The organism is Bradyrhizobium sp. USDA 4341 (assembly GCF_054063755.1).
The window spans coordinates 1,228,705-1,285,665 of sequence record NZ_JBSSGO010000002.1 but is presented as its reverse complement, the minus strand read 5'-3'; the positions used below and the strand labels follow the sequence as shown (position 1 = coordinate 1,285,665).

Here is a 56,961-nt window from a genome sequence, read left to right as displayed (position 1 = left end):
ATCGGCCGCGTCGCTTTGCCTTGCAGTCGCAAGACGTTGCCGCGAGATCGCGAACCGAGTCCGGCGATCGGGATTGGCGTGGCTTGCAGCAAGCGCCGCCGCGCAAACGCGCACGCTGATGCTTTCTTGTGCGACGCGCCACGAGCGCGCGATGGCGTATCAACGGCGGGTTCACGATTGCCGTCGCGGCCGGCGATGCTGTGCTGCACAAGAGATCATCGCCGTGGCTAAAAATTCGGCCAGCCGGACGCGCGGCGGATCATCAGGCACATTCGAGGTCACGGAAAACCTATTGATTTTGCAGTCAGATTCGTTCGCGCCGGGTTGGCACGCGTTTTGAATATCAACCGACAACGGAACATCGGTCGTCATCGAAGACGGTCTGCGCCCGCGGCTGGGCTTCCTGCAACTCCAACCTTTATCGGTGCCCATCAACGACGCACATCGCGTCGCTGCGTAGCGCCGTCGGAATTGAAAGGCAGACCATGCTCGACAAAGTGACCAAGCAGAAGCTCGTGGTGATCGGCAACGGGATGGCCGGCATCCGCACGGTGGAGGCGCTGCTCGAGCGCGCACCCGATCTCTACGACATCACGGTGTTCGGCTCCGAGCCGTACGGCAATTACAACCGCATCCTGCTGTCGCCCGTGCTCGCCGGCGAGAAGACCGTCGACGACATCATGCTCAACACCGTCGACTGGTACGAGGACAACAACATCACGCTGCGCAAGGGCGAGACGATCAGCATGATCGATCGCCGCACCTGTGAAGTCGTCACCGATGCCGGCGATCGCGTGCCCTATGACCGCCTGTTGATCGCGACCGGCTCAAACCCGATCATGCTGCCGCTGCCGGGCAAGGACCTGCCGGGCGTGATCGGCTTCCGCGACATCTATGATGTCGATCGCATGATCAAGGCCTCGACCGACTATAGCAACGCGGTCGTGATCGGCGGCGGCCTCTTGGGTCTCGAAGCCGCCAACGGGTTGATGAAGCGCGGCATGAACGTCACGGTCGTGCATCTGCTCGACACCTTGATGGAGCGCCAGCTCGACCCGGTGGCCGGCGGACTGCTGCGCAAGTCGCTGGAAGAGCGCGGCATGGTGTTCAAGATGCCGGCGCAGACCCAGGCGATCCTGGGCGAGGACCGCGTCACCGGCGTGCGCTTCGGCGACGGCACCGAGCTGCCGGCCGATCTCGTGGTGATGGCGGTCGGCATCCGCCCGAACTTCGAGCTCGCCAAGAAGGCCGGGCTTTACTGCGAACGCGGCGTTGTCGTCTCCGACACCATGCAGACCTATGACGGCCGCATCTATGCGGTCGGCGAATGCGTGCAGCACCGCCGCCAGACCTACGGCCTCGTCGCGCCGCTGTTCGACCAGGCCAAGGTCTGCGCCAACCACCTCGCGATGAAGGGCTTTGCCACCTACGACGGCTCGGTCACCTCGACCAAGCTGAAGGTCACCGGCATCGACCTGTTTTCGGCCGGCGACTTCGCGCCGGGGCCGGACAAGGAGGAGATCGTGCTGCAGGACGCCAACCGCGGCGTCTACAAGCGGATTATCCTGAAGGACAAGAAGATCGTCGGCGCCGTGCTGTATGGCGACACCATCGATGGCCCCTGGTACTTCCAGCATCTGCGTGACGGCACCGACGTCTCGCATATGCGCGAGCGCCTGGTGTTCGGCGCCGCCAATCTGGGCGACGGCGGCGTCAACGGGCAGAACTCGGTTGCCGCGATGAGCGACGAGACCGAGATCTGCGGCTGCAACGGCGTCTGCAAGGGCGCAATCGTCAAGGCGATCTCCGAGAAGAAGCTGTTCACGCTCGACGACGTCCGCGCCCATACCAAGGCGTCGTCGTCCTGCGGCTCCTGCACCGGCCTGGTCGAGCAGGTGCTGGCGTTCACGCTCGGCGGCGACTATTCGGCGGCGCCGAAGGTCAAGCCGCTGTGCAAATGCACCGATCACAGCCACGACGACGTTCGCCGCGTCATCGTCGAGCAGCAGCTCAAGACCATTCCCGCCGTCATGCGCTTCATGGAGTGGAAGACGCTCAACGGCTGTCACTCCTGCCGTCCGGCGCTCAATTACTATCTGCTCGCGACCTGGCCGGGCGAATATCGCGACGACCAGCAGTCGCGCTTCATCAACGAGCGCGTCCACGCCAACATCCAGAAGGATGGCACCTATTCGGTGGTGCCGCGGATGTGGGGCGGCGTCACCACGCCGAGCGAGCTGCGCGCCATCGCCGACGTCGCCGAGAAGTTCAACATCCCGACGGTGAAGGTCACCGGCGGCCAACGCATCGACCTGCTCGGCGTGAAGAAGGAAGACCTTCCGGCGGTGTGGGCCGATCTCAACGACGCCGGCATGGTGTCGGGTCATGCCTACGCCAAGGGCCTGCGCACGGTGAAGACCTGCGTCGGCTCGGAATGGTGCCGCTTCGGCACCCAGGACTCCACCGGCCTCGGCGTCAAGCTCGAGAAGTTCATGTGGGGCTCCTGGACGCCGGCCAAGGTCAAGCTCGGCGTCTCGGGCTGCCCGCGCAACTGCGCGGAAGCGACCTGCAAGGACGTCGGCGTGGTCTGCGTCGAGTCCGGCTACGAGATCCATTTCGCCGGCGCCGCGGGCTTGCACATCAAGGGGACCGAGTTCCTGACCAAGGTCGAGACCGAGGACGAGACGCTCGAGGTGATCGTGGCGCTGACCCAGCTCTATCGTGAGGAGGGCTGGTATCTGGAGCGCATGTACAAATGGTGCGACCGCGTCGGTCTCGAGCAGATCAGGAAGCGCGTGGTCGACGACATCGCGAACCGCAAGGCGCTGTTCGCCCGCTTTGCTCATTCGCAGCAGTTCGCGCAGACCGATCCGTGGGCCGAGCGCGCCAGCCGCGGCGTCGACCGCAACGAGTTCGCGCCTCTCGCCGAATTGGAGCTCGCATGACCAGCTGGATCGAAATCGGCGCGCTTGACGACATCCCGCGGCTCGGCTCGCGCGTGGTGCGCACGCCGGCCGGCAACATCGCGGTGTTCCGAACCGAGAGCGACGAGGTGTTCGCGCTCGACGACCGCTGCCCGCACAAGGGCGGGCCGCTGTCGCAAGGCATCGTGCACAACAAGCGCGTGACCTGTCCGCTGCATAATTTCGTCATCGAACTGGCGAGCGGGCAGGCGGTCGCGCCCGATGAAGGCTGCACGCACACTCATCTGGCCAAGGTCGAGAACGGCATTGTCTGGTTGTCGGTGCGGCAGGCGGCCGCGGTGAGCTGAGCGGGCAAGGATCGGCCAGCCATGTCCGTCAAGACCACGTGTCCCTATTGCGGTGTCGGCTGTGGCGTCATCGCGTCGAGGGACGCGGCGGGCGCCGTCCGGGTCGAGGGAGACAAGCAGCATCCGGCCAATTTCGGCCGGCTCTGCAGCAAGGGCTCGGCGCTCGCCGAGACCATCGATCTCGACGGGCGTCTGCTCGAGCCTGTCGTCGACGGCGCGCCGGCGGGCTGGGATGACGCGCTCGATCGTGTCGCCGATGGCTTTGGCCGGATCATCCGCGAGCACGGGCCCGACGCGGTCGCGTTCTATGTCTCCGGCCAGCTCCTGACCGAGGACTATTACGTCATCAACAAGCTCGCCAAGGGCTTTGTCGGCACCGCCAATATCGACACCAATTCGCGGCTGTGCATGGCGTCCAGCGTCGCGGGGCACAAGCGTGCCTTCGGCAGCGACACCGTGCCAGGCTGTTACGAGGATCTCGAGCAGGCCGACCTGCTGGTGCTGGTCGGCTCCAACGCCGCATGGTGCCATCCGATCCTGCACCAGCGCATGCTGGCGGCGAAGGAGAAGAACCCGGCGTGCAAGATCGTAGTGATCGATCCGCGCCGCACCGCGACCTGCGAGGGCGCCGATCTGCATCTGCCGCTGCGCTCGGGCAGCGACTCCGTGCTGTTCAACGGGCTGTTCGCGTTTCTGGCCGGCAGCAACGCGGTCGATCGCGGCTTTGTCGGCAATTGCACGACGGGGATCGTCCACGCCCTCAAGCAGGTGGCCGGCCAGACCCTGGCGCAGACCGCTGCAACGTGTGGGCTGAGCGAAGGCGCGGTCGGGCTGTTCTTCGACTGGTTCACCCGGACCGAGCGCGTCGTCACGCTGTATTCGCAGGGCATCAACCAGTCGTCGAGCGGCGTCGACAAGGTCAACGCCATCATCAATTGCCATCTGTTGACCGGGCGCATCGGCCGTCCCGGCATGGGGCCGTTCTCGCTGACCGGGCAGCCCAACGCGATGGGCGGCCGCGAGGTCGGCGGGCTCGCCAACCAGCTTGCCGCGCATATGGAGCTCGAGAACCCCGCGCATCGCGAGCTGGTGCAGCGGTTCTGGCGTGCGCCTGTGATTGCGGAGAAGGGCGGGCTGAAGGCGGTCGACATGTTCGATGCGATCGCCGACGGCCGCATCAAGGCGGTGTGGATCATCTCCACCAATCCGGTGGTGAGCCTACCTGATGCCGACCGTGCGCGCGCCGCGCTCGACGCCTGCGAGCTCGTTGTGGTGACAGATTGCATGCGCGACACCGACACCACGCGTCACGCCGACGTGCTGCTGCCGGCGCTGGCGTGGGGCGAGAAGGACGGCACCGTCACCAATTCCGAGCGCCGGATCTCGCGGCAGCGGCCGTTCCTCGCCGCGCCCGGCGAGGCGCGCGCCGACTGGCGCATCATCTGCGACGTCGCCGCCCGCATGGGCTATTCCGGCTTCGATTACGCGTCAGCCGCAGAGGTGTTCCGCGAGCATGCCGAATTGTCGGGCTTCGAGAATAACGGCCAGCGCGATTTCGACATCTCGGCGCTGGCTGCGCTCGATGACGGCGCCTATGACGCGCTGGCGCCGGTGCAGTGGCCGGTGACATCGGAGCATCCGGCCGGCACGCCGCGGATGTTCGAGAGCCAGAAATTCTTCACGCCCGACCGCAAGGCGCGCTTCGTGCCGGTCGCGCCGCGCGCGGCGCGGCATGCGACCAGCCGCGACTTTCCGCTGGTGCTCAACACCGGCCGTATCAGAGATCAGTGGCACACCATGACCCGGACCGGGAAAACCGGACGGCTGCTGTCGCATATCTTCGAGCCCTATGCCGAGTTTCACCCCGAGGATGCGCGGCAGGCCGGCCTGCAAAATGAAGGGCTGGTGCGGCTGACCAGCAGCTGGGGCGAGATGATCGCGCGCGTCGTGGTCAGCGCCGACCAGCGCCGCGGCTGCGTGTTCGTGCCGATGCACTGGAACGAGGAATTTGCCGGCGAGGGGCGCGTCAACGCGCTGGTCAATCCGGCGGTCGATCCGCTGTCCGGCCAGCCGGAGTCGAAGCACACGCCGGTCAAGGCCGATCCCTACGCGCCGAAATGGCACGCCTTCATCCTGAGCCGTGATGCGATCAAACGCCCTGCGAGCGGCTACTGGGTTTACGGCAAGGCCGGCGATTGCACGCGGCTGGAGCTTGCGCTCGACGTCCGCCCGGAGAGCTGGCGCGACTGGGCACGGGCACAGCTCGGCCTCGAGGGCGTCGAGATCGAATGGATCGCCTATCGCGATCCGGCCGCGGGCCGTTTCCGCTACGCGGCGGTGCGCGACGGCCGGCTCGAGGGCTGCGTGTTCATCGCGCCCGATCACGCGCTGCCGTCGCGGGCGTGGCTCGCCGGGTTGTTCGCGGAGCAACAATTGTCGGCCAATGCGCGGATGGCGCTGCTGGCCGGGCGGCCGTTCGGCGCCGGCGAGGATGTCGGGCCGATCGTCTGCTCCTGCTTCAGCGTCGGACGGCACCAGATCACCGCCGAGATCAGGAAGGGCGCTGACAGTGTCGAGGCGATCGGCCGCTGCCTGAAGGCCGGCACCAATTGCGGCGGCTGCAAGCCCGAGATCGGCAAGCTGATCGGCGCCACCGCGCAGCCGCGGCAGGCAATCGCGTCCTGAGTCTCCGGGCGTCGCGGCGGCGCCAGGGCGAAGCGCAAGCCGTGCAATTGGGGCGCTATCCGCCCATAAGCAGATTCGTCATACTCACCTTGAGTGCGTCCGGCCTTGACCCTGGCTGTGTAAAAACTCAAAAAATCGAAACGCGACGCGAATGAAATTTTTCAGTTCGACTTCTAAGTTGAATTCGCTTGCGAGTTGGGCGACCATAGGGGTCTTGGACGAATAACTTCTTCTATCGCGATTGAGCGTCTTCGCGTTTTTACACAGCCAAGACCCAACCGGGACACGCGCGGTTCAAGGTTGTTGCGACGCAATTGACCTTTGAACCCCATTTCTATGATCGCAATTTCTGATGTGATCTTTCAATATTGCGAGCCAGTTTGCTGTCACCTCTGCGATCACCATCATGTCGCGACCAAAACGATAGAACAGGAAGGACATCACATGCCTTCACGCCGTCATTTTCTGACCGGCATGGTCGCGACCGGTGTCGCGCTGTCAATGCAGTACGTGCCGGCAACAGTCGCGCAGCAAAAGCGAGTGATCGTTGATTCGCAGGTTCACCTGTGGCCCGCGAGCACGCCGGAAAGACCCTGGCTCCCCGGTGCCAAACCGCAGCTACCGGAGCCCTTCACCATTGAGCGAATAATTCCGCTGATGGACGTGGCTGGCGTCGACCGCGTCGTCATCGTTCCGCCAGTGTCGCTCGAAGGCGAGCGCATCGACTATGCCCAAGAGGCGGTCAAACGGTACCCCGGCCGCTTCGCCATCATGGCGCGTGTCGCCCTCGACAAGCCCGACCGCGCGGCACGGCTTGCGACCTGGCGCGACCAGCCCGGCGTGCTGGGTGTGAGGTTGAACTTCGGCCCCGGCGAAGCGGCGTGGTTGACCGACGGAACCGCGGACTGGTTCTGGCCGGCGGCGGAGAAGGCCCGCCTGCCTGTGATGTTTCTGACGTCGGGCCAGACATCGCTGTTCGCCCGCATCGCCGAGCGACACCCGCAACTGACGCTCATCATCGACCACATGGGCGTCGGCGCGGGCCTACGCCCTCGTCATGATTCATCGGATTCCACAAGCAGCAACGCGGTGCCGGAAGCTATTGCCCAGGCGGTCGCGCTCGCAAAGTATGCCAATGTGTCGGTGAAGTTGTCGTCAGTCCCGCTGATTTCGACTGAGCCATATCCATTCCGTGACGTGATCCCGCATATCCACCGCCTATTCGACGCCTACGGACCGGAGCGCTGCCACTGGGGAACCGATGTCACCAATTCATTCGCCCGGGCCACCTACCGGCAGCGCGTGACGCAATTCACAGAGGAGCTTCCGTTCCTCACCGAAAGCGACAAGGACTGGATCATGGGCCGCGCGATCCTGGCGCGGCTTCGCTGGACGTGAACCAGGTTTGCTGCCGCCGCTGGCCCATTGCGGAATTATCACGACACGCTTTAGCAGCCGCGGCAGATGCTCTTCAGCTTGTTGTTGAGCAGGCGGTCTTCCTCTTCGGAGGCTGCCTTGGTGTAGGGGTCGTCGGCGTGGCGTTTGTCGGCGGCAAATCCGCCACCGCGACTTACGCCGCCGGCATGCATGCCGTGCGAGCCGCCGCCATGGCCGTGGCCACCGCGCGCATCCGCCGGCGGCATTGCGGCTGCAAGCAGCATCAGCAGCCCGGCCGTCGTGAATGTCCGCATGATGTCCTCCTCGTCGCGGTAAAGTACCGCTGACGCTGGGGCAAATCGGTGTCGGCCAACTTCACAATTTCGCGTGGCGGCAATCGGCCCGATCCTCGCGGCCGGCTCCCGAGGGACCCCCGCCGCTGCGCCACACGCGGATGGCTTCATGCCGACAATGCAGTGCTCGCGGCAGCAAAATGGTGTATCCGCAAGCTCTGGCGCGCCCAGGACACGGTCCGGCGCCACACAATCAAGATTTTCTAAGGATATCGGAGGAACGTTCATGTCGGCTCTGCCACTTTCGGGCATCAAGATTCTCGACCTGACGCGGGTGCTCGCGGGCCCGCTGTCGGCCCAGATGCTGGCGGATCTCGGCGCCGAGGTGATCAAGATCGAGCGGCCCGGCGGCGGCGACGACGCCCGCGCCTTTGGCCCGCCTTACCTCGCCGATCCCGAAGGCAAGGCGAACAACAACAACTCGTTCTACCTCTGCGCCAACCGCAACAAGAAGTCGGTCACCGTCAATATCGCCAAGCCCGAAGGGCAGGCGATCATCCGCGAGCTCGCCAAGTCGGTCGACGTGATGATGGAGAACTACAAGGTCGGCGATCTCAAGCGCTACGGCCTCGACTACGACACAATCAAGCAGCTCAACCCCGGCATCATCTATTGTTCGGTGACCGGCTTCGGCCAGACCGGTCCCTACGCCACGCGCGCCGGCTATGACGCGATCCTGCAGGCGATGGGCGGCCTGATGAGCGTCACCGGCCATATCGACGGCGAGCCCGGCGCGGGCCCGATGAAGGTCGGCCCCTCGATCGTCGACTACATGACCGGCATGAACACCTCGATCGGAATCCTTTCGGCGCTGTACCATCGCGACGCCAACAACGGCGAAGGGCAGCATGTCGACGTCTGCCTGTTCGATACGGTGATCGCCTCGCTGTCGCACTGGCTGCAGATCTACCTCGTCAACGGCAACATGCCGCCGCGCCGCGGCACCTGGGGCAATGGCGGCATGCCGGCCGGCGTGTTCCGCTGCACCGACGGCGAGCTGATGCTGGTGGTCGGCAATGACGGCCAGTTCCAGCGCACCTGCGCCGTGCTCGGCGAGCCCGAGCTCGCCAACGACAAGCGCTTCGTCAAGAACAACGACCGCGTCGTGCACGGCAAGGAGATCATGGCGATCTTCGCCGGCCTGTTCCTGAAGCATCCGGTCGCCTACTGGCTGGACAAGCTCGAGGAGGCGGGCGTGCCGTCCGGCCCGATCAACAATTTCGAGCAGGTGTTCAACGATCCGCATGTGCAGTCGCGCGGCATGCGGGTCAAGGTCGATCATCCCTTCGAGCCCAACCTGTCGCTGATCCGCAACGCGCTGACCTTCTCGGGCACGCCGATCACCGACTACCGTGCCCCGCCGCTGCTCGGGGCCGACACCAAGGACGTGCTGGCGACGATCGGCTATGACGAAGCCAAGGTCGAAGGACTGAAGGCGCAGGGGATTCTGTAACGCTGACTTCGGAGCCGCGGGCGGTCCACTCTTCCCGTCATCCTGAGGTGCGAGCGGAGCGAGCCTCGAAGGATGAATCGGCCACCAGCCGGGCCGCGCATCCTTCGAGACGCGCTTCGCGCTCCTCAGGATGACGGGGAGAGGGCTGTTTGGTCGGCTACAACACTTCGACCTGTATCGAATCATCATTGACACGAGCCTGCTAGATTGGCGCCATCGATCCCTATCGAAGGTGCCAATCATGAAACGGGAAGTGGTCCGCGTCGAACCGATCTCAAGCTGGCTGGAGCGCTGGAAGGCGCCGGCGTCGGCAGTCACGCGCGCCGGCAACATGATCTTCGTCTCCGGCCTGCCGCCGTTCGATCCGGCAACCGGCGAGATCGCCGCCGGCGCCTCGATCGAGCGGCAGAGCGAGCTGGTGATGGAGCAACTCAGGCAGTGCCTCGAGGCGGCCGGCGCGTCGTTCGACAACGTGATGAAGTGCAACATCTTCTGCACCTCGGCAAAGCACTTCGCGACCTTCAACGCGATCTACCGGAGCTATTTCGCCGATGATTTGCCGGCGCGGATCTTCGTCTGCATCCCGGAATGGACCGGGCCGTTCGACATCGAGATCGACTGCATCGCGATGGTGTAGGGCACGATCAGGAAAAGTGTGAAGCGGTTTTCCGTCGCGACAAACGCAAGGCGTTTGCGCGGATCGTGCTCAGAAGAAAACGAAAGCGCGATGGAAAATCGCGCTTGAGGGCAGGGCCCCTTACAGATCCTGGCGCGTCAGCCGGCCGTGCACCACGACCGGCCGCAGCGCCGGCTTGCTCGGCACGTCGCCCATCGTCAGCGCCATCACCGAGACCGTGACCACGCGATCGATGATGGCGCGGACGTCGTCGAGATCGCATTTGCCTTCCGACAGCCGCAGCAGGCGTTCCTTCTCGCGGATGGTGTGGTGCGCCATCGCGAGCGCGAAGTGCAGGCCCCAATACAGTTCGGTGTCGTCCCGGCCCGGCATCGCGCGGCGCATCGCCGCGGCGAATTTGCGCAAATGATCGACCTCGCGGTTCTTGATGCGGCGGATCGGCGGCACGGATTCGATCGAGGCGCGGATCATGAAACGCGCCGCGGTCGAACCCTCGCGATCGGGCCCGAGGCAGCCGCGCAAAGTGGGGCCGACGAGGGAGCGCATGATGTCCTCGATCGAGGCGCGGCCGCCACCATTTTCCTCCGCCGCCTTCAATTCATTGAGACGTTCGCGGTTGGTCTGGATGCTGCGGGTGACGAACAGCTCCGCGATCAATTCGTCCTTGGAGCCGAAATGATAGTTCACCGCCGCGAGGTTGACGTTCGCCTCCGCGACGATGTCGCGCAGCGTGACGTCGCCGAAGCCGCGGTCGGCATAGAGCCGCTCGGCGGCGGCGAGAATGGCGGATCGGGTCTGGTCGCTGGCCATGGTCTTGAGCCTTTCCGTTATTCCGCGGTGCGCCGGGGAATGACGAAGACGACGGGGAGTTGCATTTCAAACATTTGTATGAAACTATCGTTTGAAGAGCCGGAAATGTCAATCCGCTGATCGCGGGGCGGCGTTCTGGCACACCACCGCCGCCGTTTCCGCGAACGCCCTTGCGGGCCGCGGAGGCGGGGTCAACAATGTTGCCCAAACGGCCAAGACCCGAGTTCAAGGCCCAAGTTCACGGCCAGGTCGGTGGCCCAGGTCCAAAGCCCAAGTCTAGGAAACGAGGAGCGTCCCATGGATTTCACGATGTCGGCCAGGCAGAAGGAATGGCTTGAGCGCGTTCAGGCTTTCATGAAAACGCATGTCCGCCCCGCCGTGCCGATCTACGACAAGCAGGACGCCGAAGGCCCGCGCTGGAAGGTGATCCCGATCCTCGAGGATCTGAAGAAGAAGGCGAAGGCCGAGGGCCTCTGGAACATGTTCATGCCGCCGTCCTCGCACGAGGATGACGAATTCCACGGCGCGGGATTGAGCAACCTCGAATACGCGCTGCTGTCGGAAGAGATGGGCCGCATCTCCTGGGCCTCGGAAGTGTTCAATTGCTCCGCCCCCGATACCGGCAACATGGAGGTGTTCATCCGCTACGGCACCAAGGAGCAGAAGCGCAAATGGCTGCGCCCGCTGATGGACGGCGAGATCCGTTCCGCCTTCCTGATGACCGAGCCGGCGGTTGCTTCCTCTGACGCCACCAACATCGAGACCCGCATCGAGAAGGACGGCGATCACTACGTCATCAACGGCCGCAAATGGTGGTCGTCGGGCGTCGGCGATCCCCGTTGCAAGGTCGCGATCCTGATGGGTAAGACCGACTTCAACGCCGCCAAGCATCAGCAGCAGTCGCAGATCCTGGTGCCGCTCGACACCCCCGGCATCAAGGTCGAGAAGATGCTGCCGGTGTTCGGCTTCGACGACGCACCCCACGGCCACGCCCAGGTGCTGCTCGAAAACGTCCGCGTGCCGAAGGAGAACATCCTGCTCGGCGAGGGCCGCGGCTTCGAGATCGCGCAGGGCCGTCTCGGCCCGGGCCGCATCCATCACTGCATGCGCACGATCGGCCAAGCCGAGGAAGCGCTGGAGAAGATGGTGAAGCGGCTCGCCTCGCGCACCGCGTTCGGCAAGAAGATCATCGAGCACTCGGTCTGGGAGCAGCGCATCGGCGAGGCCCGCACCGATATCGAGATGAACCGCCTGCTGTGCCTGAAGGCCGCCGACATGATGGACAAGGTCGGCAACAAGACCGCGCAGGCCGAGATCGCGATGATCAAGGTCGCAGCTCCGAACATGGCGCTGAAGATCATCGACCAGGCGATCCAGGCGTTTGGCGGCGGCGGCGTCTCCGACGAGGCCGGGCTCGCGAAGGCCTATGCCCACATCCGCACGCTTCGCCTGGCGGACGGTCCGGACGAGGTGCACAATCGCGCCATTGCCAGACTTGAACTTCGGAAGTATGCAAACACGTCGCACTGAGCATGACGCGGAACGCATGGCGTTCGCGCTGACATCGTGCTCAGAATGAAAAAGAGAAATCAGGCTGGCGTGCCAGCCTGATTGAAGGAGCGTCCGACGGCGCTCCCGAAAAAACTGAATTGAGGGAGCGTCATCGTGGCGGACGGCGTCAGGAAAGACGAAGAATTTTCCGGCACAAGGGAAGTCGAGGAGCGCCATCGTATCAACGAGGCGAACCTCGCGGCCTGGATGCAGGAACACGTCGAGGGCTATCAGGGCCCGCTCAAGGTCCTGCAGTTCAAGGGTGGCCAGTCCAACCCGACCTACAAGCTCGAAACCCCCGGCCGCAACTATGTGATGCGCCGCCGTCCGTTCGGTAAATTGTTGCCGTCGGCCCATGCGGTGGATCGCGAGTTCCGCGTCATCGCGGCGCTCGGCAAGCAGAATTTCCCGGTCGCGAAAGCCTACGCGCTGTGCACCGACGATGCGGTGATCGGCTCGGCCTTCTACATCATGTCGATGGAGGAGGGGCGGGTGTTCTGGGATCCGACGCTGCCGAGCCAGGAGCCCGACGCGCGCCGCAAGATCTTCACCAGCAAGATCGAGACGCTGGCGAAGCTGCACATGCTCGATCCCGAAAAGATCGGCCTCGGCGATTTCGGCAAGCCCGGGAATTATTTTGCGCGCCAGGTCGACCGCTGGACCAAGCAGTATCGCGCCTCCGAGACGCAGCACATTCCCGAATTCGAGAAGCTCGCGGAGTGGCTGCCGAGGACCGTGCCGGAGCAGAAGCGCGTCTCGGTCGTGCACGGCGACTATCGCCTCGACAACATGATCTTCCACGCCACCGAGCCGCGGGTGCGGGCGGTGCTCGACTGGGAATTGTCGACGCTCGGCGATCCCATGGCCGACTTCACCTATCTGTTGATGCAGTGGACCATGCCGGGCCTCGCCAATGCCGACCTCAAGGCGTTGAACATTCCGAGCCAGGACGAGGCCGCGCAGATCTACTGCGACGTCACCGGCATGGCTGTGCCGGATCTGAACTGGTACTTCTCCTACAACCTGTTCCGCCTCGCCGGCATCACGCAGGGCATTGCGGGCCGCGTTCGCGACGGCACCGCCGCGAATGCCAAGGCCCTCGAATCGGCCAAGCGCACCGTGCCGCTGTCGCAGGCGTCCTGGGAATACGCGCAGAAGGCCGGCGCAACCTGATCCGAGAAACGCGGCGCGATCCCCCAGGGTTCGCGCCGCTTCTGCGAGCTGCGGCATGTTTCCGCATTGTAGCCATCTGTGACTTGAGTTCGCTGCGCCGCTTTGGCAAGTCAGTCCGGTCAACGCCCGCCCTGGTCCTGATCGGACACTTTCACCTTGGCCCTTTCCTCGAATCTTCGCGGCAGCCTGTTCATGGCTGCGGCCATGGCCAGCTTCACGGCCAACGACGCCGTCACCAAGGCGGTGTCGGCGGAGCTCAACATCGGGGAGATCCTGCTGGTCCGCGGCCTGGTCGCGATGGTACTGGTCGCGGCACTCGCCTGGTATCGTGACGCGCTGCGCAGCTTTGGCGCGCTGCTGATCTGGCCGGTCGGACTGCGCGTGATGGGCGAGATCGGCGGCACGCTGACCTATCTCTCGGCGATTTCGCAGATCCCGCTCGCCAATGCGTCGGCGATCTTCCAGGCGCTGCCGCTGGTCATCACGCTGGGCGCTGCGCTGGTGTTCGGCGAGCCGGTCGGCTGGCGGCGCTGGCTTGCGATCGCCGCCGGCTTCATCGGCGTGCTGGTCATCGTGCGGCCGGGAGCGGAGGGCTTCAGCCAGGCCTCGCTTCTGGCGCTGGCGTCGGTCGGCTTCTGCGCGGTGCGCGATCTCGCCACCCGCCGCATCCCGAAAGCGCTGCCGACCGTGTTCATCACGCTGCTCACCACCGTGACGGTCACGACGGCCGGCGCTGCCGTTCTGGTCCCGCTTGGCGGCTGGAAGCCGCCGTCGGGCCACGCCCTCGGCCTCCTCGTGCTGGCCGCGGTGCTGATCCTGATCGGCTATCAATGCATCATCGTGTCGCTGCGCACGGGCGACATCTCGGCGGTGGCGCCGTTCCGTTACTCCGCATTGCTGTGGGCGATGCTGCTCGGCTATCTCGCCTTCGGCCACAGGCCCGATGTCCAGATGCTCGCGGGCGCCGCGATCATCGTCGCCTCCGGCCTCTATGCCTTCTACCGCGAGCGCAAGCGCGACAAGCTCCGCCCGGCCGCGACGGGGCCGGGCCTGCCGCCGGACGGGTTGTGAAGATTTGTAGGGCGGATTCGCGCAGCGTCATCCGCCCTACGGCTATCGCAGGTTCAAGGCCCGATACCCGGGCATGGCGAAAACAACCGCCTCAGTGAAGACCGCCCGTCACGTGCAACGTTTCGCCGGTGATATAGGAGGCATCGTTCGAGGCGAAGAAAGCCACAGCGGCTGCGATCTCCTCGACCTTGCCGATCCGTGCCAGCGGCGTGGTGGATTCGATCCACTTGCGCATGTCGCCTTCGGCAAGGCCGGCGGAAACGACGCCTTCGGTAGCGATCATGCCGGGGTTGACGGTGTTGACGCGGATCTTGCGCGGCGCCAGTTCCTTCGACAGCACCGAGGAGATCGCATCCACCGCGGCTTTGGTCGCAGTATAGACGGCGGTGTTCGGCGGCGCGATCGTCGATACGCCGGAGCTAATATTGATGATGCTGCCACCTGCCGCATTGAAGTGCCGCGCGGCTTCCTGCGAAACCAGCAGCAGGCCCAGCACATTGAGATCGAAATGCTTATGGAAGTGCTCGGCAGTGATGCCATCCAGCGGCGCGAACTCGTAGAGGCCAGCATTGTTGACCAGGATATCGATCGGACCAAACGCCTTGACGGTCTCGGCCACCACCGACTTCACCTGTCCGGGGTCAGTGAGATTGCCGTGGACGGCGACGGCTTTGCCGCCCTTGCTGGTGACCGCATCCACGACACGCTCGGCGGCCTGTTTGCTGGCGCTGTAGTTGACGCCAACCGCGGCACCCTCCGCAGCCAGGCGGATTGCGATCTCGGCGCCGATCCCCTTTGACGCGCCGGTTACCAGCGCCACTTTGCCCTCGAGTCTTTTGCTCATCTTGTTCTCCATTGCCCGCGCGGATGCGCTGTCGTTCAATAGTTCAGTAATAGTGAACTATTGAAGCTGTTCAAGGGCAGCGCTATATATTTCGTGATGGTGCAGTTCGTTCACCCGTCGCGTGAGGACATCACATTGGCCGGAGTGCTGGCAGCACTCGCGGACCCGATGCGGTTGAAGATCGTCAGGGGCCTGCTCGAGCAGGGCGATTGCATGTCGTGCACGGCCGCGGCGCCGTGCCCTGGCATGGCCAAATCGACTCTGTCGAACCACTTCCGCGTCCTGCGCGAAGCCGGCTTGATTCAAACCTCGAAAAAAGGCGTCGAGCATCGCAACGTGGTGCGCGAAGCCGATATCAATGCGCGCTTTCCCAAATTGCTCAAGACGATCCTGGGGTACCCGGAACAGAGTGCGTAGCTCGGGAGCGAAGCAATACCCCGGGGAACTGTTCCCGCTGCCGTCCTGTGCACGCGCGCGAGGCGGCGGGTTACGCCTTCGGCTAACCCGCCCTACGAACTGAACATCAGTGAATGCCGGTGAACAGCCGGTTCCAGCGCACCGAGGACGGCCAGTGCCACACTTGCCATGCCGGCGCGTCATTGCCGATCGAGAAAAAGATCACCTTGGCTTGCCCGATGAGGTTCTCGAACGGCACGTAGCCGACGCCGCCGCGCGCGGGCGGCACGCGGCTGTCGGCCGAGTTGTCGCGGTTGTCGCCCATCGCGAAGAAATGCCCCGGCGGCACCACGTAGACCGGCGTGTTGTCGTATTCGGAACGCTCGATGCGATCGAGCGTGTCGTAGCTGACCCCATTCGCCAGGGTCTCGTGCCAACGCTTGACGCGGACCGGGCGCGGCCCCTCGTCGCGATCGACATAGTCATCGACCCGCTCGCGCTTGACCGCGGTGCCGTTGATGTACAGCTGCCCGTCGATCATTTGAATGCGATCGCCGGGCAGGCCGATCACGCGCTTGATGAAATCAACGGAGTCGTCGCTCGGCAGCCGGAACACCACGACGTCGCCCGGCCTGGGTTCGGAGCCGAAGATGCGGCCGGAGAACAGCGGCGGCGAGAAGGGCAGGGAGTAGTGCGTGTATCCGTAGCTGTATTTCGAGAGAAAAAGGTAGTCACCGACCAGCAACGTCGATTCCATCGACTCCGACGGAATGTTGAAGGACTGGAACAGGAAGGTGCGGATGACCAGCGCGATGAGCAGCGCCTGCACGGCCACGCGGAAGGTTTCCGCCACTCCGCCTTGCTGACGTTCTTTCTCGGTCGACATGGTCCCGGGTTCCTGTTTCACGCCTTACGCAGCAGAGTATCACTTCGCGCAATGCGCGATCAGCCGCGCGACGAATTCTCCGCAAGCCTCGAGCTGCGACATCTCGACGAATTCATCCGGCGTGTGCGCCTGCGCGATAGCGCCGGGACCCACCACCACCGACGGCACATCGGCCATGCTGACGAACAGGCTGGCCTCGGTGCCGAACGCGACCTTGGCGTGGTCGTTGCGGCCGGCGAGCTGCTTGGCGAGCGTGACGATCGGCGCATCCGCCGCGGTGTCGAGCGCGGGGTAGTCGAGGATTTCCTCGAAATCGATGCCGCACTCCGGATGCCGCTTGCGCATGTCAGGCTCGATCTCGGCCTTCGCCCAGGCGATGATCGCGTCCGTCACCTGCCGGGACTCGGTGATGCCGATGCCGCGGCATTCGAATTCCACCACGCAACTGTCGGGCACGATGTTCAGCGCGGCGCCGCCATGCACGATGCTGGTGAGCAGGGTCGAGTGCGGCACGTCGTAGAGGCTGTCTCGTTCGGCATCCGCGGCCAGCAGCGCGGCGCGGCGGCGGATTTCGGTGATCAGATCGGCCCCGTATTCGATGGCGTTGACGCCATCAGGCGCGATCGAGGAGTGGCGGGCGAGCCCGCGGAACGTGGCGCGCACGCCGTGCTTGCCCTTGTGGCCGATGATCACCTGCATCTGCGTCGGCTCGCCGACGAAGCAGCCGAGCGGCTTGATCGGCTTGCGTGCGACGTCGCGCAGCATCGGGCGCACGCCGACGCAACCGATCTCCTCGTCATAGGAGATCGCAAGATTGATCGGCGTCTTCAGATCGGCCGCGAGCATTTCCGGAACCATCGCGAGACAGACCGCGACAAAGCCCTTCATGTCGGTGGTGCCGCGGCCGTACAGCCGCCCGTCACGCTCGACGAGCTCGAACGGGTTGTGGCTCCAGTCCTGTCCCGCAACCGGCACGACATCGGTATGCCCCGACAGAACCAGCCCGGCCTTGTCCTCGGGGCCGATCGTGACCCACAACGAGGATTTCCGTCCGGTGTCATCGACGATGCGCTGTCCGCTGACGCCAAGCGAGGCGAGGTAGCGCTCGATGTAGTCGATCAGGGGCAGGTTGCTGCGGTCGCTTATGGTGTCGAACGCGACGAGGTCGGCCAAGAGCTTGCGGATACGGTCGGGGCGTTGATTTTGCATTGCCTGTTCGTGTGCGAGGGAGTGTGCAAGGAATTGCTGATGTGCCGGCGATCCTGCCAGCAAAGTATAACAGCTGGTTTGCCTGCCGGGGCCAAGCAATATTCGGGCCGCTGCCGGACGTTATTGCGGGTCGACGTCCGTCGCCCCATGTAACGACGGGGAGATGGCGATGGTCCAGCAATTGCGCATCTACGAAATCTTCGAAAACAACAAAGCCGCGTTTCACGCCCGGTTCCGCGATCACGCGGCGCGGATCATGACGGGGCGTTACGGGTTCAAATTCGCAAGCATGTGGGAGACGAAATTCGATGACCGCACCGAGTTCGTGTATTTGCTCGAATGGCCCGACGAGGCGACCAAGATCGCGCAGTGGGCGGCATTCATGGCCGATCCCGAATGGAGCGAGATCAAGCGGGTCACCCATGCCAAGCATGGCCTGATGGTCGGGCAGATCGAGGATCGGCTGCTGGCCCAGGTGGACTATTCGTTGGTGAGGCAGCGGAGCTTGTTGCCGAGGTAGGGCGTGCAAGGTTGCGCCGGCCGGTGTTGCCTATTCGAAGCGACGGGCAACTCAGCTAAAGTCTGTCAATCCCGCACGTCGGATGTTTGACTCTCGACGTCGCAACAAATTCGATGTCGTCCCGGCGAAGGCCGGGACCCATTACCACAAACGGGAATTGTTGCGTGACGCTGGGGCCAATGCCTGTTTCCAACAGCGCAACCCTGTGGCTATGGGTCCCTGCTTTCGCAGGGACGACAGTTGTGGATGTGGTGCCGCCGTTGCGTCATACGAACATGCAGCACCGCGAACGGAGAATGCCGTTGCTAAATCGGCTTGCCCGTATACGGCATCGACGCGGTGAGGCCGCCGTCGACCGGGATGGCCTGGCCGTTGACGTAGGACGCCTCGTCGCTTGCCAGGAACAATCCCATCGCGGCGAGTTCGTGCGGCTGGCCGGGGCGCTTCAGCGGATTGAGCTGGCCGATCTTGTCCTGGGTGCCGCGCTCCTTGGCGCGATCGAACACCGGCTTGGTCATGCCGGTCTCGATCAGGCCCGGGCAGACCGCGTTGATGCGCACGCCGGTGCCGGAGAGCGAGTAGGCCGTGGTCTGCACCAGGCTGATCACGCCGGCCTTGCTCGCGCCATAGGGATGTCCGCTGGCGCCGGCCTTCAGGCCTGCGACCGACGCGGTGCAGATGATCGAGCCGGAGCCCTGCTTGGTCATGTGCGGGATCGAATGCTTGATCGCGAGGAAGGGTCCGATCAGATTGATGCGCAGCACTTCCTGCCAGTGCTCCACGGTCTGGTCGGCGAGCGGCACGAGGCCGCCGCTGACACCCGCATTGGCCCAGATCGCGTCGAGCTTGCCGTACTTCGAAACCGCCTTCTCGATGAAGGCCTTCACGTCGCTCTCCGATCCCGCATCGGCGGTGACGGCTTCGACGGTGCCGCCGGCATCGCGAACCAGCTTGGCGGTCTCGTTGACGCCCTCGGTGCGATCGACCGCGATCAGCTTGGCGCCTTCCTTGGTGAACAGCAGCGAGGCGGCGCGGCCGATGCCGCTTCCGGCGCCGGTGATGATGACGGATTTGCCTTCGAGGCGGCCCATGGTTTTTCTCCCTGTTCACATGGTCCGTGGCGCGTCTGCCGCGCGACGGAATTCAAACAAAATTTCAAACGTCCGAAGCACTTGAGACGATGTGCGGCGTGACGTACAGCGAGACGGGACAGTATTGAAGGGCTCATCCGATGTCCAATCCAGACAAGCCTAACGTGACGGTGACGCGGTGGTGGTGGGTTCGCCACGCGCCGGTGCGCAGCGACGGCGGCAACATCTACGGGCAAGAAGACATCGACTGCGACACCGGCGACATCGAAGTGTTCGAGGCAGTCGCCAAGATGCTGCCGCGCGATGCGGTCTGGTATTCGAGCAATCTGAAGCGCACGCACAAGACCGCGGAAGCGATCTGGGCCGCCGGTTTTCCGAAGCCGGCCAACATGACGCAGGAACGCGACTTCGCCGAACAGCATCTCGGCCAGTGGCAGGGCATGAACCGCGCCGCACTGCTCGCGAGCCAGCCCCCCGGCAGAAGCTGGTTTGCCGACGTCAACGAGCCCGCACCCGGCGGCGAGAGCTTCATGGATCTCTACACACGGGTCTGCCGCACGATCGTGCGGATCACGGCTGCTGAGCCGGGCAAGAACATCATCGCGGTCGGGCATGGCGGCGTGATCCGGGCTGCGGTCGGTCTCGCGCTCGGCGGCCAGCCGGATAGGGGACTGTCGTTCGACATCGACAATGTCTCGGTGACGCGGCTCGATCACATCGCAGGCATCGGCCTGTCGACCTGGCGGCTGCCGATGGTGAACCAGCAGCCCTGGATCGCCGATCCCAGGCACGCCGCGATGCATCAGCCGTCCGGACCTGAAGTCCGGCCGGCGAGCAAGCTTGCGTGATTGCTGCTATCGCAACACCGGAACGCTGCCTAAGCTGAACACAGAATTCAAACGCCTTACATCAGGGAGAGAAACATGACCTTGTTCGACATGAAGGGAAAAGTCGCCGTCATCACCGGCTCGACGCGCGGCATCGGGCTCGCCATTGCCGAGCGCATGGCCGAGCACGGCGCCAAGGTCGTGATCTCCTCGCGCAAGGCCGACGTCTGCGAGCAGGTCGCGGGCGACATCAACGGCAAGTTCGGCAAGGGCACCGCGGTCGCGATCGCCGCCAACATCTCGTCGAAGGAAAACCTGCAAAATCTGGTCGACGAGAGCAATCGCGCCTTCGGCAAGATCGACGTGCTGGTCTGCAACGCGGCGTCGAACCCGTATTACGGTCCGCTTGCCGGCATCTCCGACGATCAGTTCCGCAAGATCCTCGACAACAACATCGTCGCCAACAACTGGCTGATCTCGATGGTGGTGCCGCAGATGATCGAGCGCAAGGACGGCTCCATCATCATCGTGTCCTCGATCGGCGGCCTCAAGGGCTCGACCGTGCTCGGCGCCTACGCGATCTCGAAGGCCGCCGATATGCAGCTCGCGCGCAACCTCGCCTGCGAATATGGCAAGCACAATATCCGCGTGAACTGCATCGCGCCCGGCCTGATCAAGACTGATTTCGCCAAGGCGCTGTGGGACAATCCGGACACGCTGAAGGCCTCGACCGCGCGCTCGCCGCTGCTGCGCATCGGCGTGCCTGACGAGATCGCGGGCGCCGCAGTGTTGATGGGCTCGCGCGCCGGCGACTTCCTCACCGGCCAGACCATCGTGATCGACGGCGGCGCGACGATCAGCTGAACATTACTCGTCATTCCGGGGCAGCCCGCAGGGCTGAACCCGGAATGACGAGGTTGTTGAGCGAGATTCCGGGTTCGCGCTTGCGCGCGCCCCGGAATGACGGGCTACTCCACCGCCGCGTACACGCCGTTGCGCACCAGCGAGCGGGTATATTCGCGCTGGCCCGGACCCTGCATCATGAAGACCGCGATCAGGTCTTCGCTCGGGTCGATCCAGAAGAACGTGCCGGCCATGCCGCTCCAGAAGTATTGGCCGACCGAGCCGGAGAACGGCGCGATGCCCTGCTGCATGCGCACGGCGAAGCCGAGGCCGAAGCTGTGGCCGGGCGACACCAGCGTGCCCTGGACCTTGACGCCGGCGCCGAGGTGATCGGAGGCCATGAATTCGAGCGTCTTGCGGCCGATGATCCTGACACCGTCGAGCGAGCCGCCGTTGAGCAGCATCTGCGCGAAGCGCGCATAGTCCATCGTGGTCGACACCAGTCCGCCGCCGCCGGATTCCATCGCCGGCTTCTCCAGCATGTTGAACAGCTGCACCTTCTCGTTGGTCCAGGGATCGTTCGCAAACGCCTCGGCGAGGCGGCCGGCATTGGCCTCCGGCGTGTGGAAGGCGGTCTCGTTCATCTGCAGCGGCGAAAGGATGCGCTCAGCGAGGAACTCGCCGAGCGTCTTGCCGCTGACGACTTCGATGATGCGGCCGAGGATGTCGGTGGAGCGGCTGTAGTTCCACTCCGCGCCGGGCTGGCAGATCAGCGGCATGCCGGCGAGCATGGTGGCGTGCTCGGCATTGGTGATCTTGCGGCTACGCAGCCGCGACTGCTGGTAGAGCTGCTGCACCGGCCCGTTGCCGGTGTGGTCGTAGGTCAAGCCGGAGGTGTGGCGCAGCAGGTCCTGGATCGTCATCTGCCGCTGCACGGGTACCAGCTCGAGCTTGCCGTTGTGCTCGACGCCGACCTTGGTCTCGGCGAATTCGGGGATGAATTTCGCGACGGGATCGTTGAGCAGGAAGTGGCCGTCCTCCAGCAGCATCATGATGCCGACCGAGACGATCGGCTTGGTCATCGAGAAGATGCGGAAGATGGTGTCATGCGTCATCGGGGCTGCGGCGGTCGGGCTTTGCCGGCCGATCGCATCGAACCAGCCGATCTGGCCGCGCCGCGCCACCAGCACCGTGAAGCCGGGTGCGGTTCCCTTGTCGACTTCGCGCTTGAAGGTGTCGGACAGCGCCTGCAGCCGCGCGCTCGACAGCCCGATCGATTCGGGTTTGGCGAGGGGGAGGGACGGGGTGGTTTGGCTGGCGGCGTGCTTGGTGGCGGTCTGGGCGTTCATGGTCTCTCCCGGGTTCTTGATTCTTGCGGCGGAGCGCCGACGTGGAGTGATGGCCGAAGTCTGGCGCAGAAGTTTTGCAATGAACAGAAGCTTCACCGCTTCGCCCTTGCAAACCGGCCATGCCCTGTGCTTGAAACGGCGCGAACCGGCGGCGACGCTGGTTCCCTGCAGGAGTGTAGCTCAATTGGTAGAGCACCGGTCTCCAAAACCGGGGGTCGCAGGTTCGAGCCCTGCCACTCCTGCCAGCTTTTCTGTCAGCTTTTACCCAATTATTTGAATGTGTTGGCCGAGGTCCTGGACCCCGGCCATGATTGTATTCACTCACTTGATGAGCGGACAGCCGCCGTCCTTCATCGGCCGGAACGCCTGGTCGCCGGGCACCTCGGCGAGCACCTTGTAGTAATCCCACGGCGCCTTCGATTCCTCGGGCTTCTTGACCTCGAACAGGAACATCGAGTGCACCATGCGGCCGTCCTCGCGCACCACGCCGTTGTCGGTGAAGGCGTCGCGCACCGGGGTCGCGCGCATTTTCGCCAGCACCGGCTTGGTGTCCTTGGTGCCGGCGGCCTTCACTGCGTTGAGGTAGTGCAGGGTGGCGCTGTAGGTCGCGGCCTGGTTCATGGTCGGCATCCGCTTCATGCGCTCGAAGAAGCGCTTGCCGAAGGCGCGGGTGCGGTCGTTGAGATCCCAGTAGTAGGCCTCGGTGACGATCAGGCCCTGCGCGAGCTTCAGCCCGAGGCTGTGGATGTCCGAGATGAACATCACGATGCCGGCGAGATTCTGTCCGCCCGCGACGATGCCGAATTCGGCGGCCTGCTTGATCGCGTTGATGGTATCGCCGCCGCCATTGGCGAGGCCGACGATCTTGGCCTTCGACGACTGCGCCTGCAGCAGGAAGGAGGAGAAGTCCGGCGTGTTGAGCGGATGCCGGGCGCTGCCGAGCACCTTGCCGCCGGCGGCGCGGACCACTTCGCCGGTGTCGCGCTCGATCGAGTGGCCGAACACGTAGTCGGCGGTGATGAAGAACCAGCTGTCGCCGCCGTTCTTCACGATCGCGCTGCCGACGGTGTGGGCGTTGGCGTAGGTGTCGTAGGTCCAGTGCAGCGTGTAGGGCGAACAGGACTTGCCGGTGATGTCGGAGCTCGCCGCATCCGTCACGATCATGATCTTCTCGAACTGCTTCGACATCTCCATGCCGGCGAGCGCCGTCGCCGAAGTCGGCATGTCGATGATCATGTCGACATTCTCGGCCTCGTACCATTTGCGGGTAATGGTGGCGGCGACGTCGGCCTTGTTGAGGGCGTCGGCGGTGACGAGCTCGATCGGCTTGCCGAACATGCTGCCGCCGAACTCCTCGATCGCCATCTTGGTGGCCTCGACGTTCCCGGCGCCGCCGATGTCCGAATAGACCGACTGGAAATCGGTCAGCACGCCGATCTTGAGCGGCGTCTGCTGCGCGAGCGCGGGCCCCGCCAGCACGGCGGCGATCAGGCCGGCGGCGGACAGACTCGTGACGATGGATTTCATGGTGATGCACCTCCCCAGGATGTTCTTATCGGTTTGTCCGACAAAGCTAGATTTGCCCGGTTCCGGTGTCAATTCGTGCCGGGCGGGTGCGACAATCCGGCCAACGATAGCCGATTTGACGCTATAGATGCCTTCGCCTATCCTTTGTCCGACAAACGACAATCGGGAGCCAAGGGTGTCCGCCACGCCGCTGTTCCGGCGCATCGATGTCGCGCCGGCCTATCAGAAGGTCGCGGACGCGATCGAACGCGAGATCGTCAACGGCCGGATCAAGCCGGGCGAGCCGATTGGCACCGAGCAGCAACTGGTCGCGCAGTTCGGCGTCAACCGCTCGACGGTGCGCGAAGGCATTCGCGTGCTCGAGGAGGGCGGGCTGATCCGCCGCGATTCCAGCCGCCGCTTGCAGGCCTGCCTGCCGCGCTACAACAAGCTCGCCACGCGGCTGTCCCGCGCGCTGATCCTGCACGAGGTGACGTTCCGCGAATTGTTCGAGACGTCGATGACGCTGGAGGTCGCGAGCGTCGAGGGCGCGGTGGAGCGTGCGACCGAGGCGAACATCGCCGAACTCGCCGGCAATCTCGAGCGCAGCGCTGCGGTGGCCGGCAATCCCGCCGATCTCGCCGAGCTCGATGCGGAATTCCACGTGCTGATGGCCAAGGCCTCACAGAACCGCGTGCTGCAACTCGCCCGCGAGCCTGCCGCGCAGCTGTTCTTTCCGACCACCGAGATGATTGTCGGCGGTGTGCCGGAGGGCGGCGCGCGCCTCGTCGAGGCGCATCGCCACATCCTCGATGCGATCACGCGGCGCGACAAGGAGGCCGGCGTGCTGTGGACCCGGCGGCATTTGCAGGACTGGCGGCGCGGCTTCGAGAAGATCGCCTCGCTCGATCGCTCGGTCGAGCACACCTACATGGAACACGCCTACGCCGCCCGGCAATAGCGACGGCGCGGCGAAGACAAGACAACGACAAAAAGCACATTCGGGAGGGACAAATGAGCGGAGACATCGCAGCAACGATCCAGCGCGCTCGCGAGCACAGCATCGGCGATCTGTTGCGCCGGTCTGCCAAGCGCTACCCCAACAAGACCGCGCTGATCTGCGGCGAGGTGAGCTGGACCTTTGCGGAGATGGACGCGATCTGCAATCGGCTCGGGCGCGGCTTGATCGCCCTTGGCATTGCGAAAAGCGACCGTGTTGCGGTGCTGTCGCGCAATTCGCATGGCTTCGCCGCGCTGCGCTTCGCGGTGGCGCGGATCGGCGCGATCCTGGTGCCGATCAATTTCATGCTCAATCCCGACGAGATCAATTTCATCCTCGCGAATTCCGGCGCGAAGCTGCTCGCGGTCGGCCCCGATTTCGTGGAGACCGCGCACGCGGCGGCCGCCAAGGGCTCGGCGGTCGAAACCCTGATCTGGCTGCCGGGCGAAGACCCGGCCACCGCGCCCGAGGGCATCACGACGTTCGACAGCCTGCTGCACAGCGACGCCTCGGCGCCGGATGCCGCGGTCGACAGCCGCGATCCCGCGCAGATCATCTACACCAGCGGCACGGAGTCGCTGCCGAAAGGCGCGGTCCTCACCCATGAAGCGGTGATGTGGCAGTATGTCAGCTGCATCATCGACGGCGGCATGGCGACCGACGACACCGTGCTGCACGCGCTGCCGCTGTATCATTGCGCGCAGCTCGACGTCTTCCTGGGGCCCGCGATCTATCTCGGCGCCACCAGTCTCATTACCGGCAAGCCGGTGCCCGACAATGTCCTGGCGCTGATCGCGGCCCACAAGATCAATGCGTTCTTCGCGCCGCCGACGATCTGGATCGCGATGCTGCGCTCGGGCGCGTTCGATCGCACCGACCTGTCGTCCTTGCGCAAGGGCTATTACGGCGCCTCGATCATGCCGGTCGAAGTGCTGCTCGAATTGCAGCGCCGGCTGCCCGACGTAAAATTCTGGAATTTCTACGGCCAGACCGAGATCGCGCCGCTCGCGACCGTGCTGGCGCCGGAGCACCAGCTGCCGAAGGCCGGCTCGGCCGGCAAGCCCGCGATCAATGTCGAGACGCGGGTGGTCAAGCCGGATATGACCGACGTCACGGTGGGAGAGGTCGGCGAGATCGTGCACCGCTCGCCGCATCTCTTGTCCGGCTACCACAACGATCCGGTCAAGACTGCGGCGGCATTTGCCGGCGGCTGGTTTCATTCCGGCGATCTCGCGACCGTCGATGCCGACGGCTACATCACGGTCGTCGATCGCGTGAAGGACATGATCAAGAGCGGCGGCGAGAATGTCGCAAGCCGCGAGGTCGAGGAGATGATCTACCGGCTGCCTGCGGTGTCGGAGGTCGCGGTGGTCGGGCTGCCCGACCCGCGATGGATCGAGGCGGTGACCGCGATCGTGGTGGCCAAGGCGGGCGAGAACCTCGACGCCGAGGCCGTGATCAAGCACTGCGCGGCGTCGATGGCCCATTTCAAGGTGCCGAAGCGGGTCATCTTCGTCGACAGCCTGCCGAAGAACCCGAGCGGCAAGCTGCTCAAACGCGAACTGCGCCAGCGCTATGTCGGCGGCGCCACGCTGGACCAGGCGGTCCAGAAGAGCTTCGCCGGGTGATCCACCCGGTCGCCGCGGTGGGCGGCCGGGGCAACGGACCTCGTACCATCAGCCTAAGTCCTTGATTCGAGGGGCCCCGTTCCGATCCGCCGCGGGCGCGGCCGGGGTGGGGCGCGACCCCGCCGACCTTGACCTTTGGCCGGTCTCGCAGTAGATACCCGACACTCGCAGCCGGCCCGCTTTGATCGCGGATATCCGGCGCGGCCTAATTCCCCGAACATTCGAGCTCGTTTATCGGCTCAACCTTCCAAACGAGGGCTGGGTCCGCAAGGTCGGCTGTTCGGATTCCTTGAAACGTTGCAAATCGTCCGGAGACGGACGCGGATCTCACGATGGCTTTCAGCCCGTTCAAATTCCTGCAGGAAGTGCGCTCGGAGACCGCCAAGGTCACCTGGCCGACGCGCCGCGAGACGACCATCACGACCATCATGGTGTTCGTGATGGTGGCGCTGGCCTCGATCTTCTTCTTCGCCGCGGACCAGGTCATCCGCTACCTCATCACCCTGGTACTGGGCATCCACTGATGAGCATGGGAACTCAATTGATGGACAAGCGCTGGTACATCGTTCACGCCTATTCGAACTTCGAGAAGAAGGTCGCGGAATCGATCCGCGAGCAGGCCAAGCAGCGCGGGCTGGAAGAGCTGTTCGAGCAGGTGCTGGTGCCGACCGAGAAGGTCACCGAGGTGCGCCGCGGCCGCAAGATCGACGCCGAGCGCAAGTTCTTCCCGGGCTATGTGCTGGTGAAGATGAAGCTGACCGACGAGGCGTTCCATCTGATCAAGAACACCCCGAAGGTGACCGGCTTCCTGGGCGCTGAAAACAAGCCGATGCCGATCTCGGAATCGGAGGCGATGCGGATCCTGCACCAGGTGCAGGAGGGCGTGGAGCGTCCGAAGGCGTCGGTGTCGTTCGAAATCGGCGAGAACGTGCGCGTGGCCGACGGCCCGTTCGCCTCGTTCTCCGGCGTGGTGGAAGAAATCGACGAGGCGCGCTCGCGCGTGAAGGTCGCGGTGTCGATCTTCGGCCGTGCGACCCCCGTGGAACTGGAATTCGGTCAGGTCGAAAAGGTGGTCTGACCGGACGGCGCGGGGTATATGCCCCGCGTCAAGTGAGAGGCCGTGGGAGGGAGGAGGCGGTCGCCAGCCCCTTCAACCGAACCACGGAACCTGAAACCGCCGGCACCGTCCGGCACAACAGGAGTGATAAATGGCAAAGAAAGTGACCGGATACCTGAAGCTTCAGGTCCCGGCCGGTGCGGCGAATCCTTCGCCCCCGATCGGCCCCGCGCTTGGTCAGCGCGGTCTCAACATCATGGAGTTCTGCAAGGCGTTCAACGCGCAGACCCAGAAGGAAGAGAAGAATACCCCAATCCCGGTAGTGATCACGATCTACGCCGATCGTTCGTTCACCTTCGAGATGAAGACGCCCCCGATGTCGTTCTTCCTCAAGCAGGCTGCCAAGATCCAGTCCGGCTCGAAGGCGCCGGGCCGTGACAAGGCCGGCCAGGTGACCAAGGCGCAGGTGCGCGAGATCGCCGAGAAGAAGATGAAGGACTTGAATTGCGACACCATCGAATCGGCCATGAAGATGGTCGAGGGCTCTGCCCGTTCGATGGGTCTGGAAGTTGCGGGGTAACGGGCCATGGCAATCGGAAAGCGTTTGAAGAAGGCCCGCGAGGGTGTCGATCGCGAGAAGCTCTACCCGCTCGCGGACGCCATCAAGATGGTCAAGGAGCGCGCCAAGTCGAAGTTCGACGAGACGATCGAGATCGCGATTAATCTCGGCGTCGACCCGCGCCACGCCGACCAGATGGTCCGCGGCGTCGTCAACCTGCCGAACGGAACCGGCCGTACGCTGCGCGTCGGCGTGTTCGCGCGCGGTGCCAAGGCTGAGGAAGCCAAGGCCGCCGGTGCCGACGTCGTCGGTGCCGAAGACCTGGTCGAGAAGGTGCAGGGCGGTGCGATCGACTTCGATCGTTGTATCGCCACTCCCGACATGATGCCGCTGGTCGGCCGCCTCGGTAAGGTGCTCGGTCCGCGCGGCATGATGCCGAACCCCAAGATCGGCACCGTGACCATGGACGTCACCAACGCCGTCAAGGGCGCCAAGGGCGGCTCGGTCGAGTTCCGCGTCGAGAAGGCCGGCATCGTGCAGGCCGGCATCGGCAAGGCCTCGTTCTCCGAGGACAAGCTGGTCGAGAACGTCAAGGCGCTCGCGGATGCGGTCTCCAAGGCGAAGCCGGCGGGTTCCAAGGGCACCTACATCCAGCGCGTGGCGGTTTCCTCCACCATGGGCCCGGGCGTGAAGGTCGAGCCGGGCACGATCCTCGGCTGAGGTCTCTCACCGTGACGAGATAAACAGGGGCGGGATCGGGCAACCGGTTCCGCCCTTTTATTTTGCCGGAGCGTTTTCGCGCGAAGTGGCTACCGGCTCGCGTGAAGAAAACGCGCCAGGACAAGAATCGCAGGACAAGAATCCAAAGCCTTGTTCCGATTCAATCGGAACGGAAAAGGCTCCAGGTGAAGCCTCTCGCAGGAAACAACAACAATGCCCGATAAGGTCCTCGTCTATTCGCGCTTTCCGAGAAACGAACTGGTGCGCTTCGGCGAGCGCTACGAGCTGCTGAATGCCGCTGGCAAGCGGCCGACCGAGATGTTTTCGGCGGCGGAGCTTGGCGAGATCCGGGCCATGATCACATCGGGTGGGACGACACTCGGCGGCGAGGCGATGGACATGCTGCCGAAGCTTGGCGCGATCATCTGCTACGGCACCGGCTATGAGGGGATCGATCTTGCCGCCGCCGCGAAGCGCGGAATTGCGGTCGGCCACAGCCCCGGCGCCAATGCCGCATCGGTTGCCGACATCGCGGTGACGCTGATGCTGGCGGCTACGCGCCGCCTGCCGGTCGCCGACAACTATGTCCGCAGCGGCGACTGGATCGCGGCCAAGCCGTCGCCGATGATGCGGCCGCAGCCAGGCATGCGCGGCCGCAAGGTCGGCGTGTATGGTCTCGGCGAGATCGGCCGCAAGATCGCGGCGCGGGTCGCCGCGTTCGAAACCGAGGTCGGCTATTTCAGCCGGTCACGGCAGGACGTGTCGTATCAGCACTTTCCGAGCCTCGAGGCGCTCGCCGACTGGTGCAGTGTGCTGATGATCGCGGTGCGCGCCGGCGCGGATACGGTCCACGCCGTCAATGCCGACATCCTGCGCCGCCTCGGCAGCAGCGGGATCGTGGTCAATATCTCGCGCGGCTCCGTCATCGACCAGAAGGCGCTGGTCGCAGCGCTGACCGATGGCGCAATCGCCGGCGCCGGCCTCGACGTGTTCGCCAAGGAGCCGCACGCGCCGGACGAACTGACGGCGCTGCCGAACGTCGTGCTGTCGCCGCATATCGGCGGCCACACCCTGGAATCGCACGTGGCGATGCAGGACTGCGTGCTCGCCAATCTCGAGGCGTTCTTCACGGGTACGCCGCTGCCGTTTGAGGTAAGGGGCGCCTGAGCGGCTGGCGGTTCCGGCCTCGGAACCGGTTCCCCGGCCGCAATGTGAAACTGGTCTGAAATTTGCTCTTGGCAAGTAGCGCGGGACCGGTTACATAGCGGCTTCCGGGCGTGCTGGCACTTGCTGGCATGTCCGTGCTCGCATTCCGAAAACCTGAGGTGATAGGAGATCATTCCTTTCCGCATGCCCGCAAGGATGCTCGAAAGGAAGGAAACCCGTCGCCTCCAACGGAATGAGAGCAGGGCATTCGGCCCCCGGCCGATAGCCCGATCCTGTCCGAGACTGCAGGCGCCCGCGAGAACTTCGTGTTTTCAACGGCTTAATCGCATGGCCTGCATAGACGGGTGAAGACCGGATTTTGTGCTCCACGTCGCGGCCTGTTCGCGGCTGGGAGGCTGGTTTGGTTCGAACCTCGACAGCCCATGGCCGCAAGGCTCTGGGAGGGCAGGCTTCTAGATGTCGTCTTGCCCGGCATGTCCGAAGGGTCTTGCGCCCAACGGATCAGGTTTAGGGCGGGACGATGGGTGCAACCCGGCGGTCCTGCCTTCGCGGAAAGGCCGCCAACCGGAAAGAGCTTGCTGTGGAACGAGCGGCAAAAAAAGAGGCGGTCGGACAGCTCAACGAGGCCTTCAAGGCCACGAGCGTTGCGATCGTCGCTCACTATTCCGGCCTCACCGTGGCCCAGATGCAGAAGCTGCGCATGCAGATGAAGCAGGCGGGTGCGTCGGTGAAGGTCTCGAAGAACCGTCTCGCCAAAATTGCTCTTGAAGGCACTGACGTCGCTGCCATCGGTTCCCTGCTGAAGGGGCCGACTGTGATCGCTACTTCGAACGATCCGGTCGCGGCGCCAAAGGTTGCCGTCGAATTCGCCAAGGCGAACGAAAAGTTCGTCATCCTTGGCGGCTCGATGGGCAAAACCGTCCTGAATGTCGACAGCGTGAAGGCGCTTGCCTCACTGCCGTCGCTCGACGAACTGCGCGGCAAGATCGTGGGCCTCATCGTGGCGCCGGCGACCAAGCTCGCTCAGCTGTCGAACGCGCCTGCGGCCAAGCTCGCACGCGTCATTCAGGCTCATGCCTCAAAGAGCGAAGCGGCCTGACCCTTCGCTAATCTCAAAACCTGGTTCGAACCAAACGTTTAAGGAAACAGATCAATGGCTGACTTGCAGAAAATCGTCGACGACCTCTCGAGCCTCACCGTGCTCGAAGCCGCCGAACTCGCCAAGCTCCTCGAAGAAAAGTGGGGCGTCTCCGCTGCTGCCGCCGTCGCGGTTGCCGGCCCGGCTGGTGGCGGCGCTGCCGCTGCTCCGGCTGAAGAGAAGACCGACTTCACCGTCGTGCTGGCTGCCGCCGGCGACAAGAAGATCGAAGTCATCAAGGAAGTCCGCGCCATCACCGGCCTGGGCCTGAAGGAAGCCAAGGACCTCGTCGAAGGCGCTCCGAAGCCCGTCAAGGAAGGCGTCAACAAGGACGAAGCCGAGAAGATCAAGGCCCAGCTCGAGAAGGCTGGCGCCAAGGTCGAGCTCAAGTAATGCGCGATCCGGGAGCGCCGCAGGGCGCTCCCGGGCCTGCAAACGGCGTGCGACAGGTTGTCGCGTGGCGGGCCGGACACAAAAAAGTGTGGGGATCCGTGGACTTAACCCTCGAATCTCCTTTATTGCCATCCCATATCGGGTTGGCAGCAGAAAAACACGGTAGGCGGCGGGGGCGGCAGGGCACCCGGCGGAAGCCGTTGGGAGACAGTCAGATTTCGGGCTTTTTCAGTCCGTAAAGCGGAGCGTTTGGACGAGCGGGTGCAGTGATGCGCCTCGCGCGTCGTTTTGCGTTCTGGAGGTGATGGGGCGGGGCCGGGGATTTAATTCCTGACTTTGCGCTTCGTTCCTTCGGGACGATTCGAAATTCAACCCGGGGGCGATGGCAATCGCGTCCCGGAAGGTTCGCCCCACAAAGGCGACGAAAATGAGAGGCCACGATGGCGCAGCAGACATTCACCGGTCGCAAACGCGTACGCAAGTTTTTCGGTCACATCAAGGAAGTCGCCGAGATGCCGAACCTCATCGAGGTTCAGAAGGCATCCTACGACCAGTTCCTGATGGTTGACGAGCCGGCCGGCGGTCGCCTCGACGAGGGCCTGCAGGCGGTATTCCGCTCGGTATTTCCGATCTCGGATTTCTCGGGCACCTCGATGCTCGAATTCGTCCGCTACGAGTTCGAACAGCCGAAGTATGACGTCGACGAGTGCCGCCAGCGCGGCATGACCTTCGCTGCGCCGCTCAAGGTGACGCTGCGCCTCATCGTGTTCGATATCGACGAGGAAACCGGCGCCAAGTCGGTGAAGGACATCAAGGAGCAGGACGTCTACATGGGCGATATCCCGCTCATGACGATGAACGGCACCTTCGTCGTCAACGGCACCGAGCGCGTCATCGTCTCGCAGATGCACCGTTCGCCCGGCGTGTTCTTCGACCACGACAAGGGCAAGACCCATTCGTCCGGCAAGCTCTTGTTTGCCGCGCGCGTGATTCCGTATCGCGGTTCCTGGCTCGACATCGAGTTCGACGCCAAGGACATCGTGTTCGCGCGCATCGACCGCCGCCGCAAGCTGCCCGTGACCTCGCTGATGTACGCGCTCGGTCTCGACGGCGAGCAGATCCTGTCGACCTTCTACAAGAAGATCACCTACAAGCGGACCAAGGACGGATGGCGCGTGCCGTTCGATGCCAACCGCTTCCGCGGCTACTCGACCATCAACGACCTGATCGACGCCGACACTGGCAAGGTGGTGCTCGAGGCCGGCAAGAAGCTGACCGTGCGCAGCGCGCGCCAGATGCAGGAAAAGGGCCTCAAGGCGCTGCGGATGTCGGACGAGGAGCTCGTCGGCAACTATCTCGCCGAGGATCTCGTCAACCCGAAGACCGGTGAAATCTACGCCGAAGCCGGCGAGGAGATCACCGAGAAGTCGCTCAAGGTGCTGAACGAGCAGGGCTACAAGGATCTGCCGCTGCTCGACATCGACCACGTCAATGTCGGCGCCTACATCCGCAACACGCTGTCGGCCGACAAGAACTTGACGCGCGAGGACGCGCTGTTCGACATCTACCGCGTGATGCGTCCGGGCGAGCCGCCGACTCTGGATTCGGCGCAGGCGATGTTCCAGTCGCTGTTCTTCGATGCCGAGCGCTACGACCTCTCCGCGGTCGGCCGCGTCAAGATGAACATGCGCCTCGAGCTCGATGCGCCCGACACCCATCGCACGCTGCGCAAGGAAGACATCCTGGCGGTCATCAAGACGCTGGTCGACCTGCGCGACGGCAAGGGCGAGATCGACGACATCGACCACCTCGGCAACCGCCGGGTGCGTTCGGTCGGCGAGCTCATGGAGAACCAGTACCGGATCGGCCTGCTCCGCATGGAGCGCGCCATCAAGGAGCGCATGTCGAGCGTCGATATCGACACCGTGATGCCGCAGGACCTGATCAACGCCAAGCCCGCGGCCGCCGCGGTGCGCGAGTTCTTCGGTTCCTCGCAGCTCTCGCAGTTCATGGACCAGACCAACCCGCTGTCGGAGATCACCCACAAGCGGCGCCTGTCGGCGCTTGGCCCGGGCGGTCTGACCCGCGAGCGTGCCGGCTTCGAAGTCCGCGACGTGCATCCGACGCATTACGGCCGTATCTGCCCGATCGAAACGCCGGAAGGTCCGAACATCGGTCTGATCAACTCGCTGGCGACGTTCGCGCGCGTCAACAAGTACGGCTTCGTCGAGACGCCCTATCGCAAGATCAAGGACGGCCGGGTCACCGACGAGGTGGTCTATCTGTCGGCGATGGAGGAGGGCCGCTACCGCGTCGCGCAGGCCAACGTGCCGCTCGACGCCAAGGGCCGCTTCACCGACGACCTGGTGGTCTGCCGTCATGCCGGCGAAGTGCTGCCGGTGACGCCGGACAAGGTCGACTACATGGACGTGTCGCCGAAGCAGCTGGTTTCGGTCGCCGCGGCGCTGATCCCGTTCCTCGAGAACGACGACGCCAACCGCGCGCTGATGGGCTCGAACATGCAGCGCCAGGCGGTGCCGCTGGTTCGCGCCGAGGCGCCGTTCGTCGGAACCGGCATGGAAGGCGTGGTCGCCCGTGACTCGGGCGCGGCGATTGCCGCGCGCCGTTCGGGCGTGATCGACCAGATCGACGCCACCCGCGTCGTGATCCGCGCCACCGAGGATCTCGATCCGACCAAGTCGGGCGTCGATATCTACCGGCTGATGAAGTACCAGCGCTCCAACCAGTCGACCTGCATCAACCAGCGTCCGCTGGTGAAGGTCGGCGACATCGTCAAGAAGGGCGACATCATCGCGGACGGTCCGTCGACCGATCTCGGCGAACTCGCGCTCGGCCGCAACGTGCTGGTCGCGTTCATGCCGTGGAACGGCTACAACTTCGAAGACTCGATCCTGCTCTCCGAGCGGATCGTGAAGGACGACGTCTTCACCTCGATTCATATCGAAGAATTCGAGGTGATGGCCCGCGACACCAAGCTTGGTCCTGAGGAAATCACCCGCGACATTCCGAACGTTTCGGAAGAAGCGCTGAAGAACCTCGACGAAGCCGGTATCGTCTACATCGGTGCGGAAGTCCGCGCCGGCGACATCCTGGTCGGCAAGATCACGCCGAAGGGCGAGAGCCCGATGACGCCGGAAGAGAAGCTGCTCCGCGCCATCTTCGGCGAGAAGGCCTCCGACGTCCGCGACACCTCGCTGCGCGTGCCTCCGGGCGTGCAGGGCACCATCGTGGAAGTCCGCGTGTTCAACCGTCACGGCGTCGACAAGGACGAGCGTGCGCTGGCGATCGAGCGGGAAGAGATCGAGCGTCTGGCCAAGGATCGCGACGACGAACAGGCGATTCTCGACCGCAACGTCTACAACCGCCTCGCCGAGCTGCTGGAGAACCGCCAGGGCATCGCCGGCCCGAAGGGCTTCAAGAAGGATACCAAGATCACCCGCGCGGTGCTCGACGAGTATCCGAAGTCGCAGTGGTGGCTGTTCGCCTCGCCGAACGACAAGCTGATGGCCGAGATCGAGGCCATGCGGAAGCAGTACGACGAGTCGAAGAAGGGCCTCGAGCAGCGCTTCCTCGACAAGGTCGAGAAGCTGCAGCGTGGCGACGAGTTGCCGCCCGGCGTGATGAAGATGGTCAAGGTCTTCGTCGCGGTGAAGCGCAAGATCCAGCCCGGCGACAAGATGGCTGGCCGTCACGGCAACAAGGGCGTGGTGTCGAAGATCGTGCCGATCGAGGACATGCCGTTCCTCGAGGACGGTACGCATGCCGACATCGTGCTCAATCCGCTCGGCGTGCCTTCGCGCATGAACGTCGGTCAGATCCTTGAGACCCATCTCGGTTGGGCCTGCGCCGGCCTCGGCAAGCGCATCGGCCAGACCATCGACGCCTACTATCAGAAGCAGGATCTCAAGCCGCTGCGCGAGACCCTGAAGAAGATCTATGGCGAGGATGAAACCATCAAGTCGCTGAACGACAACGAGCTGGTCGAACTCGGCCGCAATCTGAGCCACGGCGTGCCGATCGCAACGCCGGTGTTCGACGGCGCCAAGGAAGCCGACATCGAGGAGATGCTGAAGCTCGCGGGCTTCGACGCCTCCGGCCAGTCGACCGTTTATGACGGCCGCACCGGCGACCAGTTCGATCGCAAGGTGACGATGGGCTACATCTACATGCTCAAGCTGCACCATCTCGTGGACGACAAGATCCACGCGCGTTCGATCGGTCCGTACTCGCTCGTCACCCAGCAGCCGCTGGGGGGCAAGGCGCAGTTCGGCGGCCAGCGCTTCGGCGAAATGGAGGTCTGGGCGCTGGAAGCCTACGGCGCCGCCTACACGCTGCAGGAAATGCTGACCGTGAAGTCGGACGACGTCGCCGGCCGTACCAAGGTGTACGAGGCGATCGTGCGCGGCGACGACACCTTCGAGGCCGGCATTCCGGAATCGTTCAACGTGCTGGTCAAGGAAATGCGCTCGCTCGGTCTCAACGTCGACCTGCACAATTCCAAGGTGGGACCGGCGTCGACGTCGGAAGCGGCCGAGTAACGCGTTGATTTACGCCCGGCGCGGAAGCGCCGGGCCTTCGCGCTCCGCTCGGACGTTGGGTGGGGTGCGCGCTGAATAAAAGTTTCGAATTTGCTGCCGGTGACGATCGGCACGCGAGGAGAAGACCATGAATCAAGAGATTATGAATCTTTTCAATCCGACGACGCCGGCTCAGGTCTTCGACCAGATTCGGATTTCGATCGCGTCTCCGGAGAAGATTCTGTCCTGGTCCTACGGCGAGATCAAGAAGCCGGAGACCATCAACTACCGCACCTTCAAGCCGGAGCGTGACGGCCTGTTCTGCGCGCGCATCTTCGGGCCGATCAAGGACTACGAGTGCTTGTGCGGCAAGTACAAGCGGATGAAGTACAAGGGCATCATCTGCGAAAAGTGCTCGGTCGAAGTGACGCTGTCGCGCGTTCGGCGCGAGCGCATGGGCCATATCGAGCTGGCGGCGCCGGTCGCCCACATCTGGTTCCTGAAGTCGCTGCCGTCGCGCATCGGCCTGTTGCTCGACATGACGCTGAAGGATCTCGAGCGGATCCTCTATTTTGAATACTACGTCGTTCTCGAGCCGGGTCTCACCGCGCTGAAGGACCGTCAGCTGCTGTCGGAAGACGAGTATCTGAAGGCGCAGGACGAGTACGGCCAGGACAGCTTCACTGCCATGATCGGCGCGGAGGCGATCCGCGAGCTGCTCAAGGGGCTCGAGCTCGAGAAGCTCGAGGCGACGCTGCGTGCCGACATGGCGGAGACCGACTCCGACATCAAGCACAAGAAGCTCGCCAAACGTCTGAAGATCGTCGAGGCCTTCCGCGTCTCCGGCAACAAGCCGGAATGGATGATCATGACGGTCGTGCCGGTGATTCCGCCGGACCTGCGTCCGCTGGTGCCGCTCGACGGCGGCCGGTTTGCGACCTCGGACCTCAACGACCTGTATCGCCGCGTCATCAACCGCAACAACCGCTTGAAGCGGCTGATGGAGCTGCGTGCGCCTGACATCATCATCCGCAACGAAAAGCGCATGCTGCAGGAGGCCGTCGACGCACTGTTCGACAACGGCCGCCGCGGCCGCGTCATCACCGGCGCCAACAAGCGCCCGCTGAAGTCGCTCGCCGACATGCTGAAGGGCAAGCAGGGCCGGTTCCGTCAGAACCTGCTCGGCAAGCGCGTCGACTATTCGGGCCGTTCGGTGATCGTGGTCGGTCCCGAGCTGCGCCTGCATCAGTGCGGCTTGCCGAAGAAGATGGCGCTCGAGCTGTTCAAGCCGTTCATCTATTCGCGGCTCGACGCCAAGGGCCTGTCCACCACGGTGAAGCAGGCCAAGAAGCTGGTCGAGAAGGAGCGTCCGGAGGTCTGGGATATCCTCGATGAGGTGATCCGCGAGCATCCGGTGCTGCTCAACCGCGCGCCGACGCTGCACAGGTTGGGCATCCAGGCCTTCGAACCGGTGCTGATCGAAGGCAAGGCGATCCAGCTGCATCCGCTGGTCTGCGCCGCCTTCAACGCCGACTTCGACGGCGACCAGATGGCCGTGCACGTTCCGCTGTCGCTCGAAGCGCAGCTGGAAGCGCGCGTCCTGATGATGTCGACCAACAACATCCTGCATCCGGCGAACGGCCAGCCGATCATCGTGCCGTCGCAGGACATCGTGCTCGGCCTCTACTACGTCTCGATCATGCGCGAAGGCCTGCCCGGCGAGGGCAAGATCTTCGGCGACATGGCCGAGCTCGAGCACGCCCTGCATTCGAAGGTCATCCACCTCCACACCAAGATCAAGTACCGGTGGGAAGGCCTCGACGAGGAAGGCAAGATGTCCAAGCGGTGGATTGAAACCACTGCCGGCCGCGTCATGCTCGGCAACCTGCTGCCGAAGAGCACCAAGATCTCGTACGACATCATCAACAAGCTGATGACCAAGCGCGAGATCTCCGGCGTGATCGACCAGGTCTACCGTCACTGCGGTCAGAAGGAGACGGTGATCTTCTGCGACCGCATCATGGCGCTCGGCTTCTACAACGCCTTCAAGGCGGGCATCTCGTTCGGCAAGGACGACATGGTCGTGCCGGCGTCGAAGTGGAAGATCGTGGACCAGACCCGTACGCTGGCGAAGGATTTCGAGCAGCAGTACAATGACGGCCTGATCACCCATGGCGAGAAGTACAACAAGGTCGTCGACGCCTGGTCGAAGGCCGGTGAAGAAGTCGCCAAGGCGATGATGAAGGAGATCTCGTCCACCAAGAAGACGGCGGCGGGCGCCGATGCCGACATCAACTCGATCTACATGATGGCGCACTCCGGTGCGCGTGGTTCGCCGGCCCAGATGCGCCAGCTCGCTGGCATGCGCGGCCTGATGGCCAAGCCGTCGGGCGAGATCATCGAGACGCCGATCATTTCCAACTTCAAGGAAGGTCTGTCGGTGCTCGAGTACTTCAACTCGACCCACGGCGCCCGCAAGGGCCTCGCGGACACCGCGTTGAAGACCGCGAACTCCGGCTACCTGACCCGCCGTCTGGTCGACGTCGCGCAGGACTGCATCATCACGCAGACCGATTGCGGCACCAAGCTCGGCATCAAGATGCGCGCCATCGTCGATGCCGGCACGGTCGTTGCCTCGCTCGGCTCGCGCATCCTGGGCCGTACGGCCTGTGATGACGTGCGCGATCCCGCCACCAACGAGGTTGTCGTCAAGCGCGACACGTTGATGGAGGAGACCCATGTCGACGCGATCCAGCAGGCCGGCATCCAGGAAGTGAAGATCCGCTCGGCGCTGACCTGCGAGCTGGTCAACGGCATCTGCGCCAAGTGCTACGGCCGCGATCTGGCCCGCGGCACCCCGGTCAACCACGGTGAGGCCGTCGGCGTCATCGCGGCACAGTCGATCGGTGAACCCGGCACGCAGCTGACGATGCGCACGTTCCACATCGGCGGCGCCGCCCAGCTCAACGAGCAGTCGTTCGTCGAATCGAACTTCGACGGCAAGATCGTGATCAGGAACAAGGCGATTGCCCGCAACAGCGAAGGCAACCTGGTCGCGATGGTGCGCAACATGGTCGTTGCGATCGTCGATGCCGACGGCACCGAGCGTGCAACCCACCGTATTCAGTACGGTTCGAAGATGCACGTCGACGAAGGCGACATGGTCAAGCGCGGCCAGCGCATCGCGGAGTGGGATCCCTATACCCGCCCGGTGCTCACCGAGGTCGAGGGCACGATCGGTTTCGAGGATCTGGTCGAAGGCCAGTCGATCTCGGAAACGCTCGACGAGTCGACCGGTATCGCCAAGCGCGTGGTCATCGACTGGCGCACGACGCGCGGCGGTTCGGACCTGCGTCCGGCCATCGTGGTCAAGGGCAAGGACGGCAAGGTGATGAAACTCGCGCGTGGCGGCGATGCCCGCTACATGCTGTCGGTCGACGCCATTCTGTCGGTCGACATCGGCGCGAAGGTGATGCCCGGCGACATCCTGGCGCGTATCTCGACCGAGAGCGCCAAGACGCGTGACATCACCGGCGGTCTGCCGCGGGTGGCGGAACTGTTCGAGGCTCGCAAGCCGAAGGATGCGGCGATCATCGCGGAGACCGCGGGAACGATCCGCTTCGGCCGCGACTACAAGAACAAGCGCCGCATCTCGATCGAGCCGATGGACAAGACCGAGGAGCCGCGCGAGTACCTGATCCCGAAGGGCAAGCACATCCACCTTCAGGACGGCGACATCGTCGAAAAGGGCGATTTCATCGTCGAAGGCAATCCGGCGCCGCACGACATCCTGGCGATCAAGGGCATCGAGGAACTCGCTGCCTATCTGGTCAACGAAATCCAGGAGGTCTACCGGTTGCAGGGCGTGCTCATCAACGACAAGCACATCGAGGTGATTGTCCGTCAGATGCTGCAGAAGGTCGAAGTCACCGATCAGGGCGACACCGACATGATCTCGGGCGAGCAGGTCGACAAGATCGAGTTCGACGCGCTCAACACCAAGGCCAAGGAAGAGGGCAAGAAGCCCGCCACGGGGACGCCGGTTCTGCTCGGCATCACCAAGGCGAGCTTGCAGACCCGCTCCTTCTTCTCGGCGGCGTCGTTCCAGGAGACCACGCGCGTGCTCACCGAAGCTGCCGTCAACGGCAAGGTGGACCCGCTCGAAGGCCTCAAGGAGAACGTCATTGTCGGCCGCCTGATCCCGGCCGGCACCGGCGCCTCGATGGCGCGGATTCGCGAAGTCGCGGTCAAGCGCGACAAGCTGATCCTCGACGAGCGCGAGAAGCAGCAGGCGGCGATCGTGCCGACGGCTCCGGAAGCGGAGCCGCTGGCGCTGCCGCCCGCGGAATAGGCATCCGCAAGACTACGGTAGTCAGCGAGAAGGCCGGCGTTCTGCCGGCCTTTTTGTTGCTTTCTTGCCTTGCTGCGGTGCAGGGACGCAGTTTGTTCATCTTCCCTTCAGGCAAAAAAGTGCCTTTGCTAGGGTGACTTAGACCGGCTGTTTGGCTCGTGCCGGAGACGACGGAATCGATATGCTCGACTTGGCGATTGTAGGCGGCGGCCCCGGGGGGCTGATGAGCGCCTGGTATCTGAAGCGCAAACTCGGCGACCTCTGCCGCATCACCATCTTCGAGGCGTCGAACCGTCTCGGGGGCAAGATTGTCACGCGCAAATTCGATACCGCGCCGGCGATGTACGAGGCCGGCGTCGCCGAGATCTACGATTACTCGATGACGGGACCCGACCCGCTGCGCGAGCTGATCCAGCATTTCGGCCTGCAGACGATCCCGATGGATGCCGAGCAGGTGCAGCTCGACGGCGAACTGCTGGCCGACGTTCCCGGCATGCGCCGCAAATACGGCGCGAAGACCGCGGCCGCGATCGAGGCGTTCCGCAAGCGCTGCAGCGAGCTGGTGTCGCCGATCGAGTATTACGAGGGCGTCGGCGCCCACGACAACGAACATCCGTGGGCCTACAAGACCGCCGAGCAGATCCTCGACGAAGAGGTCGAGGACGTGACCGCCAAGCGGTTCTTCAAGGTGATGGCGCGCTCCGACCTCGCGACCGAGAGCCACAACACCAACGGCCTCAACGCGCTGAAGAACTACGTCATGGATGTCGACGGCTATATCGGCCTGTATTCGATCCAGAACGGCAACGAGCAGCTGATCGATTGCCTGCGCTCGGAGGTCAGCGCCGACATCCAGCTCAACCATCGCGTCCTCAAGGTCGGCAAGACCGCTGGCGGCCGCTACCAGCTCAACATGATGAACGGCAAGGGGCCGGAGACGCGCGACTTCGATCTGGTGCTGGTCTGCCTGCCGCACTCCTGGCTCGCGACCATGCGCTGGGACGGCGAACAGCTGCGCAAGTCGATGGTCAAGCACGTCGCCTATTTCGACCGTCCGGCGCACTATCTGCGCGTCTCGATCCTGTTCGACGAGCCGTTCTGGGGCGAGAAGATCCCGGGCGCCTGGTTCATGTCGGAAGCGTTCGGCGGCTGCTGCGTCTACAATGAGGGCGCGCGCCACGACGTCGGCAAGCACGGCGTGCTGAACTGGCTGATCGCCGGCTCCGACGCGCTCGCCTTCGCCAATCTCAGCGACGAGGAGCTGATCGACGCCGCGCTGAAATCGCTGCCGGCCTCGCTCGGCGATGCACGTGCGCATTTCCTCGAGGGCAAGACCCATCGCTGGCTGTCGTCGGTCAACGCGCTGCCGGGCGGCCTGCCGGTGCGCGACGTCATGACCAACCACCGTCCCGATCCGAAGCAGCACCCCGGCATCGTGGTGGTCGGCGACTATCTGTTCGATTCGACGCTGAACGGGTTGCTCGATTCCTCCGATGCCGCAACCGACATCATCGTCACCGAGATGATGCGGCTGCGTCGCGCCCGCGCGCAGGACGAAGGCGCGCTGTCCGACAAGATCGACCGCAATTATTTCGAGAATTATCGCGGCGCCGGTCCCTACAGCGAAGTCTGGCGCAACTTCACCGACCCGGTCTATCTGACCGACCTCATCAAGACGGTGTGGGGCAGGGCGAAGGGCTACAAGCTGTTGATCGCCGGCTCCGCCAGCGGCGAGCTGGTCGGCGCGCTGCGCGAGCGCGGCATCGATGCCTGGGGCATCGAGAACAACCGCTACATCCATGGCAAGACGCCGAAGGCGCTCAAGAAGTACAACAAGCTCGGCTCGATCGCCGACATGCCGTTCAAGGACAATGAGTTCGACTTCGTGTTCGAGACCTCGCTGTGCCATCTCGGCGAGAAGCAGGTCGTGCGCGGGGTGCGCGAGCTCAACCGCGTGGTCAAGACCGGCGTCGTGTTCGCGTCGGTGACCTCGGACATGGCGCCGGCGGTGATCGATCGCTACGACCTGCTGCGCGGCGTGAAGAAGCTCGGCACCTGGTGGGAATGGTCGGAATTGTTCTTCGGCAACGGCTTCGACCTGTCGATGCACCGCCGCGACTGCACCGATGCGCTGTGGACGTTGACGCTTGCCGCCAACAAGGGGCCGGGGCAGTGGTACGCCGACTCCGACAGCCTGCGCTATTCCTTCTTCGACAAGGTCGAGGCGGATCACGACGACTAGCGGCACCGGCTCGCGGTCTTGCGCAAGGCGAGCGGCCCTGCGTCAACCAACTGTCAGACGGCGGCCGTGCCGTGATCCCGAATCCACGGGACCGCGCACCGCGCCGTTCCAAACGCTTTGCCGAATTCATTGTGATCGCATAGGATTGTACCAGCAGCATTCGCCGCTGCGGTTTCGATTTGCGGTCATGCCGGCCGTGGAGCAACGGTTGGTTTCATGGCGCCAAGACCTCCTGCATCAGACGATCCGAATCGATCGGCGGCCGACGATCCCGAGCTGAAGAAAAAGCCTGCGGCTGCGGCCGGTCCGCCTGCGGCAACGGCCTCCGCCAAGCCCGCCGCCGCGCCGGCCGATGACGACGATGATGAGGACGAGGACGACGAGTTCGAGCTCGACGACGATGATGACGAGGACCTCGTCGTCTTCACCGCCAGGGAAGCCGCCGGCGCGCTCTCCACGATCTTCAGCTTCGTCAAGCCGATCCTGACCAACTACAAGAAGCCGCTCGCCTTCGTCGCGATCGGCGTGCTGGTCGAGACGTTGTTCAACGTCATCATGCCGCTCAGCCTGAAATTCCTGATCGACGACGCGCTCGGCGAGGAGGATTTCCAGGCTCTTTACAAGATCCTCGGCGTGCTCGCGGTCGCCGGCATCGTCACGTCGATCATCGCGGTCTGGTACGAGCGCTGGGATGCGCGGCTCGGTGCGGGCATCATCGCCGACGTTCGGACCCGCATCTTCGACCACGTCCAGAACCTGCCCTCGGCCTATTTCGCCCGCACCAAGCGCGGCGAGATCCTGTCGCGTTTCTCGATCGATCTGTCGGCCTTCGAGGGCTCGGTCAAGACCTTTGCCAACAGCGCGGCGCTGCCGGGCCTCGAGCTGATCGCCGGCATCATCCTGATGCTGTTCCTGAACTGGCAGCTTGCCGTGGTCGCCTTGCTGGTGTTTCCGATCACGCTGATCGGGCCGCGCATCCTGACGCCGAAGGCGGTGCTGGCCAATTACGAGCAGAAGCAGAACGAAGCTGCGCTGCTCGGCATGGTGCAGGAGAACGTCGCTGCCCAGGCGGTGGTCAAGGCGTTCAACCTGCAGCGCCGGGCGCTCGGCTGGTTCACGCTGCGCAACCGCGACGTCCGGGCCAAGGCCGCCTCAGCCATGTTCCTGTCCACCATGGTGGAGCGCACCGTCACCATTTCGGTGCTGCTGCTCCACCTCGTGGTGCTGGCGATCGGCGCCTATCTCGCCACCAAGGGGCAGATCACGGTCGGCACCTTCGTGACCTTCGAGAGCGCATTCTGGGAGGTGTCGTACAACATCGCCCATCTCATGCATTTCATCCCGGTGTCGATCCAGTCGGCGGCGGCGGTGCGGCACATCCAGGAGCTGCTCGACGAGCCGACCCGCGGCGCCGACCGTCCCGGTGCGCCGGATCTGCCGCGCATCACCAACGACATCTCCTTCGACCGCGTTACCTTCCAGTATGAGGGGGCGCAGACGCCGGTGCTCGACAATCTCAGCCTCAAGCTCAATGCCGGCAAGAGCATTGCGATCGTCGGTCCCAGCGGCTCCGGCAAGAGCACGCTGATCAACCTGATCCTGCGGCTCTACGTGCCGGACGAGGGCCGCGTCGCCATCGACGGCGTCGACATCCGCCGGGTGACGCGCGAGTCGCTGCGGGCCAGCATGGCGGTCGTGTTCCAGGAGAACATGCTGTTCAACATGTCGATCCGCGAGAACATCCGGCTCGGCAAGGAGGGGGCCACCGACGCGGAAGTCGTGGACGCCGCCAGGAAGGCCGAGATCCATCGCTACATCATGAGCCTGCCGCAGCGCTACGACACGCCGGTCGGCGAACGCGGCGATACCTTGTCCGGCGGCCAGCGCCAGCGCATCGCGATCGCGCGCGCGATCATCCGCAACCCGTCCGTGCTGCTGCTCGACGAGGCGACCTCGGCGCTCGACCAGACCACGGAGGCGGCGATCAACCGCACGCTGCTCAAGGTGGCCGAGGGCCGCACCATGATCTGGTCGACGCACCGACTGGCCTCGGTGGTCGAGATGGACGAGATCATCGTGATCTCCGGCGGCAGGGCGATCGAACGCGGCTCGCACGAGGAACTGCTGGCCCTGAATGGCGTCTACCGCAGGCTGTGGGACGACCAGGGGCATGTCCATCACGACGCTGATGACGAGGATGACGACGACGCGGACGATGATGAAGATGACGAGGATGAAGACGACGAGGATGAGGACGAAGACGAGGCGTGAGTCCCGCGCTGCGTCGCCGGCGATGGTCGGACGCTAGATTCTTCTTTGGCGCGTTTTCTTTACGCGAACCGGTATCCACTTCGCTCGAAAACGCTCCTGCTGATCACGCCTCTACGCCCTGTCTGCGGCGTGCGGACGTTGCCGGAAGTGATTGGCGGACCGTGTCGCTGACGCCGCCTGCGGGCGGTGCAGCCGGCGCAGCGTGCCTCGGCCGAGATAGCCGAGGAAGCGCGCCCAGCGCTGGGCCTGCCAGTAGGGCCCGCTGCCGATCGACACCTCGCGGAAGTTGAATGCCTTGGCGTTCGACCAGGCGTCGCACTCCGTCTTGACCGGATCGTCGTAGAACGCCGTGATCTTCTCCTCGCCCATGCCGTCGGTCGCAAGCCAGGCCGGGATATGGACGTTGCAGAGCTGGGACACGTCGGTGAACACCTTGTCGGTCCCGGTGCCGGTGACGGGGCAGGTGCTGGCGAAGGCGTCGCCGACCAGCACGACGCCGGCCTGCCGATAGCCGGTGCTGACATAGACGTCGGCGGGCCTGATCTTGATGTCGCCGGCCACGTCGAACTCACCGGTGAGCCGGCGCAGCCGCGGCAGCGCGGCATTCAGCGTTTCGACCGGATTGCGCCGCATCGCGCGCAGCCACGGATCGTCGGCCTGGCGGTAGGTGAACAGGTTGGCGCGCATCCGGTTTCCGACCGGAAACAGCGTGATGTAAGGGATGCGGTCGCTCGGCCGCTCCGAAAAGTAGGTCATGGCCGCGAACGGGAAGGCGGGGCGGCCGACGGGGACGAAATCGAAGCCGATCGAGATCGAGTGGCAGAAGCTGGTCACCAGCCGCTCGATGCCGAGCATCCGGCGCAGCCCGACATTCAGGCCGTTGGCGAGCACCACGAGGCGCGCCGAGATTTCCTCGCCGCCCGAAAGCACCAAGCGCTGCCGCTCGGAGCTGGTCGCGACATTGACGACCTTGTCGCGGATGAATTCTGCCGGCCCGGCGATCTCGGCCCGAATCGCAGTGATCAGCGCGTCGTACATGATGCCGTATTGCCGGCTCGGCTGCCGGTCGAGCAGACGGCCGAATCGCGCGATCCAGTTCTCGCCGTCGAGCGTCGCCGAACGCAGCACGGATTCGGCAATCCCGGTCCGGACGAATCGCGCGAGCTGCAGGTCGCCGCCGATCTTTTCGACGCGGAAGTCGAACGGATAGACCTGATGGGGGTCGATCAGGACGGTCGGTATCCCGGCACGGCCGAGCATGGCGGCTGCGGTCGAGCCCGCAAGACCTCCGCCGATGATCGCGATGTCGGTGTACCGCATGACATTTCCCGTGGCCGTAGACCTCAATTTTTGCGCTGCGAATGGCAAATAAAGGCTTAGTTTCGAAATTCGCCTTCAGGTCCAAGTTGGGGAGAATTGTTTCTAATCATATTTTACCCGGATATAATGCGATTCCGCTGGCGTGCCGGAGATTCGGATTCGGGCGAGGGGAGTCGCAGACGCTGTCATATTTCGACGCCCGACGAGCGCCGCGAAATGCGAAATCTGCAAGCGCCAGAGGCGTTTCTTTGCTTGTCGTTTTGCTTGACTTCACTATCTCTCGATTATACAAGGCGCTCACTTAACGACAGGCGGTGAGCTACGCCAGCGTCGGAACGGAACACCCCAAGGCCCTTTTTCAGGCGCCGGACGGGCACCAACCTCGACGAATGCCGCTCAAACGCTGTCGATGATAGCTAGGCAATGCCAGGACGATTTTGGTTCTCTTGAGCACGTCCTCTTGAGAGTGAATTCGGATGCATGACCTCGGTGGCGGACCGGACAGCGAACGCTGAACGGTTCGGAATCGCGGTCCTCTGTGGCGTCGATGCGCTTTCCGCTCAGTGATGAGTGGTTGGCGCGATTTCGCTTTGCGCGGTTGTTTGTTCCGCGTCGAGCGGGCCGTACGGGACGGCTAGTCCTGAGAAGAAATTTGCGGGGCCATTCAAGGTTTCCGCGCGAACTAAAGGGTGAAGGCTGCATGCCGACGATCAACCAGCTGATCGCAAAACCACGTGAAGTGCAGAAGTCGCGCAAGAAGGTGCCGGCGCTGCAGCAGTCGCCGCAGAAGCGCGGCGTGTGCACGCGCGTCTACACCACGACCCCGAAGAAGCCGAACTCGGCGCTTCGTAAGGTCGCCAAGGTGCGCCTGACCAACGGCTTCGAGGTGATCGGCTACATCCCGGGTGAAGGCCATAACCTGCAGGAGCACTCGGTGGTCATGATCCGCGGCGGCCGCGTCAAGGACTTGCCCGGCGTGCGCTACCACATCCTCCGTGGCGTGCTGGATACCCAGGGCGTCAAGAACCGTAAGCAGCGTCGTTCGAAGTACGGCGCGAAGCGTCCGAAGTAAGCGGGAAACGATCAGATGTCGCGTCGCCATTCTGCTGAGAAGCGTGAAGTTCTTCCGGATCCGAAGTTCGGGAACATCATCATTACGAAGTTCATGAACTCGGTGATGTACGCCGGGAAGAAATCGGTCGCCGAAAACATCGTCTACGGTGCGCTCGGCATGATCGAGGCCAAGACCAAGCAGCCGCCGCTCGGCGTGTTCGAGCAGGCGCTCGAGAACGTGATGCCGACCATCGAGGTCCGTTCCCGCCGCGTCGGCGGCGCGACCTACCAGGTGCCGGTGGAGGTCCGCTCGGTGCGCCGTCAGGCCCTCGGCATCCGCTGGCTGATCTCGGCCGCCCGTGAGCGTAACGAGAAGACCATGACGGAGCGTCTTTCGGCGGAGCTGCTCGATGCCTCGAACAATCGCGGCAACGCCGTCAAGAAGCGTGAAGACGTGCACCGGATGGCGGAAGCCAATCGCGCCTTCTCGCACTATCGCTGGTAAGGCGATCAACGGAATTTAAGGAACAGTCTCATGCCCCGCCAACATGCCATCGAGGACTACCGCAACTTCGGTATCATGGCGCATATCGACGCCGGCAAGACCACGACCACCGAGCGCATCCTGTATTACACCGGCAAGAGCCACAAGATCGGCGAAGTGCACGAAGGTGCCGCGACGATGGACTGGATGGAGCAGGAGCAGGAGCGTGGCATCACGATCACCTCGGCTGCGACCACCGCGTTCTGGAACGGCAAGCGCCTGAACATCATCGACACCCCCGGCCACGTCGACTTCACCATTGAAGTCGAGCGTTCGCTGCGCGTGCTCGACGGCGCCGTTTGCGTTCTCGACTCCAACCAGGGCGTCGAGCCGCAGACCGAGACCGTCTGGCGCCAGGGCGACAAGTACAAGGTTCCGCGCATCGTCTTCGCCAACAAGATGGACAAGACCGGTGCCGATTTCTTCAAGTGCCTGTCTGACATCGTCGACCGCCTCGGGGCCAAGCCGATCGCGATCCAGCTTCCGATCGGTGCCGAGAACAACTTCAAGGGTCTCGTCGACCTGGTGAAGATGAAGGGCATCGTCTGGAACGATGAATCGCTCGGCGCCAAGTTCGACTATGTCGACATCCCGGAAGACTTGGTCGAGCAGGCCAAGGAATATCGCGAGAAGATGGTGGAAGCCGCCGTCGAGCTCGACGACGACGCTTTGGCCGCCTTCCTCGACGGCAAGGAGCCGGACGAGGCGACCCTCAAGCGCCTGATCCGCAAGGCCGTGCTGACCGGCGCTTTCTATCCCGTGCTGTGCGGCTCCGCGTTCAAGAACAAGGGCGTGCAGCCGCTGCTCGACGCCGTCGTCGACTATTTGCCGTCGCCGATCGACGTGCCCGCGATCAAGGGCACCGATGAGGACGGCAACGAAGTCGTGCGCCATGCGGACGACAAGGAGCCGCTGGCTCTGCTCGCGTTCAAGATCATGGACGACCCCTTCGTCGGCACCATCACCTTCTGCCGCATCTATTCCGGTGTGCTGCAGTCGGGCACCGGCGTGGTGAACTCGACCCGCGAGAAGAAAGAGCGTATCGGCCGCATGCTGCTGATGCATGCGAACAACCGCGAAGACATCAAGGAAGCCTATGCCGGCGACATCGTCGCGCTGGCTGGCCTGAAGGAAGCGCGCACCGGTGACACGCTGTGCGATCCCGACAAGCCGGTCATCCTCGAGAAGATGGAATTCCCGGAGCCGGTGATCGAGATCGCGATCGAGCCGAAGTCGAAGGCCGACCAGGAAAAGCTCGGCGTGGCGCTTGCCAAGCTTGCTGCGGAAGATCCGTCGTTCCGCGTGTCGACCGACCAGGAGTCCGGCCAGACCATTCTCAAGGGCATGGGCGAACTGCATCTCGACATCAAGGTCGACATTCTCAAGCGTACCTACAAGGTCGATGCCAACATCGGCGCGCCGCAGGTGGCGTTCCGCGAGCGCGTGACCAAGAAGGCTGAAGTCAAGTACACCCACAAGAAGCAGACCGGCGGTACCGGTCAGTTCGCCGAAGTGACGATCGTCGTCGAGCCGAACGAGCCCGGCAAGGGCTATGAGTTCGAATCGAAGATCGTCGGCGGTGCGGTGCCGAAGGAATACATCCCCGGCGTCGAAAAGGGCCTCAACAGCGTGATGGGCTCCGGCGTCGTTGCCGGCTTCCCGGTGGTGGACGTCAAGGTGCAGCTGGTCGACGGCAAGTATCACGACGTCGACTCGTCGGCGCTGGCGTTCGAAATCGCATCGCGGGCTGCGTTCCGCGAGGCGCTGACGAAGGGCAAGTCCGTTCTGCTCGAGCCGATCATGAAGGTCGAGGTGGTGACCCCGGAGGACTACACCGGTTCGGTCATCGGCGACCTGAATTCCCGGCGCGGCCAGATCCAGGGCCAAGACATGCGCGGCAACGCCAACGTCATCAATGCGATGGTGCCGCTCATGAACATGTTCGGTTACGTGAACAACCTGCGCTCGATGAGCCAGGGTCGCGCGACCTTCACCATGCAGTTCGATCACTACGCCGAAGCTCCGGCGAACGTGTCGGCTGAAGTCCAGAAGAAGTTTGCCTGATTGTCGTTGATGGCAGTCAACGATTGAACGGAGAGTCAAATGGCCAAAGCTAAATTCGAACGTAACAAGCCCCACTGCAACATCGGCACCATCGGTCACGTCGACCATGGCAAGACCTCGCTGACCGCAGCGATCACCAAGGTGCTCGCAGAAACCGGCGGCGCGACGTTCACCGCCTACGACCAGATCGACAAGGCGCCGGAAGAGAAGGCGCGCGGCATCACGATCTCGACCGCTCACGTCGAGTACGAGACGAAGAACCGCCACTACGCTCACGTCGACTGCCCCGGCCACGCCGACTACGTGAAGAACATGATCACCGGTGCTGCCCAGATGGACGGCGCGATCCTGGTCGTGTCGGCTGCTGACGGCCCGATGCCGCAGACCCGCGAGCACATCCTGCTCGCCCGCCAGGTCGGCGTGCCCGCGCTCGTCGTGTTCCTGAACAAGTGCGACATGGTCGACGATCCGGAGCTGCTCGAGCTCGTCGAGCTCGAAGTCCGCGAACTGCTCTCGAAGTACGAATTCCCGGGCGACAAGATCCCGATCATCAAGGGCTCGGCGCTCGCCGCCCTCGAAGACAAGGACAAGACGCTCGGCCACGACGCCATCCTCGAGTTGATGAAGAATGTCGACGAGTACATTCCGCAGCCGGAGCGTCCGATCGACCAGCCGTTCCTGATGCCGGTTGAAGACGTGTTCTCGATCTCGGGCCGCGGCACCGTCGTCACCGGCCGTGTCGAGCGCGGCGTGATCAAGGTCGGCGAGGAAATCGAAATCGTCGGTATCCGCGACACCCAGAAGACCATCGTCACCGGCGTCGAAATGTTCCGCAAGCTGCTCGATCAGGGCCAGGCCGGCGACAACATCGGTGCGCTGCTCCGCGGCACCAAGCGCGAGGAAGTCGAGCGTGGCCAGGTGCTGTGCAAGCCCGGTTCGGTCAAGCCGCACACCAAGTTCAAGGCTGAGGCCTACATCCTCACCAAGGAAGAGGGCGGTCGTCACACCCCGTTCTTCACCAACTACCGTCCGCAGTTCTACTTCCGCACCACCGACGTGACCGGCGTTGTGCACCTGCCCGAAGGCACCGAGATGGTGATGCCGGGCGACAACATCGCGATGGAAGTGCACCTGATCGTGCCGATCGCGATGGAAGAGAAGCTGCGCTTCGCGATCCGCGAAGGCGGCCGCACCGTCGGCGCCGGCGTCGTCGCCGCCATCATCGAGTAAGGGTGGATCAGTCAGTTTGCAGCGGGTGGGTTCGCCCACCCGCCGCTCACCACTCGCTATTCGCTAATTGAGCGACGAAGAAAGAGATACGGCAATGAACGGCCAAAACATTCGCATCCGTCTCAAGGCGTTCGACCATCGAATCCTCGATACGTCGACCCGTGAGATCGTGAACACGGCGAAGCGCACCGGTGCGCAGGTTCGCGGACCGATTCCGCTGCCGACCCGCATCGAGAAGTTCACCGTCAACCGTTCGCCGCACGTTGACAAGAAGAGCCGCGAGCAATTCGAGATGCGCACTCACAAGCGCCTCCTCGACATTGTCGACCCGACCCCGCAGACCGTCGATGCGCTGATGAAGCTCGACCTGGCCGCCGGTGTCGACGTCGAGATCAAGCTCTAAGGTTTTGGATTTTTACGTCCGCCGCTTGCGGACAGAAAGACAGGAAGCACGCCGATGCGCTCCGGAGTGATCGCACAAAAGGTCGGGATGACGCGGGTCTTTACGGAGACCGGCGAGCATATCCCTGTGACCGTGCTGAAGTTGGGTAACTGCCAGGTGCTGGGCCACCGCACGACCGAGAAGAACGGCTATGTCGCTCTTCAGCTCGGCTCGGGCGCCCGCAAGACGGTGTACATGCCGAAGGCCGAACGCGGCCAGTTCGCGGTCGCCAAGGTCGAGCCGAAGCGCAAGGTCGCCGAGTTCCGCGTGTCCGAGGACGCGCTGATCCCGGTCGGCGCGGAAATCCAGGCGGACCATTTCGTGGTCGGCCAGTTTGTCGACGTGACCGGCACCTCGATCGGTAAGGGCTTCGCCGGCGGCATGAAGCGCTGGAATTTCGGCGGTCTGCGCGCCACCCACGGTGTGTCGGTTTCGCACCGTTCGATCGGTTCGACCGGTGGCCGTCAGGACCCCGGCAAGACCTTCAAGAACAAGAAGATGCCCGGTCACATGGGCGTCGACCGCATCACCACGCTCAACCTGCGCGTGGTTTCGACCGACGTCGAGCGCGGCCTGATCCTCGTCGAAGGCGCCGTTCCCGGCTCCAAGGGCGGCTGGATCTCGGTGCGCGACGCGGTCAAGAAGCCGCTGCCGAAGGAAGCCCCGAAGCCCGGCAAGTTCAAGGTCGCCGGCGGTGAAGCTACCGAGGCTGTAGCCGAGAAGGAGGGCGTGTGAGATGGAACTAAAAGTCACCACCCTTGAAGGCAAGGACGCCGGCTCGGTTCAGCTGTCGGACGAGATCTTTGGTCTCGAGCCGCGCAAGGACATCATCCAGCGTTGCGTGCAGTGGCAGCTCAATAAGCGCCAGGCCGGCACGCACAAGGCCCAGGGCCGCGCCGACGTTTGGCGCACCGGCAAGAAGATGTACAAGCAGAAGGGCACCGGCGGCGCCCGTCACGGCTCGGCCCGCGTGCCGCAGTTCCGCGGCGGTGGCCGTGCGTTCGGTCCGGTGGTTCGCTCCCATGCGACCGACCTGCCGAAGAAGGTGCGCGCGCTCGCGCTGAAGCATGCGCTGTCGGCCAAGGCCAAGGACGGCGGGCTGATCGTGATCGACAATGCGCAGCTCGAGGCCGCCAAGACCAAGGCGCTGCTCGGTCACTTCTCGGGCCTCGGCCTGACCAATGCGCTGATCATCGACGGTGCGGAGCTGAACAACGGTTTCGCGACCGCGGCCCGCAACATCCCGAACATCGACGTGCTGCCGATCCAGGGCATCAACGTCTACGACATTCTCCGCCGCCACAAGCTGGTGCTGACCAAGGCTGCGGTTGATGCGCTGGAGGCGCGCTTCAAATGAAGAACATCGATCCGCGCCACTACGACGTCATCATCTCGCCGGTTGTGACGGAAAAGGCGACGCTCGCCTCCGAGCACAACAAGGTGATGTTCAAGGTCGCCGGCAAGGCGACCAAGCCGCAGATCAAGGAAGCGGTCGAGAAGCTGTTCGACGTCAAGGTGAAGAGCGTCAACACTCTCGTTCGCAAGGGCAAGACCAAGGTGTTCCGCGGCAATCTCGGCTCGCAGTCGGACTCCAAGCGCGCGATCGTGACCCTTGAAGAGGGCCACCGCATCGACGTGACTACCGGACTATAAGGCGCAACGACGATGGCATTGAAAACCTACAATCCCACGACGCCGGGCCAGCGCCAGCTGGTCATGGTCGATCGTTCGGCGCTCTACAAGGGCAAGCCGGTGAAGACCCTGACCGAGGGCAAGCTCGGCAATGGCGGTCGCAACAACACCGGTCGCATCACCGTGCGTTTCCGCGGCGGCGGCCACAAGAAGGCCTACCGCACCGTCGACTTCCGCCGCGACAAGGTGGACATGCCGGCGGTCGTGGAGCGGCTGGAGTACGATCCGAACCGCACCGCGTTCATCGCGCTGATCAAGTATCAGGACGGCGAGCTGGCCTACATCCTGGCGCCGCAGCGTCTGGCGGCGGGCGACACCGTCGTCGCCGGCAATTATGTCGACGTGAAGCCGGGCAACGTCATGCCGCTCGGCAACATGCCGGTCGGCACGATCGTGCACAACATCGAGCTGAAGATCGGCAAGGGCGGCCAGCTGGCGCGCTCCGCCGGCACCTATGCCCAGATCGTCGGCCGCGACCAGGACTACGTCATCGTCCGCCTGAACTCGGGCGAGCAGCGCCTCGTGCACGGCCGTTGCCGCGGCACGATCGGCGCGGTCTCGAACCCGGATCACATGAACATCTCGATCGGCAAGGCCGGTCGTACCCGCTGGCTCGGCTGGCGTCCGCATAACCGCGGCGTCGTCATGAACCCGATCGATCACCCGCACGGCGGTGGTGAAGGTCGTACCTCGGGCGGTCGCCACCCGGTTACTCCGTGGGGCAAGCCGACCAAGGGCAAGAAGACCCGCACCAACAAGTCGACCAACAAATTCATTCTCCTCAGCCGCCACAAGCGGAAGAAGTAAGGAACGCCGGACATGGTTCGTTCAGTCTGGAAAGGCCCGTTCGTCGAGGGTTCTCTGCTCAAGAAGGCAGATGCCGCGCGTGCGTCCGGCCGTCACGACGTCATCAAGATCTGGAGCCGTCGCTCCACCATCCTGCCGCAGTTCGTCGGCCTGACCTTCGGTGTCTACAACGGCCAGAAGCATGTGCCGGTGGCGATCAACGAGGAAATGGTGGGTCACAAGTTCGGCGAGTTCTCGCCGACCCGGACCTTCCACGGCCACTCGGGCGACAAGAAAGCCAAGAAGGCTTGAGGAATAGACGATGAGCAAACCAAAGCGCGAACGTAGCCTCGCGGACAATGAGGCCAAGGCCGTCGCCCGCATGCTGCGCGTCAGCCCGCAGAAGCTCAACCTGGTGGCGCAGCTGATCCGCGGCCGCAAGGCTTCGGCTGCGCTCGCCGACCTGCAGTTCTCGCGCAAGCGGATCGCGGTCGACGTCAAGAAGTGCCTGGAATCGGCGATCGCGAACGCCGAGAACAACCATGACCTCGATGTCGACGATCTCGTCGTTGCCGAGGCGCATGTCGGCAATGGCATCGTGATGAAGCGTTTTGCTCCGCGCGGCCGTGGCCGTTCGGGCCGTGTGTTCAAACCGTTCTCGCACCTGACCATCGTGGTTCGTCAGGTCGAGGCCGAGGCAAGCGCCTAAGAAGGGCGCAGGAGAAGACGATGGGTCAAAAGATCAATCCAATCGGGCTGCGTCTCGGCATCAACCGGACCTGGGACTCCCGTTGGTTCGCCGGCAAGCAGGAATACGGCAAGCTCCTGCACGAGGACGTCAAGATCCGCGAGATCCTGCACAAGGAGCTCAAGCAGGCGGCTGTCGCCCGCATCGTGATCGAGCGCCCGCACAAGAAGTGCCGCGTGACGATCCACTCGGCCCGTCCGGGCGTCGTGATCGGCAAGAAGGGCGCCGACATCGACAAGCTGCGCAAGAAGGTTGCCGACATCACCTCGTCGGACGTCGTGATCAACATCGTCGAAATCCGCAAGCCGGAGCTCGACGCGACCCTGGTCGCTGAATCGATCGCCCAGCAGCTCGAGCGCCGCGTTGCGTTCCGCCGCGCCATGAAGCGCGCCGTGCAGTCGGCGATGCGTCTCGGTGCCGAGGGCATCCGCATCAACTGCTCGGGCCGTCTCGGCGGCGCCGAAATCGCGCGCATGGAGTGGTACCGCGAAGGTCGCGTGCCGCTGCACACGCTGCGCGCCGACGTCGACTACGGCGTTGCCACCGCGTTCACGACCTTCGGCACCTGCGGCGTCAAGGTCTGGATCTTCAAGGGCGAGATCCTCGAGCACGATCCGATGGCCCAGGACAAGAAGATGGCCGAGGGCGACAACACGCCGCGTTCGCGCCGCGACGCCGCTTGAGGCAAAGCAGGAATTTGAGGGCTTAAAGCCATGATGCAACCTAAGAAGACGAAGTTCCGGAAGGCGCATAAGGGCCGTATCCACGGCGTTGCGACCTCTGGCGCGACGTTGGCGTTCGGCCAGTTCGGCCTGAAGGCGATGGAGCCTGAGCGCGTCACCGCCCGTCAGATCGAAGCCGCCCGTCGCGCGCTGACCCGTCACATGAAGCGCGCCGGCCGCGTCTGGATCCGGGTGTTCCCGGACGTGCCGGTGTCGAAGAAGCCCGCTGAAGTCCGCATGGGCTCCGGCAAGGGTGCGCCGGAATTGTGGGTGGTCCGGATCAAGCCGGGCCGCGTGATGTTCGAAATCGACGGCGTGCCGGTGCAGACCGCCAAGGAGGCGCTGTCGCTCGCCGCCGCCAAGCTGCCGATCAAGACGCGCTTCGTTGCGCGCATTGCGGAGTAATCGCCATGGCCGAGATGAAAGTTGAAGACATTCGCGCGATGAGCGACGACCAGCGGGAAGACGCGGTCCTGAACCTGAAGAAGGAACGCTTCAACCTGCGTTTCCAGCGCGCCACCGGGCAGCTGGAGAACACGTCGCGGATGCGGGAAGCCCGCCGCGATATCGCTCGTATCAAGACCATCGCCGCGCAGCTGCGCGCGAAGAAGAAGTAAGGGGCCAGCTATGCCGAAACGTACTCTGCAGGGCGTGGTCGTGAGCGACAAGCAAGCCAAGACCGTGGTGGTGCGCGTCGATCGCCGCTTCACCCACCCGATCTACAAGAAGACGATCCGCCGTTCCAAGAACTACCATGCGCACGACGAGGACAATCAGTTCAAGCCGGGCGACATGGTCTGGATCGAGGAATCGAAGCCGATCTCGAAGCTGAAGCGCTGGACCGTGGTCCGGGGCGAACACAAGAAAACGGCCTGATTACTTCGGCCTGGCCGAAGACATTCAGGGAAATTTTGGGCGCGCTAAAGCGCAGAAAGAGGACGAGGTGCATCAATGATTCAGATGCAGACCAACCTCGACGTGGCCGATAATTCAGGCGCACGCCGTGTCATGTGCATCAAGGTTCTTGGAGGTTCCAAGCGCCGCTATGCCACCGTGGGCGACGTTATCGTTGTGTCGATCAAGGAAGCCATTCCGCGTGGCAAGGTGAAGAAGGGCGACGTGATGAAGGCCGTCGTGGTTCGGGTCCGCAAGGACATCCGCCGCGCCGACGGTTCGGTCATCCGTTTCGACCGCAACGCCGCCGTGCTGATCAACAATCAGTCCGAGCCGGTCGGCACCCGTATCTTCGGGCCGGTGCCGCGCGAGCTGCGCGCCAAGAACCACATGAAGATCATTTCGCTTGCGCCGGAGGTGCTGTGATGGCTGCCAAGATCCGCAAGGGCGACAAGGTGATGGTGCTCACCGGCCGCGACAAGGGGCGCACCGGCGAGGTGTTCGAGGTGCGTCCGGACGAGAACAAGGCTCTCGTTCGTGGCATCAACAT

53 protein-coding genes and 1 tRNA gene (1 of these 54 only partly in view) are annotated in these 56,961 nt (G+C 63.9%); 45 read left to right on the top strand and 9 right to left on the bottom strand.

All coding sequences use genetic code 11. The annotated features are described in order from the left end of the window. The first annotated feature begins 73 nt into the window (after window positions 1–73). From ACVIGB_RS11985 to ACVIGB_RS11965, 5 genes are all read left to right on the top strand, one after another. Window positions 74–340, top strand: a complete 267-nt coding sequence (locus ACVIGB_RS11985) for a hypothetical protein (protein ID WP_456722542.1) — start codon at window positions 74–76, stop codon at window positions 338–340. A 145-nt stretch (window positions 341–485) separates the two neighbouring features. Further along, window positions 486–2,945 (top strand): nitrite reductase large subunit NirB, encoded by a 2,460-nt coding sequence (nirB, locus tag ACVIGB_RS11980; protein ID WP_456722543.1) that lies wholly within the window; start codon window positions 486–488, stop codon window positions 2,943–2,945. Beyond that, window positions 2,942–3,271 (top strand): nitrite reductase small subunit NirD, encoded by a 330-nt coding sequence (gene nirD / locus ACVIGB_RS11975; protein ID WP_456722544.1) that lies wholly within the window; start codon window positions 2,942–2,944, stop codon window positions 3,269–3,271. The genes nirB and nirD overlap by 4 nt, the downstream gene beginning before the upstream one ends. A gap of 21 nt (window positions 3,272–3,292) precedes the next feature. Then, window positions 3,293–5,956: a nitrate reductase gene (locus tag ACVIGB_RS11970; RefSeq protein ID WP_456722545.1), complete on the top strand. Its 2,664-nt coding sequence runs from the start codon at window positions 3,293–3,295 to the stop codon at window positions 5,954–5,956. Window positions 5,957–6,430: 474 nt separating this feature from the next. Continuing rightward, window positions 6,431–7,354 (top strand): amidohydrolase family protein, encoded by a 924-nt coding sequence (locus ACVIGB_RS11965; RefSeq protein ID WP_456722546.1) that lies wholly within the window; start codon window positions 6,431–6,433, stop codon window positions 7,352–7,354. A gap of 50 nt (window positions 7,355–7,404) precedes the next feature. Here ACVIGB_RS11965 and ACVIGB_RS11960 read toward each other — a convergent pair whose 3' ends face one another. After that, window positions 7,405–7,647: a hypothetical protein gene (locus ACVIGB_RS11960; protein WP_456722547.1), complete on the bottom strand. Its 243-nt coding sequence runs from the start codon at window positions 7,645–7,647 to the stop codon at window positions 7,405–7,407. 265 nt (window positions 7,648–7,912) lie between these two features. Between ACVIGB_RS11960 and ACVIGB_RS11955 the strand changes: the two genes are divergently transcribed. Then, window positions 7,913–9,139, top strand: a complete 1,227-nt coding sequence (locus ACVIGB_RS11955) for a CaiB/BaiF CoA transferase family protein (RefSeq protein WP_456722548.1) — start codon at window positions 7,913–7,915, stop codon at window positions 9,137–9,139. A gap of 241 nt (window positions 9,140–9,380) precedes the next feature. Continuing rightward, window positions 9,381–9,776 (top strand): RidA family protein, encoded by a 396-nt coding sequence (locus ACVIGB_RS11950; protein ID WP_456722549.1) that lies wholly within the window; start codon window positions 9,381–9,383, stop codon window positions 9,774–9,776. 120 nt (window positions 9,777–9,896) lie between these two features. Here ACVIGB_RS11950 and ACVIGB_RS11945 read toward each other — a convergent pair whose 3' ends face one another. After that, window positions 9,897–10,586, bottom strand: coding sequence for a TetR/AcrR family transcriptional regulator (locus ACVIGB_RS11945; RefSeq protein WP_456749141.1), 690 nt, complete (start codon window positions 10,584–10,586; stop codon window positions 9,897–9,899). Window positions 10,587–10,883: 297 nt separating this feature from the next. On the opposite strand from ACVIGB_RS11945, the gene ACVIGB_RS11940 reads away from it, so the two are divergent. The 3 genes from ACVIGB_RS11940 to ACVIGB_RS11930 all read left to right on the top strand — a co-directional run bounded on the left by ACVIGB_RS11940 (window position 10,884) and on the right by ACVIGB_RS11930 (window position 14,381). After that, window positions 10,884–12,116: an acyl-CoA dehydrogenase family protein gene (locus ACVIGB_RS11940; RefSeq protein WP_456722550.1), complete on the top strand. Its 1,233-nt coding sequence runs from the start codon at window positions 10,884–10,886 to the stop codon at window positions 12,114–12,116. A 135-nt stretch (window positions 12,117–12,251) separates the two neighbouring features. Next, window positions 12,252–13,310, top strand: coding sequence for a phosphotransferase family protein (locus ACVIGB_RS11935; protein ID WP_456722551.1), 1,059 nt, complete (start codon window positions 12,252–12,254; stop codon window positions 13,308–13,310). A gap of 156 nt (window positions 13,311–13,466) precedes the next feature. Continuing rightward, window positions 13,467–14,381, top strand: coding sequence for a DMT family transporter (locus tag ACVIGB_RS11930; RefSeq protein ID WP_456722552.1), 915 nt, complete (start codon window positions 13,467–13,469; stop codon window positions 14,379–14,381). A 91-nt stretch (window positions 14,382–14,472) separates the two neighbouring features. Here the strand turns inward: ACVIGB_RS11930 and ACVIGB_RS11925 are convergent, their stop codons facing one another. After that, window positions 14,473–15,225 (bottom strand): SDR family NAD(P)-dependent oxidoreductase, encoded by a 753-nt coding sequence (locus ACVIGB_RS11925; RefSeq protein ID WP_456722553.1) that lies wholly within the window; start codon window positions 15,223–15,225, stop codon window positions 14,473–14,475. Window positions 15,226–15,321: 96 nt separating this feature from the next. Between ACVIGB_RS11925 and ACVIGB_RS11920 the strand changes: the two genes are divergently transcribed. Beyond that, on the top strand, window positions 15,322–15,642 hold the full coding sequence (locus ACVIGB_RS11920; RefSeq protein WP_092125718.1) for an ArsR/SmtB family transcription factor: 321 nt from the start codon (window positions 15,322–15,324) through the stop codon (window positions 15,640–15,642). 106 nt (window positions 15,643–15,748) lie between these two features. Here the strand turns inward: ACVIGB_RS11920 and lepB are convergent, their stop codons facing one another. Beyond that, a complete protein-coding gene (lepB, locus tag ACVIGB_RS11915; RefSeq protein WP_456722554.1) occupies window positions 15,749–16,507 on the bottom strand; it encodes a signal peptidase I in 759 nt (252 codons plus the stop codon). Between the two features lie 39 nt (window positions 16,508–16,546). Beyond that, window positions 16,547–17,716, bottom strand: a complete 1,170-nt coding sequence (argE, locus tag ACVIGB_RS11910; RefSeq protein ID WP_456722555.1) for an acetylornithine deacetylase — start codon at window positions 17,714–17,716, stop codon at window positions 16,547–16,549. Window positions 17,717–17,885: 169 nt separating this feature from the next. Here argE and ACVIGB_RS11905 point away from each other — a divergent pair, with 169 nt between their 5' ends. Next, window positions 17,886–18,236: an NIPSNAP family protein gene (locus ACVIGB_RS11905; protein WP_456722556.1), complete on the top strand. Its 351-nt coding sequence runs from the start codon at window positions 17,886–17,888 to the stop codon at window positions 18,234–18,236. A gap of 305 nt (window positions 18,237–18,541) precedes the next feature. Here ACVIGB_RS11905 and ACVIGB_RS11900 read toward each other — a convergent pair whose 3' ends face one another. Beyond that, complete coding sequence (locus ACVIGB_RS11900; RefSeq protein WP_456722557.1) at window positions 18,542–19,327, bottom strand: SDR family NAD(P)-dependent oxidoreductase; 786 nt, start codon at window positions 19,325–19,327, stop codon at window positions 18,542–18,544. A gap of 140 nt (window positions 19,328–19,467) precedes the next feature. Between ACVIGB_RS11900 and ACVIGB_RS11895 the strand changes: the two genes are divergently transcribed. Continuing rightward, a complete protein-coding gene (locus ACVIGB_RS11895; protein WP_092115010.1) occupies window positions 19,468–20,175 on the top strand; it encodes a histidine phosphatase family protein in 708 nt (235 codons plus the stop codon). A 75-nt stretch (window positions 20,176–20,250) separates the two neighbouring features. After that, window positions 20,251–21,018 carry an SDR family NAD(P)-dependent oxidoreductase gene (locus ACVIGB_RS11890; RefSeq protein WP_092115009.1) on the top strand — a complete coding sequence of 256 codons (768 nt, stop codon included), beginning with the start codon at window positions 20,251–20,253 and terminating at the stop codon, window positions 21,016–21,018. A 104-nt stretch (window positions 21,019–21,122) separates the two neighbouring features. Here the strand turns inward: ACVIGB_RS11890 and ACVIGB_RS11885 are convergent, their stop codons facing one another. After that, window positions 21,123–22,346, bottom strand: coding sequence for a serine hydrolase domain-containing protein (locus ACVIGB_RS11885; protein ID WP_456722558.1), 1,224 nt, complete (start codon window positions 22,344–22,346; stop codon window positions 21,123–21,125). Between the two features lie 169 nt (window positions 22,347–22,515). Between ACVIGB_RS11885 and ACVIGB_RS11880 the strand changes: the two genes are divergently transcribed. Beyond that, window positions 22,516–22,591 (top strand) — tRNA-Trp (locus ACVIGB_RS11880). A gap of 76 nt (window positions 22,592–22,667) precedes the next feature. Here ACVIGB_RS11880 and ACVIGB_RS11875 read toward each other — a convergent pair. Further along, window positions 22,668–23,873, bottom strand: coding sequence for an ABC transporter substrate-binding protein (locus tag ACVIGB_RS11875; RefSeq protein ID WP_456722559.1), 1,206 nt, complete (start codon window positions 23,871–23,873; stop codon window positions 22,668–22,670). 175 nt (window positions 23,874–24,048) lie between these two features. On the opposite strand from ACVIGB_RS11875, the gene ACVIGB_RS11870 reads away from it, so the two are divergent. The 13 genes from ACVIGB_RS11870 (at window position 24,049) to ACVIGB_RS11810 (ending at window position 44,916) form a co-directional block, all read left to right on the top strand. Next, on the top strand, window positions 24,049–24,813 hold the full coding sequence (locus ACVIGB_RS11870) for a FadR/GntR family transcriptional regulator (RefSeq protein WP_456722560.1): 765 nt from the start codon (window positions 24,049–24,051) through the stop codon (window positions 24,811–24,813). Between the two features lie 53 nt (window positions 24,814–24,866). Further along, a complete protein-coding gene (locus ACVIGB_RS11865; RefSeq protein ID WP_456722561.1) occupies window positions 24,867–26,480 on the top strand; it encodes an acyl-CoA synthetase in 1,614 nt (537 codons plus the stop codon). Between the two features lie 332 nt (window positions 26,481–26,812). Continuing rightward, window positions 26,813–27,004 (top strand): preprotein translocase subunit SecE, encoded by a 192-nt coding sequence (gene secE, locus ACVIGB_RS11860; RefSeq protein ID WP_092115004.1) that lies wholly within the window; start codon window positions 26,813–26,815, stop codon window positions 27,002–27,004. A gap of 20 nt (window positions 27,005–27,024) precedes the next feature. Beyond that, entirely contained in the window at window positions 27,025–27,558 is a 534-nt protein-coding gene (gene nusG, locus ACVIGB_RS11855) for a transcription termination/antitermination protein NusG (protein WP_044538613.1), read from the top strand. Between the two features lie 130 nt (window positions 27,559–27,688). Continuing rightward, window positions 27,689–28,117, top strand: a complete 429-nt coding sequence (gene rplK, locus ACVIGB_RS11850) for a 50S ribosomal protein L11 (protein WP_066499365.1) — start codon at window positions 27,689–27,691, stop codon at window positions 28,115–28,117. Window positions 28,118–28,123: 6 nt separating this feature from the next. Then, the gene (gene rplA, locus ACVIGB_RS11845; RefSeq protein WP_029081784.1) at window positions 28,124–28,816 is read left to right on the top strand and encodes a 50S ribosomal protein L1; all 693 of its coding nucleotides are present in this window, start codon (window positions 28,124–28,126) and stop codon (window positions 28,814–28,816) included. A gap of 213 nt (window positions 28,817–29,029) precedes the next feature. Continuing rightward, window positions 29,030–29,983 carry a 2-hydroxyacid dehydrogenase gene (locus ACVIGB_RS11840; RefSeq protein ID WP_456722562.1) on the top strand — a complete coding sequence of 318 codons (954 nt, stop codon included), beginning with the start codon at window positions 29,030–29,032 and terminating at the stop codon, window positions 29,981–29,983. 580 nt (window positions 29,984–30,563) lie between these two features. Continuing rightward, window positions 30,564–31,082 (top strand): 50S ribosomal protein L10, encoded by a 519-nt coding sequence (rplJ, locus tag ACVIGB_RS11835; RefSeq protein ID WP_092115003.1) that lies wholly within the window; start codon window positions 30,564–30,566, stop codon window positions 31,080–31,082. Window positions 31,083–31,136: 54 nt separating this feature from the next. After that, the gene (rplL, locus tag ACVIGB_RS11830) at window positions 31,137–31,514 is read left to right on the top strand and encodes a 50S ribosomal protein L7/L12 (RefSeq protein WP_092115002.1); all 378 of its coding nucleotides are present in this window, start codon (window positions 31,137–31,139) and stop codon (window positions 31,512–31,514) included. 440 nt (window positions 31,515–31,954) lie between these two features. Next, the gene (gene rpoB / locus ACVIGB_RS11825) at window positions 31,955–36,073 is read left to right on the top strand and encodes a DNA-directed RNA polymerase subunit beta (protein ID WP_092115001.1); all 4,119 of its coding nucleotides are present in this window, start codon (window positions 31,955–31,957) and stop codon (window positions 36,071–36,073) included. A gap of 127 nt (window positions 36,074–36,200) precedes the next feature. Beyond that, window positions 36,201–40,403: a DNA-directed RNA polymerase subunit beta' gene (gene rpoC / locus ACVIGB_RS11820; protein ID WP_092115000.1), complete on the top strand. Its 4,203-nt coding sequence runs from the start codon at window positions 36,201–36,203 to the stop codon at window positions 40,401–40,403. A 181-nt stretch (window positions 40,404–40,584) separates the two neighbouring features. Beyond that, window positions 40,585–42,645 carry an FAD-dependent oxidoreductase gene (locus ACVIGB_RS11815; RefSeq protein WP_456722563.1) on the top strand — a complete coding sequence of 687 codons (2,061 nt, stop codon included), beginning with the start codon at window positions 40,585–40,587 and terminating at the stop codon, window positions 42,643–42,645. Between the two features lie 216 nt (window positions 42,646–42,861). Further along, window positions 42,862–44,916, top strand: a complete 2,055-nt coding sequence (locus ACVIGB_RS11810; protein ID WP_456722564.1) for an ABC transporter ATP-binding protein — start codon at window positions 42,862–42,864, stop codon at window positions 44,914–44,916. A gap of 111 nt (window positions 44,917–45,027) precedes the next feature. Here ACVIGB_RS11810 and ACVIGB_RS11805 read toward each other — a convergent pair whose 3' ends face one another. Further along, complete coding sequence (locus ACVIGB_RS11805) at window positions 45,028–46,236, bottom strand: FAD-dependent oxidoreductase (protein ID WP_456722565.1); 1,209 nt, start codon at window positions 46,234–46,236, stop codon at window positions 45,028–45,030. Window positions 46,237–46,936: 700 nt separating this feature from the next. Here ACVIGB_RS11805 and rpsL point away from each other — a divergent pair. The 17 genes from rpsL to rplX form a co-directional block, all read left to right on the top strand. After that, complete coding sequence (rpsL, locus tag ACVIGB_RS11800) at window positions 46,937–47,308, top strand: 30S ribosomal protein S12 (protein WP_028168167.1); 372 nt, start codon at window positions 46,937–46,939, stop codon at window positions 47,306–47,308. Window positions 47,309–47,323: 15 nt separating this feature from the next. Next, window positions 47,324–47,794, top strand: a complete 471-nt coding sequence (gene rpsG / locus ACVIGB_RS11795) for a 30S ribosomal protein S7 (protein ID WP_021081660.1) — start codon at window positions 47,324–47,326, stop codon at window positions 47,792–47,794. Between the two features lie 30 nt (window positions 47,795–47,824). Further along, a complete protein-coding gene (gene fusA, locus ACVIGB_RS11790) occupies window positions 47,825–49,897 on the top strand; it encodes an elongation factor G (RefSeq protein ID WP_092114996.1) in 2,073 nt (690 codons plus the stop codon). Window positions 49,898–49,936: 39 nt separating this feature from the next. Continuing rightward, window positions 49,937–51,127 carry an elongation factor Tu gene (gene tuf, locus ACVIGB_RS11785; RefSeq protein WP_092114995.1) on the top strand — a complete coding sequence of 397 codons (1,191 nt, stop codon included), beginning with the start codon at window positions 49,937–49,939 and terminating at the stop codon, window positions 51,125–51,127. 94 nt (window positions 51,128–51,221) lie between these two features. After that, window positions 51,222–51,530 (top strand): 30S ribosomal protein S10, encoded by a 309-nt coding sequence (gene rpsJ / locus ACVIGB_RS11780; protein ID WP_002712302.1) that lies wholly within the window; start codon window positions 51,222–51,224, stop codon window positions 51,528–51,530. A 54-nt stretch (window positions 51,531–51,584) separates the two neighbouring features. Then, complete coding sequence (gene rplC, locus ACVIGB_RS11775) at window positions 51,585–52,304, top strand: 50S ribosomal protein L3 (RefSeq protein ID WP_092114994.1); 720 nt, start codon at window positions 51,585–51,587, stop codon at window positions 52,302–52,304. A 1-nt stretch (window position 52,305) separates the two neighbouring features. Continuing rightward, a complete protein-coding gene (gene rplD / locus ACVIGB_RS11770; protein WP_092114993.1) occupies window positions 52,306–52,926 on the top strand; it encodes a 50S ribosomal protein L4 in 621 nt (206 codons plus the stop codon). Beyond that, window positions 52,923–53,222, top strand: a complete 300-nt coding sequence (locus ACVIGB_RS11765; RefSeq protein WP_092114992.1) for a 50S ribosomal protein L23 — start codon at window positions 52,923–52,925, stop codon at window positions 53,220–53,222. The genes rplD and ACVIGB_RS11765 overlap by 4 nt, the downstream gene beginning before the upstream one ends. Before the next feature lie 12 nt (window positions 53,223–53,234). Further along, window positions 53,235–54,068 (top strand): 50S ribosomal protein L2, encoded by an 834-nt coding sequence (gene rplB / locus ACVIGB_RS11760; protein ID WP_021081655.1) that lies wholly within the window; start codon window positions 53,235–53,237, stop codon window positions 54,066–54,068. 12 nt (window positions 54,069–54,080) lie between these two features. Then, entirely contained in the window at window positions 54,081–54,359 is a 279-nt protein-coding gene (rpsS, locus tag ACVIGB_RS11755) for a 30S ribosomal protein S19 (RefSeq protein ID WP_018272137.1), read from the top strand. Window positions 54,360–54,369: 10 nt separating this feature from the next. Continuing rightward, window positions 54,370–54,756: a 50S ribosomal protein L22 gene (gene rplV, locus ACVIGB_RS11750; protein WP_018272136.1), complete on the top strand. Its 387-nt coding sequence runs from the start codon at window positions 54,370–54,372 to the stop codon at window positions 54,754–54,756. Between the two features lie 20 nt (window positions 54,757–54,776). Continuing rightward, the gene (gene rpsC / locus ACVIGB_RS11745; protein WP_018272135.1) at window positions 54,777–55,478 is read left to right on the top strand and encodes a 30S ribosomal protein S3; all 702 of its coding nucleotides are present in this window, start codon (window positions 54,777–54,779) and stop codon (window positions 55,476–55,478) included. 30 nt (window positions 55,479–55,508) lie between these two features. Beyond that, window positions 55,509–55,922 (top strand): 50S ribosomal protein L16, encoded by a 414-nt coding sequence (rplP, locus tag ACVIGB_RS11740; RefSeq protein WP_016843752.1) that lies wholly within the window; start codon window positions 55,509–55,511, stop codon window positions 55,920–55,922. A 5-nt stretch (window positions 55,923–55,927) separates the two neighbouring features. Beyond that, the gene (gene rpmC, locus ACVIGB_RS11735) at window positions 55,928–56,134 is read left to right on the top strand and encodes a 50S ribosomal protein L29 (protein ID WP_021081654.1); all 207 of its coding nucleotides are present in this window, start codon (window positions 55,928–55,930) and stop codon (window positions 56,132–56,134) included. 10 nt (window positions 56,135–56,144) lie between these two features. After that, window positions 56,145–56,393 carry a 30S ribosomal protein S17 gene (gene rpsQ / locus ACVIGB_RS11730; RefSeq protein ID WP_092114991.1) on the top strand — a complete coding sequence of 83 codons (249 nt, stop codon included), beginning with the start codon at window positions 56,145–56,147 and terminating at the stop codon, window positions 56,391–56,393. A 75-nt stretch (window positions 56,394–56,468) separates the two neighbouring features. Further along, window positions 56,469–56,837: a 50S ribosomal protein L14 gene (gene rplN / locus ACVIGB_RS11725; protein ID WP_011473865.1), complete on the top strand. Its 369-nt coding sequence runs from the start codon at window positions 56,469–56,471 to the stop codon at window positions 56,835–56,837. Then, window positions 56,837–56,961, top strand: partial view of a 50S ribosomal protein L24 gene (gene rplX, locus ACVIGB_RS11720; protein WP_092114990.1) — the start only. It continues 190 nt past the right edge of the window; 125 of the gene's 315 nt are visible here — the first part of the coding sequence; the start codon lies at window positions 56,837–56,839; its stop codon lies off the right edge, out of view. The genes rplN and rplX overlap by 1 nt, the downstream gene beginning before the upstream one ends.

Bases quoted from the DNA above. Each gene is read 5' to 3' on its own strand.
- secE (WP_092115004.1), top strand. From the start codon at position 26,813: ATGGCTTTCAGCCCGTTCAAATTCCTGCAGGAAGTGCGCTCGGAGACC.
- rpsL (WP_028168167.1), top strand. From the start codon at position 46,937: ATGCCGACGATCAACCAGCTGATCGCAAAACCACGTGAAGTGCAGAAG.
- rplD (WP_092114993.1), top strand. From the start codon at position 52,306: ATGGAACTAAAAGTCACCACCCTTGAAGGCAAGGACGCCGGCTCGGTT.
- fusA (WP_092114996.1), top strand. From the start codon at position 47,825: ATGCCCCGCCAACATGCCATCGAGGACTACCGCAACTTCGGTATCATG.
- rpoB (WP_092115001.1), top strand. From the start codon at position 31,955: ATGGCGCAGCAGACATTCACCGGTCGCAAACGCGTACGCAAGTTTTTC.
- ACVIGB_RS11765 (WP_092114992.1), top strand. From the start codon at position 52,923: ATGAAGAACATCGATCCGCGCCACTACGACGTCATCATCTCGCCGGTT.
- ACVIGB_RS11965 (WP_456722546.1), top strand. From the start codon at position 6,431: ATGGTCGCGACCGGTGTCGCGCTGTCAATGCAGTACGTGCCGGCAACA.
- rplB (WP_021081655.1), top strand. From the start codon at position 53,235: ATGGCATTGAAAACCTACAATCCCACGACGCCGGGCCAGCGCCAGCTG.
- ACVIGB_RS11805 (WP_456722565.1), bottom strand. From the start codon at position 46,236: ATGCGGTACACCGACATCGCGATCATCGGCGGAGGTCTTGCGGGCTCG.
- ACVIGB_RS11890 (WP_092115009.1), top strand. From the start codon at position 20,251: ATGACCTTGTTCGACATGAAGGGAAAAGTCGCCGTCATCACCGGCTCG.
- rplV (WP_018272136.1), top strand. From the start codon at position 54,370: ATGAGCAAACCAAAGCGCGAACGTAGCCTCGCGGACAATGAGGCCAAG.
- ACVIGB_RS11840 (WP_456722562.1), top strand. From the start codon at position 29,030: ATGCCCGATAAGGTCCTCGTCTATTCGCGCTTTCCGAGAAACGAACTG.
- rpsQ (WP_092114991.1), top strand. From the start codon at position 56,145: ATGCCGAAACGTACTCTGCAGGGCGTGGTCGTGAGCGACAAGCAAGCC.
- rpoC (WP_092115000.1), top strand. From the start codon at position 36,201: ATGAATCAAGAGATTATGAATCTTTTCAATCCGACGACGCCGGCTCAG.
- ACVIGB_RS11900 (WP_456722557.1), bottom strand. From the start codon at position 19,327: ATGGGCCGCCTCGAAGGCAAATCCGTCATCATCACCGGCGCCGGAAGC.
- rplP (WP_016843752.1), top strand. From the start codon at position 55,509: ATGATGCAACCTAAGAAGACGAAGTTCCGGAAGGCGCATAAGGGCCGT.
- rplK (WP_066499365.1), top strand. From the start codon at position 27,689: ATGGCAAAGAAAGTGACCGGATACCTGAAGCTTCAGGTCCCGGCCGGT.
- nirD (WP_456722544.1), top strand. From the start codon at position 2,942: ATGACCAGCTGGATCGAAATCGGCGCGCTTGACGACATCCCGCGGCTC.
- ACVIGB_RS11920 (WP_092125718.1), top strand. From the start codon at position 15,322: ATGGTGCAGTTCGTTCACCCGTCGCGTGAGGACATCACATTGGCCGGA.
- ACVIGB_RS11875 (WP_456722559.1), bottom strand. From the start codon at position 23,873: ATGAAATCCATCGTCACGAGTCTGTCCGCCGCCGGCCTGATCGCCGCC.
- ACVIGB_RS11895 (WP_092115010.1), top strand. From the start codon at position 19,468: ATGTCCAATCCAGACAAGCCTAACGTGACGGTGACGCGGTGGTGGTGG.
- rplL (WP_092115002.1), top strand. From the start codon at position 31,137: ATGGCTGACTTGCAGAAAATCGTCGACGACCTCTCGAGCCTCACCGTG.
- rpsC (WP_018272135.1), top strand. From the start codon at position 54,777: ATGGGTCAAAAGATCAATCCAATCGGGCTGCGTCTCGGCATCAACCGG.
- ACVIGB_RS11950 (WP_456722549.1), top strand. From the start codon at position 9,381: ATGAAACGGGAAGTGGTCCGCGTCGAACCGATCTCAAGCTGGCTGGAG.
- rpsS (WP_018272137.1), top strand. From the start codon at position 54,081: ATGGTTCGTTCAGTCTGGAAAGGCCCGTTCGTCGAGGGTTCTCTGCTC.
- rplN (WP_011473865.1), top strand. From the start codon at position 56,469: ATGATTCAGATGCAGACCAACCTCGACGTGGCCGATAATTCAGGCGCA.
- rpsJ (WP_002712302.1), top strand. From the start codon at position 51,222: ATGAACGGCCAAAACATTCGCATCCGTCTCAAGGCGTTCGACCATCGA.
- nirB (WP_456722543.1), top strand. From the start codon at position 486: ATGCTCGACAAAGTGACCAAGCAGAAGCTCGTGGTGATCGGCAACGGG.
- ACVIGB_RS11960 (WP_456722547.1), bottom strand. From the start codon at position 7,647: ATGCGGACATTCACGACGGCCGGGCTGCTGATGCTGCTTGCAGCCGCA.
- ACVIGB_RS11815 (WP_456722563.1), top strand. From the start codon at position 40,585: ATGCTCGACTTGGCGATTGTAGGCGGCGGCCCCGGGGGGCTGATGAGC.
- rpsG (WP_021081660.1), top strand. From the start codon at position 47,324: ATGTCGCGTCGCCATTCTGCTGAGAAGCGTGAAGTTCTTCCGGATCCG.
- ACVIGB_RS11955 (WP_456722548.1), top strand. From the start codon at position 7,913: ATGTCGGCTCTGCCACTTTCGGGCATCAAGATTCTCGACCTGACGCGG.
- ACVIGB_RS11810 (WP_456722564.1), top strand. From the start codon at position 42,862: ATGGCGCCAAGACCTCCTGCATCAGACGATCCGAATCGATCGGCGGCC.
- rplC (WP_092114994.1), top strand. From the start codon at position 51,585: ATGCGCTCCGGAGTGATCGCACAAAAGGTCGGGATGACGCGGGTCTTT.
- ACVIGB_RS11865 (WP_456722561.1), top strand. From the start codon at position 24,867: ATGAGCGGAGACATCGCAGCAACGATCCAGCGCGCTCGCGAGCACAGC.
- tuf (WP_092114995.1), top strand. From the start codon at position 49,937: ATGGCCAAAGCTAAATTCGAACGTAACAAGCCCCACTGCAACATCGGC.
- ACVIGB_RS11905 (WP_456722556.1), top strand. From the start codon at position 17,886: ATGGTCCAGCAATTGCGCATCTACGAAATCTTCGAAAACAACAAAGCC.
- argE (WP_456722555.1), bottom strand. From the start codon at position 17,716: ATGCAAAATCAACGCCCCGACCGTATCCGCAAGCTCTTGGCCGACCTC.
- rplA (WP_029081784.1), top strand. From the start codon at position 28,124: ATGGCAATCGGAAAGCGTTTGAAGAAGGCCCGCGAGGGTGTCGATCGC.
- ACVIGB_RS11885 (WP_456722558.1), bottom strand. From the start codon at position 22,346: ATGAACGCCCAGACCGCCACCAAGCACGCCGCCAGCCAAACCACCCCG.
- ACVIGB_RS11940 (WP_456722550.1), top strand. From the start codon at position 10,884: ATGGATTTCACGATGTCGGCCAGGCAGAAGGAATGGCTTGAGCGCGTT.
- rpmC (WP_021081654.1), top strand. From the start codon at position 55,928: ATGGCCGAGATGAAAGTTGAAGACATTCGCGCGATGAGCGACGACCAG.
- ACVIGB_RS11945 (WP_456749141.1), bottom strand. From the start codon at position 10,586: ATGGCCAGCGACCAGACCCGATCCGCCATTCTCGCCGCCGCCGAGCGG.
- nusG (WP_044538613.1), top strand. From the start codon at position 27,025: ATGGACAAGCGCTGGTACATCGTTCACGCCTATTCGAACTTCGAGAAG.
- ACVIGB_RS11925 (WP_456722553.1), bottom strand. From the start codon at position 15,225: ATGAGCAAAAGACTCGAGGGCAAAGTGGCGCTGGTAACCGGCGCGTCA.
- ACVIGB_RS11970 (WP_456722545.1), top strand. From the start codon at position 3,293: ATGTCCGTCAAGACCACGTGTCCCTATTGCGGTGTCGGCTGTGGCGTC.
- lepB (WP_456722554.1), bottom strand. From the start codon at position 16,507: ATGTCGACCGAGAAAGAACGTCAGCAAGGCGGAGTGGCGGAAACCTTC.